Origin of the sequence: Roseobacter sp. TSBP12 (genome assembly GCF_009129705.1) — a bacterium.
GTDB classification, from domain to species: Bacteria; Pseudomonadota; Alphaproteobacteria; order Rhodobacterales; family Rhodobacteraceae; genus Celeribacter; species Celeribacter baekdonensis_A.
Genome location: NZ_PYIB01000054.1, coordinates 1 through 56834, shown reverse-complemented (window position 1 = coordinate 56834; position 56834 = coordinate 1). Strand labels below are relative to the sequence as shown.

Annotated in this window: 56 protein-coding genes, 1 tRNA gene and 1 pseudogene; 33 read left to right on the top strand and 25 right to left on the bottom strand. The window is 58.6% G+C overall.

Annotation, left to right across the window (positions count from 1 at the left end; all coding sequences use genetic code 11):
* The 4 genes from C8029_RS16625 to ccrA all read right to left on the bottom strand — a co-directional run.
* A partial coding sequence (locus C8029_RS16625) for an AAA family ATPase (RefSeq protein ID WP_152003328.1) occupies positions 1-459 on the bottom strand: 459 nt, incomplete at its 3' end.
* Between the two features lie 149 nt (positions 460-608).
* Positions 609-1247: an acyl-homoserine-lactone synthase gene (locus C8029_RS16620; RefSeq protein WP_009573366.1), complete on the bottom strand. Its 639-nt coding sequence runs from the start codon at positions 1245-1247 to the stop codon at positions 609-611.
* Between the two features lie 162 nt (positions 1248-1409).
* Positions 1410-2123, bottom strand: a complete 714-nt coding sequence (locus C8029_RS16615) for a helix-turn-helix transcriptional regulator (RefSeq protein ID WP_009573367.1) — start codon at positions 2121-2123, stop codon at positions 1410-1412.
* A gap of 478 nt (positions 2124-2601) precedes the next feature.
* The gene (gene ccrA / locus C8029_RS16605; RefSeq protein ID WP_152003327.1) at positions 2602-3882 is read right to left on the bottom strand and encodes a crotonyl-CoA carboxylase/reductase; all 1281 of its coding nucleotides are present in this window, start codon (positions 3880-3882) and stop codon (positions 2602-2604) included.
* Positions 3883-4304: 422 nt separating this feature from the next.
* Between ccrA and C8029_RS16600 the strand changes: the two genes are divergently transcribed.
* The 3 genes from C8029_RS16600 (at position 4305) to C8029_RS16590 (ending at position 8138) form a co-directional block, all read left to right on the top strand.
* Positions 4305-6272 (top strand): methylmalonyl-CoA mutase family protein, encoded by a 1968-nt coding sequence (locus C8029_RS16600; protein WP_152003326.1) that lies wholly within the window; start codon positions 4305-4307, stop codon positions 6270-6272.
* 60 nt (positions 6273-6332) lie between these two features.
* The gene (deoD, locus tag C8029_RS16595; protein WP_009573371.1) at positions 6333-7040 is read left to right on the top strand and encodes a purine-nucleoside phosphorylase; all 708 of its coding nucleotides are present in this window, start codon (positions 6333-6335) and stop codon (positions 7038-7040) included.
* Between the two features lie 114 nt (positions 7041-7154).
* The gene (locus C8029_RS16590) at positions 7155-8138 is read left to right on the top strand and encodes an aldo/keto reductase (protein ID WP_040402846.1); all 984 of its coding nucleotides are present in this window, start codon (positions 7155-7157) and stop codon (positions 8136-8138) included.
* Positions 8139-8211: 73 nt separating this feature from the next.
* Here the strand turns inward: C8029_RS16590 and C8029_RS22105 are convergent, their stop codons facing one another.
* The 11 genes from C8029_RS22105 to C8029_RS16540 form a co-directional block, all read right to left on the bottom strand.
* Positions 8212-8388, bottom strand: coding sequence for a hypothetical protein (locus C8029_RS22105; RefSeq protein WP_157789832.1), 177 nt, complete (start codon positions 8386-8388; stop codon positions 8212-8214).
* Between the two features lie 171 nt (positions 8389-8559).
* Positions 8560-8763 carry a hypothetical protein gene (locus C8029_RS16585; protein WP_009573373.1) on the bottom strand — a complete coding sequence of 68 codons (204 nt, stop codon included), beginning with the start codon at positions 8761-8763 and terminating at the stop codon, positions 8560-8562.
* A 108-nt stretch (positions 8764-8871) separates the two neighbouring features.
* Positions 8872-9693 (bottom strand): hypothetical protein, encoded by an 822-nt coding sequence (locus C8029_RS16580; protein WP_009573374.1) that lies wholly within the window; start codon positions 9691-9693, stop codon positions 8872-8874.
* Between the two features lie 182 nt (positions 9694-9875).
* On the bottom strand, positions 9876-10655 hold the full coding sequence (locus C8029_RS16575; protein WP_152003325.1) for a succinate dehydrogenase iron-sulfur subunit: 780 nt from the start codon (positions 10653-10655) through the stop codon (positions 9876-9878).
* Between the two features lie 11 nt (positions 10656-10666).
* A complete protein-coding gene (gene sdhA / locus C8029_RS16570) occupies positions 10667-12475 on the bottom strand; it encodes a succinate dehydrogenase flavoprotein subunit (protein WP_009573376.1) in 1809 nt (602 codons plus the stop codon).
* A gap of 11 nt (positions 12476-12486) precedes the next feature.
* Positions 12487-12858 (bottom strand): succinate dehydrogenase, hydrophobic membrane anchor protein, encoded by a 372-nt coding sequence (locus C8029_RS16565; protein ID WP_009573377.1) that lies wholly within the window; start codon positions 12856-12858, stop codon positions 12487-12489.
* Between the two features lie 10 nt (positions 12859-12868).
* Positions 12869-13258 (bottom strand): succinate dehydrogenase, cytochrome b556 subunit, encoded by a 390-nt coding sequence (sdhC, locus tag C8029_RS16560; protein ID WP_009573378.1) that lies wholly within the window; start codon positions 13256-13258, stop codon positions 12869-12871.
* 316 nt (positions 13259-13574) lie between these two features.
* Positions 13575-14606 carry a MaoC family dehydratase gene (locus C8029_RS16555; RefSeq protein ID WP_009573379.1) on the bottom strand — a complete coding sequence of 344 codons (1032 nt, stop codon included), beginning with the start codon at positions 14604-14606 and terminating at the stop codon, positions 13575-13577.
* 1 nt (position 14607) lies between these two features.
* Complete coding sequence (locus tag C8029_RS16550; protein ID WP_009573380.1) at positions 14608-14811, bottom strand: DUF1737 domain-containing protein; 204 nt, start codon at positions 14809-14811, stop codon at positions 14608-14610.
* Positions 14808-15365, bottom strand: a complete 558-nt coding sequence (locus tag C8029_RS16545; RefSeq protein WP_009573381.1) for an NnrU family protein — start codon at positions 15363-15365, stop codon at positions 14808-14810. Before C8029_RS16545 ends, C8029_RS16550 begins: the two co-directional genes overlap by 4 nt.
* Positions 15366-15367: 2 nt before the next feature.
* The gene (locus C8029_RS16540) at positions 15368-16222 is read right to left on the bottom strand and encodes an HpcH/HpaI aldolase/citrate lyase family protein (protein ID WP_009573382.1); all 855 of its coding nucleotides are present in this window, start codon (positions 16220-16222) and stop codon (positions 15368-15370) included.
* 232 nt (positions 16223-16454) lie between these two features.
* Between C8029_RS16540 and C8029_RS16535 the strand changes: the two genes are divergently transcribed.
* Complete coding sequence (locus C8029_RS16535) at positions 16455-16766, top strand: hypothetical protein (protein WP_152003324.1); 312 nt, start codon at positions 16455-16457, stop codon at positions 16764-16766.
* Positions 16767-16771: 5 nt separating this feature from the next.
* Here C8029_RS16535 and C8029_RS16530 read toward each other — a convergent pair whose 3' ends face one another.
* Positions 16772-17524, bottom strand: a complete 753-nt coding sequence (locus tag C8029_RS16530; protein WP_009573384.1) for a sulfite exporter TauE/SafE family protein — start codon at positions 17522-17524, stop codon at positions 16772-16774.
* A 161-nt stretch (positions 17525-17685) separates the two neighbouring features.
* On the opposite strand from C8029_RS16530, the gene mdh reads away from it, so the two are divergent.
* A complete protein-coding gene (gene mdh / locus C8029_RS16525) occupies positions 17686-18648 on the top strand; it encodes a malate dehydrogenase (RefSeq protein WP_152003323.1) in 963 nt (320 codons plus the stop codon).
* 72 nt (positions 18649-18720) lie between these two features.
* Positions 18721-19710, top strand: a complete 990-nt coding sequence (locus C8029_RS16520) for a glycosyltransferase family 2 protein (RefSeq protein ID WP_152003322.1) — start codon at positions 18721-18723, stop codon at positions 19708-19710.
* 58 nt (positions 19711-19768) lie between these two features.
* On the opposite strand, the gene C8029_RS16515 is transcribed toward C8029_RS16520, so the two are convergent.
* Complete coding sequence (locus C8029_RS16515) at positions 19769-20434, bottom strand: outer membrane protein (RefSeq protein WP_152003321.1); 666 nt, start codon at positions 20432-20434, stop codon at positions 19769-19771.
* A 344-nt stretch (positions 20435-20778) separates the two neighbouring features.
* Between C8029_RS16515 and sucC the strand changes: the two genes are divergently transcribed.
* From sucC to lpdA, 7 genes are all read left to right on the top strand, one after another.
* A complete protein-coding gene (sucC, locus tag C8029_RS16510; protein WP_009573388.1) occupies positions 20779-21972 on the top strand; it encodes an ADP-forming succinate--CoA ligase subunit beta in 1194 nt (397 codons plus the stop codon).
* Positions 21973-21977: 5 nt separating this feature from the next.
* Positions 21978-22865 carry a succinate--CoA ligase subunit alpha gene (gene sucD, locus C8029_RS16505; RefSeq protein ID WP_009573389.1) on the top strand — a complete coding sequence of 296 codons (888 nt, stop codon included), beginning with the start codon at positions 21978-21980 and terminating at the stop codon, positions 22863-22865.
* A gap of 125 nt (positions 22866-22990) precedes the next feature.
* Positions 22991-25951 carry a 2-oxoglutarate dehydrogenase E1 component gene (locus tag C8029_RS16500; protein ID WP_009573390.1) on the top strand — a complete coding sequence of 987 codons (2961 nt, stop codon included), beginning with the start codon at positions 22991-22993 and terminating at the stop codon, positions 25949-25951.
* Positions 25952-25955: 4 nt separating this feature from the next.
* The gene (odhB, locus tag C8029_RS16495) at positions 25956-27446 is read left to right on the top strand and encodes a 2-oxoglutarate dehydrogenase complex dihydrolipoyllysine-residue succinyltransferase (protein WP_152003320.1); all 1491 of its coding nucleotides are present in this window, start codon (positions 25956-25958) and stop codon (positions 27444-27446) included.
* A gap of 76 nt (positions 27447-27522) precedes the next feature.
* Entirely contained in the window at positions 27523-27915 is a 393-nt protein-coding gene (locus C8029_RS16490; RefSeq protein ID WP_152003319.1) for an MAPEG family protein, read from the top strand.
* Complete coding sequence (locus tag C8029_RS16485) at positions 27915-28310, top strand: MAPEG family protein (protein WP_226946372.1); 396 nt, start codon at positions 27915-27917, stop codon at positions 28308-28310. The genes C8029_RS16490 and C8029_RS16485 overlap by 1 nt, the downstream gene beginning before the upstream one ends.
* A 37-nt stretch (positions 28311-28347) precedes the next feature.
* Positions 28348-29742 carry a dihydrolipoyl dehydrogenase gene (lpdA, locus tag C8029_RS16480; protein ID WP_152003317.1) on the top strand — a complete coding sequence of 465 codons (1395 nt, stop codon included), beginning with the start codon at positions 28348-28350 and terminating at the stop codon, positions 29740-29742.
* 46 nt (positions 29743-29788) lie between these two features.
* Here the strand turns inward: lpdA and C8029_RS16475 are convergent, their stop codons facing one another.
* The 3 genes from C8029_RS16475 to C8029_RS16465 form a co-directional block, all read right to left on the bottom strand.
* A complete protein-coding gene (locus C8029_RS16475; RefSeq protein ID WP_009573395.1) occupies positions 29789-30274 on the bottom strand; it encodes an acyl-CoA thioesterase in 486 nt (161 codons plus the stop codon).
* Between the two features lie 83 nt (positions 30275-30357).
* Positions 30358-31011, bottom strand: a complete 654-nt coding sequence (locus tag C8029_RS16470) for a GntR family transcriptional regulator (RefSeq protein ID WP_040402851.1) — start codon at positions 31009-31011, stop codon at positions 30358-30360.
* A 31-nt stretch (positions 31012-31042) separates the two neighbouring features.
* Entirely contained in the window at positions 31043-31738 is a 696-nt protein-coding gene (locus C8029_RS16465; protein ID WP_152003316.1) for a M48 family metallopeptidase, read from the bottom strand.
* A 163-nt stretch (positions 31739-31901) separates the two neighbouring features.
* On the opposite strand from C8029_RS16465, the gene C8029_RS16460 reads away from it, so the two are divergent.
* The 5 genes from C8029_RS16460 (at position 31902) to C8029_RS16440 (ending at position 35647) form a co-directional block, all read left to right on the top strand.
* Positions 31902-32207: a TIGR02300 family protein gene (locus tag C8029_RS16460; protein WP_009573398.1), complete on the top strand. Its 306-nt coding sequence runs from the start codon at positions 31902-31904 to the stop codon at positions 32205-32207.
* 140 nt (positions 32208-32347) lie between these two features.
* Positions 32348-32423, top strand: a tRNA-Ala gene (locus C8029_RS16455).
* Positions 32424-32841: 418 nt separating this feature from the next.
* Positions 32842-33849, top strand: a complete 1008-nt coding sequence (locus tag C8029_RS16450) for an ABC transporter substrate-binding protein (protein WP_152003315.1) — start codon at positions 32842-32844, stop codon at positions 33847-33849.
* On the top strand, positions 33846-34886 hold the full coding sequence (locus C8029_RS16445; protein ID WP_152003314.1) for a FecCD family ABC transporter permease: 1041 nt from the start codon (positions 33846-33848) through the stop codon (positions 34884-34886). The genes C8029_RS16450 and C8029_RS16445 overlap by 4 nt, the downstream gene beginning before the upstream one ends.
* Positions 34883-35647, top strand: coding sequence for an ABC transporter ATP-binding protein (locus C8029_RS16440; protein WP_152003313.1), 765 nt, complete (start codon positions 34883-34885; stop codon positions 35645-35647). The genes C8029_RS16445 and C8029_RS16440 overlap by 4 nt, the downstream gene beginning before the upstream one ends.
* Before the next feature lie 222 nt (positions 35648-35869).
* Here the strand turns inward: C8029_RS16440 and C8029_RS16435 are convergent, their stop codons facing one another.
* Both C8029_RS16435 and C8029_RS16430 read right to left on the bottom strand, forming a co-directional pair.
* The gene (locus C8029_RS16435; protein WP_152003312.1) at positions 35870-37219 is read right to left on the bottom strand and encodes an ATP-binding protein; all 1350 of its coding nucleotides are present in this window, start codon (positions 37217-37219) and stop codon (positions 35870-35872) included.
* The gene (locus C8029_RS16430) at positions 37216-37875 is read right to left on the bottom strand and encodes a response regulator transcription factor (RefSeq protein ID WP_009573403.1); all 660 of its coding nucleotides are present in this window, start codon (positions 37873-37875) and stop codon (positions 37216-37218) included. The genes C8029_RS16435 and C8029_RS16430 overlap by 4 nt, the downstream gene beginning before the upstream one ends.
* A gap of 143 nt (positions 37876-38018) precedes the next feature.
* Here C8029_RS16430 and C8029_RS16425 point away from each other — a divergent pair, with 143 nt between their 5' ends.
* From C8029_RS16425 to C8029_RS16350, 15 genes and pseudogenes are all read left to right on the top strand, one after another.
* A complete protein-coding gene (locus C8029_RS16425; RefSeq protein WP_152003311.1) occupies positions 38019-38342 on the top strand; it encodes a PepSY domain-containing protein in 324 nt (107 codons plus the stop codon).
* A gap of 216 nt (positions 38343-38558) precedes the next feature.
* A complete protein-coding gene (locus tag C8029_RS22100; protein WP_193217672.1) occupies positions 38559-38963 on the top strand; it encodes a hypothetical protein in 405 nt (134 codons plus the stop codon).
* A 68-nt stretch (positions 38964-39031) separates the two neighbouring features.
* Positions 39032-39502 carry a DUF2271 domain-containing protein gene (locus C8029_RS16410; RefSeq protein WP_152003308.1) on the top strand — a complete coding sequence of 157 codons (471 nt, stop codon included), beginning with the start codon at positions 39032-39034 and terminating at the stop codon, positions 39500-39502.
* A gap of 13 nt (positions 39503-39515) precedes the next feature.
* Complete coding sequence (locus C8029_RS16405) at positions 39516-41723, top strand: PepSY domain-containing protein (protein ID WP_152003307.1); 2208 nt, start codon at positions 39516-39518, stop codon at positions 41721-41723.
* Positions 41704-42693 (top strand): FAD:protein FMN transferase, encoded by a 990-nt coding sequence (locus C8029_RS16400; RefSeq protein WP_009573408.1) that lies wholly within the window; start codon positions 41704-41706, stop codon positions 42691-42693. The genes C8029_RS16405 and C8029_RS16400 overlap by 20 nt, the downstream gene beginning before the upstream one ends.
* Positions 42693-44546, top strand: coding sequence for a heavy metal translocating P-type ATPase (locus C8029_RS16395; protein ID WP_009573409.1), 1854 nt, complete (start codon positions 42693-42695; stop codon positions 44544-44546). The genes C8029_RS16400 and C8029_RS16395 overlap by 1 nt, the downstream gene beginning before the upstream one ends.
* A gap of 21 nt (positions 44547-44567) precedes the next feature.
* Complete coding sequence (locus C8029_RS16390; protein ID WP_009573410.1) at positions 44568-45269, top strand: VIT1/CCC1 transporter family protein; 702 nt, start codon at positions 44568-44570, stop codon at positions 45267-45269.
* 42 nt (positions 45270-45311) lie between these two features.
* The gene (locus C8029_RS16385; RefSeq protein WP_040402830.1) at positions 45312-45692 is read left to right on the top strand and encodes a winged helix-turn-helix domain-containing protein; all 381 of its coding nucleotides are present in this window, start codon (positions 45312-45314) and stop codon (positions 45690-45692) included.
* 50 nt (positions 45693-45742) lie between these two features.
* On the top strand, positions 45743-46513 hold the full coding sequence (modA, locus tag C8029_RS16380; RefSeq protein ID WP_152003306.1) for a molybdate ABC transporter substrate-binding protein: 771 nt from the start codon (positions 45743-45745) through the stop codon (positions 46511-46513).
* A gap of 142 nt (positions 46514-46655) precedes the next feature.
* On the top strand, positions 46656-47558 hold the full coding sequence (locus tag C8029_RS16375; protein ID WP_074647328.1) for a LysR family transcriptional regulator: 903 nt from the start codon (positions 46656-46658) through the stop codon (positions 47556-47558).
* A 121-nt stretch (positions 47559-47679) separates the two neighbouring features.
* Positions 47680-48843, top strand: coding sequence for an ABC transporter substrate-binding protein (locus tag C8029_RS16370; RefSeq protein WP_152003305.1), 1164 nt, complete (start codon positions 47680-47682; stop codon positions 48841-48843).
* Between the two features lie 77 nt (positions 48844-48920).
* On the top strand, positions 48921-49904 hold the full coding sequence (locus C8029_RS16365; RefSeq protein WP_009573415.1) for an ABC transporter ATP-binding protein: 984 nt from the start codon (positions 48921-48923) through the stop codon (positions 49902-49904).
* A complete protein-coding gene (locus tag C8029_RS16360) occupies positions 49901-50857 on the top strand; it encodes an ABC transporter permease (protein WP_009573416.1) in 957 nt (318 codons plus the stop codon). The genes C8029_RS16365 and C8029_RS16360 overlap by 4 nt, the downstream gene beginning before the upstream one ends.
* Complete coding sequence (locus C8029_RS16355; protein WP_009573417.1) at positions 50847-51656, top strand: ABC transporter permease; 810 nt, start codon at positions 50847-50849, stop codon at positions 51654-51656. Before C8029_RS16360 ends, C8029_RS16355 begins: the two co-directional genes overlap by 11 nt.
* 19 nt (positions 51657-51675) lie before the next feature.
* Positions 51676-53099, top strand: a pseudogene (locus C8029_RS16350) (gamma-aminobutyraldehyde dehydrogenase).
* 147 nt (positions 53100-53246) lie between these two features.
* Here the strand turns inward: C8029_RS16350 and C8029_RS16345 are convergent.
* From C8029_RS16345 to C8029_RS16335, 3 genes are all read right to left on the bottom strand, one after another.
* Positions 53247-53666, bottom strand: coding sequence for an acyl-CoA thioesterase (locus C8029_RS16345; RefSeq protein ID WP_009573419.1), 420 nt, complete (start codon positions 53664-53666; stop codon positions 53247-53249).
* A 66-nt stretch (positions 53667-53732) separates the two neighbouring features.
* Positions 53733-54908 (bottom strand): acetyl-CoA C-acyltransferase family protein, encoded by a 1176-nt coding sequence (locus C8029_RS16340; protein WP_009573420.1) that lies wholly within the window; start codon positions 54906-54908, stop codon positions 53733-53735.
* Between the two features lie 57 nt (positions 54909-54965).
* Positions 54966-56768 carry an acyl-CoA dehydrogenase gene (locus tag C8029_RS16335; protein WP_009573421.1) on the bottom strand — a complete coding sequence of 601 codons (1803 nt, stop codon included), beginning with the start codon at positions 56766-56768 and terminating at the stop codon, positions 54966-54968.
* Between the last annotated feature and the right edge of the window lie 66 nt (positions 56769-56834).

The following is a 56834-nucleotide window of genomic DNA, read 5'->3' as shown; positions in this document are numbered from 1 at the left end:
CTCATCTGTCAGACCCTCGACCGAAAGGGCTTCGACATCCGGGCGCTCGCCATCGCCCGCCAGCCATTCGGCGATTTTCTCATATTCCGGGTCATAGACCGGGGTGTAGAGAATGCGATGGATGGTGGTTGCGGGCACGCCGCGGGTGCGCAAGACGGAGGCAGCTTTGTTGGTTGGCGCAAGAATCGCCAAGGTGCGGCGCTCCTTTTTCTTGCGGCCTTCCCAATCGCCTGAGACGATATCGACGCCCGCCTCCTCCAGAGCCTTGTACAGCTCTGCCAACAAAAGCGTTTTACCCGATCCCGCCTTGCCGATCACCGCGCGAATTTGCGTGTCCATTGAGGCCATGGGCAACATCAAACCATTCTCAAGATCAACCCCCACCTGTTTCAGCACGGCGCTGATGGCATCATAGGCGTCGGCCTGATCATCGGAGAATGTAAGCGCGGTTCCAGTCATGGCGGCGACCCTAAAGCGTTTCGAAGCAAACCTGTATCAGAGATTTGGTCGAAACGCCCAAAATGATCCTGGGCGCGCCCCCTTCCCTTATGTCAGGCTTAAGGCACTACGCTTTAAAGACCCGCCGTCAGCGACACCAGAGGGAAAGATTAGGCGATGGCGCGCATATCATCCCATTGCGGATGATCAAAGGCGGTACGAAACCAGCGTTTTGAGGTCGCCCGATCAATCCCCGCACGCGCCAAAGTGGGGGCAAAAATCTCTTCGCGCATTTCCCATAGGCCAACGCCGATAACGTCACGCCCTTCACCGACACGGCCCAACACATCCGGGACCAGCCCCATGAGGGAATAAATCCGCTCCATGCGCGGATCAAAAACGCCAACGAAATGCTTGAGCTGGAATTCCTCCATAATCTCACCTGCCGCCAAGGTCAGCGCGGCGGTCACCCGGCGCTCCGCACCGGGGGCAAGGCAAAACCGGGTGCACTCCCAAATGAACGGGCTTTCAATGCGCACGCCGTCCGTGAGATGGGAGAAATGGTCATTGACCATCGTGTCGCCCGTTGTCGGCAAAAACCGCATCGACCCGCCATGGGTGCCGTCGGTTTTTTGCCAAATCACATAGAGCGGATTGATGTCATCATATTCGTCGCGTTCTTCACCGGCCTCGTTCACATGCACGTCCCATCCAAGACGATTTTTGAACTGATCGGCGCGGTCGCGAAACATGGTGTCGCGCAGACGCGGAAAACGGTAAAGGTCATCGCCGTAGATATAGCGCAGCATGGGGTGAGTGCTCCTGTCTCCATCAACTGGAGAGGACGCTACGGTCCAAGTGTTAACCATAGCCTATCCAAAGCGTACGCAAGAGTGTGACATATGTTCACCTTGCGTTCTATGCGTATTATTTAAGCGCAACACGGGACAAACCACCCTTGATAGAGCCTCTTAAACGATGATCACCCCCATCGACAGGGCCCGCGCAACCGCGTGAGTCGTGTTCAACGCCCCAAGTTTGTGGCGTGCCGATTCGATATAGACCCGCAGCGTATGTTCGGAAATCCCGAGCTCCGCCGCCGCCTGCGCCCGGCTCAACCCTTTGGCAATATGGGTGATCGCGGACAATTCACGCGGAGATAGCGCCGGAGTCGTTTGGTTTTCGTCGACAGCCTCAAAAGCCAAAGCCTTTTTGTTAAACTCGTGAGCAACAACGACGATATCTCTTTGGATGCGGGAGATCAGACGATCCCATTCCTCATCCGTAGCCGTATGGTTTAACGTAAACAGGGCGAACTGACCGTTTGGTCCCCGGATGGGGATGGTGTAGCCTTGGTTCCCAACCCCATAATCCAACGCGTCGCGAAAGAATGTTTTTGCGGCCTTAGAGGACCAGTCCAGTTGCTTCCAGTTGACGGGCGTGAAGCGTTGGAAACATCCATAAATTACCGGGTCCATGCGTAGGTAGTCTTTTTCCAGGTAGCGGTCGACCCATTCGGAGGAATATGTGCCTGCACCAAACCTTTCCCCCACGCTATTGACCCAATGGTAGACCACATGGGAAATCGCTAAGAGGTCACGCAGAACCTCTGTTGCGCTTTGAAAGCCTTCGAACGTTTCAACTCGCTGGATATCCTCCAGAAAGTCTTGCAAATCCGCCGTCATGCACCCCCACCTGTTCCGACTCCGGGCCCGTGTTAGAGAGCTCCGCCGCGACGACAAGGCAAACATCACCCAACTGCTCAGCACTCGCTGTCAGGCCATTCTGCTCTGCAAACGTTCGCAGGTCTGTGAGTACATCAAGTATCCAATCGTTGTGCATGTAAACCCTCTTTCGGTTATCAAAGTGGTTGCAAGTACAACCCTAGACGGTGCTTTTGCATTTTGAAATTCGCGGATATGGCCTCCCCATAAATAGCGAGCCTGACCTTAATAACCCTATGAATTATAATATTTCGTTTATTTTCTGCGAGTTGCGCAATGAAATTTTCCGGTCAAAACCGGCTCACAAAAGATTCGTCAGCGCAAACGCGTTTATCAACCTCAGATTGATCTCCATTCCACGAGAAAGCACACCGCCAAAAAATCCCGCCCCTCTGACAAAGGGCGGGACATTGAACCATTTCAGCTTGGTTCAGAGGGCTTATTTGCCCGCGTCGATTACGTCTTGCAACGTGAGTAGCCCGGTTGTCGGCGCTTGTACCAGCACGGACATGTTGCCCGGCTTATGTTCGTTGCGCAGCATTTTCGTGTGGGCTGCGGGGATTTCCTCCCAAGTGAAAGTTTCCGACAGGAACGGATGAATGCGCTTTTCGATCATCATCAGGTTGGCGGCAGCCGCCTGTTTCAGATGGGCGAAATGCGACCCCTGCAAACGCTTTTGATGCATCCAGATATAGCGCACGTCAAAGGTCAGGTTGTAGCCGGTGGTCCCGGCACAGATCACAACCATCCCACCTTTTTTACAGACGAAGCTGGAGACCGGGAAGGTGCTCTCGCCGGGGTGTTCAAACACGATATCGACGTTCTTGCCTTTGCCGGTGATGTCCCAGATCGCTTTGCCGAATTTACGTGCCTCGTTGAACCACGCGGTATATTCCGGCGTGTTCACGGTAGGGAGTTGACCCCAGCAGTTGAAATCTTTGCGGTTGATCACGCCTTTTGCGCCCAGCCCCATGACGAAATCACGTTTGCTTTCGTCCGAGATCACACCAATGGCATTCGCGCCAGCCGCAGTGATCAACTGGATCGCATAGGTGCCCAGACCGCCAGACGCGCCCCAGACCAAAACGTTCATGCCCGGTTTCAACTCATGCGGCGGGTGGCCAAAGAGCATCCGGTACGCGGTGGCCAGCGTCAGCGTGTAGCACGCACTCTCTTCCCACGTCAGGTGGGTTGGGCGAGGCAAAAGCTGTTGTGCTTGAACTCGGGTAAATTGCGCGAAAGAGCCATCCGGGGTTTCATAGCCCCAAATCCGCTGCGACGGGGAATACATCGGGTCGCCGCCGTTACACTCTTCGTCGTCGCCGTCGTCCTGGTTGCAATGGATCACAACCTCGTCGCCGACTTTCCAATTTTTCACCGCCGAGCCAACCGCCCAAACGATACCGGAGGCGTCAGAACCCGCGATATGATATTCTGCGCCGTGACCGTCGAACGGCGAGATCGGCACGCCGAGTCCGGCCCAAACGCCATTGTAGTTCACGCCAGCCGCCATCACGAGCACAAGCACTTCATGCGGCTCAAGCGTCGGCGTTTCAACGACTTCTTGTTTAAAGGAAGTTTCCGGCTCGCCATGACGTTCGCGGCGGATCGCCCAAGCGTACATTTTCGCAGGAACATAGCCCATGGGAGGCATTTCACCGACCTCATAGAGATCTTTTTCTTCGGCTGTGTAAGTTGTCAGCTTCGTAGCAAGCGCCATCTTTTGTCCTCCATATCTTCGGGGCTGAACAGACCCAAAGGCTCATCTTTAATCTGTTGTGTTTGGGACCCTTTTGACGACACCACCTGTGTTTCATCGAAAGGGCCCCGCCCTGCGCCGCAATGCAGAATCGCGGGCTCTCTGCCTCCTAGATACGATTTGAAAAGTAATTATGCAATGCTGATGCAGCAATTTTTGAAATTTTATAACCGAGCAATCGCAGCATTTCGAAAAATTCCCCACAAAAACAAGGCCACCTACGACCAAAAGGCGAGGCAATATCCTTACGTCACTAGGAAAACCGCCTCTTTTCGCGCCCTGCCGCATCGCGGCGAATTGACATTGGCACATTATTCCACGCATAAACGCTTCTGAGAAATATTATTGCCCATCGAAAGATGTCAAAGCTGACGAGGCCCGCCATGACTGATACGAAAAAGGATAAACCCTGGCTCTTCCGCACCTATGCGGGCCATTCGACCGCGAAAGCGTCCAACGCGCTCTATCGCACCAACCTGTCCAAGGGTCAGACCGGTCTGTCCGTGGCCTTCGATCTCCCCACTCAGACCGGCTATGACAGCGATCATGAGCTTGCCAAAGGCGAGGTCGGCAAGGTCGGTGTGCCGGTGGCGCATTTGGGCGATATGCGGATGTTGTTCAAAGACATTCCGCTCGAACAAATGAACACCTCGATGACGATCAACGCCACCGCCCCTTGGTTGTTGGCACTGTATATTGCTGCGGCTGAGGAACAAGGCGCGGATGTGTCGAAGCTTCAGGGCACGGTTCAAAACGACATCATCAAAGAATACCTGTCGCGCGGAACTTATGTGTGCCCGCCACGCCCGTCGCTGCGAATGATCACCGATGTCGCCGCCTATACGCGTGAGCACTTGCCGAAATGGAACCCGATGAACATCTGTTCCTATCACCTGCAAGAGGCCGGGGCGACGCCAGAACAGGAACTGGCTTTTGCTTTGGCCACCGCGATTGCCGTGCTGGATGACCTGAAAGAAAAAGTGCCCGCCGAGGCCTTCCCGGAAATGGTCGGGCGGATTTCGTTTTTCGTCAACGCGGGCATCCGGTTCGTCACCGAGCTGTGTAAAATGCGCGCCTTTGTCGAGCTTTGGGACGAGATCACCCGTGAACGTTACGGCGTCGAGGACCCGAAATTCCGCCGCTTCCGTTACGGCGTTCAGGTCAACTCATTGGGCCTCACCGAACAGCAGCCGGAAAACAACGTTTACCGCATTCTGATCGAAATGCTCGCCGTGACCCTGTCCAAAAACGCCCGTGCCCGCGCTGTGCAATTGCCAGCATGGAACGAGGCGCTTGGCCTGCCACGCCCGTTTGATCAACAATGGTCGCTGCGGATGCAACAAATCCTCGCCTATGAGACCGACCTGTTGGAATATGACGACCTGTTCGACAACAACCCTGCCGTGGACCGCAAGGTGAGCGAGTTGAAAGCGGGCGCGCGCGCCGAACTTGACACGCTGGACGGCATGGGCGGCGCGATTGAGGCGATTGAATATATGAAATCGCGTCTGGTCGAAAGCAACGCCGAGCGCATTTCCAAGATCGAAGGCGGCGAGACCGTTGTCGTCGGGGTGAACCGGTGGACCGTGGGCGAACCGTCACCACTGACCACTGGCGATGGTTCGATCATGAAATCCGACCCAGAGGCCGAAGCCGATCAAATCGGGCGTTTGCAAGAGTGGCGGCAGTCGCGCAACGAGGCCGCCGTGCAAGCCGCGCTGACCACGCTGCGCGAGGCGGCGAAATCCGGCGTCAACATCATGCCTGCCTCGATTGAGGCCGCCAAAGCCGGGGCGACGACGGGCGAATGGGGCGACATGGTGCGCGCGGCCTTTGGTCAGTACCGTGGCCCGACCGGGGTGTCCGTGAACCCGTCGAACCGCACCGAAGGCCTGGACGAAATCCGTGATGAGGTGGCGCGTGTGTCGACCTCTTTGGGCCGTAAACTCAAATTCCTCGTCGGCAAACCCGGCCTTGATGGCCACTCGAACGGTGCCGAACAAATCGCCGCCCGCGCCCGCGACGCAGGGATGGACATCACCTATGAGGGCATCCGCCTGACCCCCTCTGAGATTGTCGAAGCCGCAGGGCGCGACGCGGCCCATGTGGTGGGCCTGTCGATCCTGTCGGGGTCGCATATGCCGCTCATGGCGGACTTGATGGAGCGGATGAAAGAGGCCGGTCTCGGCCATATTCCGGTGGTCGTGGGCGGCATCATTCCCGAAGCGGATGAAAAGGCGCTTTTGGCGATGGGTGTGGCCCGTGTCTACACGCCGAAAGATTTTGAACTCAACCGCATCATGTTTGACATCGTCGGTTTGGTCGATCCTGCGTCAGAGGCTGCCGAGTAAGGCTGGCCCCCGCGAAAATCAAAGCTATAGTCGGGGCAACTCAAACAAAGAGGTGCCCTGATGCCGACCCCCCATATTGCCGCTAAAGCCGGAGAGATTGCCGAAACCGTTTTGATGCCGGGCGATCCCTATCGCGCCAAATGGGCGGCTGAGAATTTTCTTGATGACGCCGTTTTGGTCAACGAAGTGCGCGGCATGTTAGGCTTTACCGGCACTTACAAAGGCAATCGCGTCACCATTCACGGCTCCGGCATGGGGATGCCCTCCCTGTCGATCTACGCCAATGAATTGATCACCGAATATGGTGCCAAAACCCTGATCCGCATCGGGTCTTGTGGCGCGATGCAGCATCACATCAAGGTGCGTGACGTGGTGATCGCGATGACCGCCACCACGCTCTCGACCCCCTCGCGCGGCATTTTCAAAGAGCTGAACTTTGCGCCTTGTGCCGATTATGGCCTGCTTGAGGCCGCTGTCGCTGCCGCACGGACCAAAGACACCGGCGTGCATGTCGGCGGAATTTATTCCTCTGATGTGTTTTATGATGAGCGGCCCGACCTGACCGAGATCATGGTACGCCACGGCATCTTGGGCGTCGAAATGGAGGCCGCCGAACTTTATAATCTCGCCGCCCGTCATGGCGTGCGCGCGCTTGGCATCATGACCGTCTCGGACCATTTACTGACCCATGAGGCCCTGCCCTCGACGGATCGCGAACGCAGCTTCGGCGACATGGTCGAAATCGCACTTGAGGCGGCTTTTGCCTAAAATATCGCGCTCTGCGGCTTGTTTTTCTGCACCTGCAACCTAACTATCCAAGGGCTGCCCAGACGGGTGGCCCTTTCCCATAAAATCAGACGATAAGGAGGGCCTTTCATGTCCATGCCCAAACGCCAACTGGGGACAGACGGTCCAATGGTCAGCGCCATCGGATTTGGCTGTATGAGCTTTGCCGGCTTTTTTGGCCCCGCCGATGATGACACCAGTCTCGAAACACTGGCCGCGGTTGAGGCCGCTGGCATCGACTTTTGGGACACCGCCAATATCTACGGCATGGGGCGCTCTGAGCGCATCGTTGGGCAGTATTTGAAAGAAACCCAAGCAAAAGTGACGCTCGCCACCAAGGTCGGCATCGTGCCCGGACCGCCACGCGGCTTTTCCAATGAGGCGGATTACATCCGTGCCGAACTTGAAAACTCGCTTGAGAAACTAAACCGCGACAAGGTTGAGCTTTATTACATCCACCGCCGCGAACAGGAACGTCCCATCGAAGAGGTGGCCGAGACCATGGGGCGGCTGATCGAAGAGGGCTTGATTGATGCTTGGGGCCTCTCTGAGGTCGCGCCGTCAACCATTCAGCGCGCACATCGCGTGGTGCCCGTTCGAGCGGTGCAAAACGAGTATTCGCTTTGGTCGCGTCAGCCAGAGTTGGGCGTCATTCAGACCTGTGAGGATTTGGGCATTGCTTTTATCCCCTTCTCTCCTTTGGGGCGCGGAGTATTGGGCGATGTCGATCTTGATCCGCCCAATTTCGAAGCCCATGATTTCCGCAAGGTGAACCCACGGTTTATGAAACCCAATTGGTCCGCCAATATGGATCATGTCCGCGCCTTCCGTGCCTTTGCTGCCAAGAAAGGCGTGACCACATCGGCCTTGGCACTGGCTTGGGTGCTGCATCAGGGCGATCACATGATGCCCATTCCCGGCACCCGCACGGCGGCGCATTTGGCCGAATGGGTCGGTGCTACGTCGATTTCTCTCTCCGAGGACGATCTTTGGGACATCGAAGAAGTTCTGCCCGTGGGCTGGGCCCATGGAGATCGTTACTCGGACGTTCAAATGGTCGGTGTTGAACGCTATTGCTAAGCGCCACCCAAATCCAAATATGAAAAAGCCCCGCATCCTGTGCGGGGCTTTTTGAATTCTGTGAGAGCCGACATCAGTCCGCGCAGTAATAGGCGTACATCTGATCCAAAACGGCAAGTTTGCTCGGAACGATTTGCTCGCTCGATTGCGCAGCCGGTGTGGCCGGGGCGTAATATTCAAGCCACTCCGTGACTTTCATCGCCGAGTCTGCAGTGTCTTTTGCGGTCAGTGCAACATCGTGCAAGGTCATAGTCGATACTCCAATAAGGGTCCGCGCGCAAATGCGCCGGGTGGCCCTCCCTTGCCGTTGAGATATGCCGCGCTGCGGCACAATGCAGCCCCTAAAACACGCATACTCGCCATGCGACCGCTGCAATGCAGAAACTTTTAACGATGTGTAAACCATAATTGGACGACAAAATCAGAGCTGCGGCATCTGTCCGCCACAGTGCTTTGGTTCCCCCGCAACCGTGCGCGCGCTCGCGCCACAGACCGGACACGCCCACTCCACACCCTCCGCATCCTTGTTCACCTGACGCCATTTGCACGCGCCGGTTTTCTCCGTGCGCAGGCTGTACATGGCGACATAGAAACCAATGATGAGAATGGGGGCGAGGAGAAGCATGATGGTGATCCGGCCGCGGCCTTACCAGGCAAAGGAGCGACACCTAAAGAGCGGTTCGAAGAGACTGACACACAGGTTTGGACGAGACGCGTACAGGGCTGAAACGCTTTAGCGTTTTTGCCGCTCGGCCCGCCGAAGTATTTTCTGTCTGCGCAAATAGCGGCGCAATGACCGATAGAAGAACCGATACCGGTGCCCACGCAGCTCGATCGGCTCTGCCAACGTTTGGACAACACGGTTGGGCATCAGTTTTTCCATCTTGGCTTCGAATTGATCCTGACAGGCCAAATAGCGTTCATCCACGGTTGCAGCCCCCATATGAGTCACGAGGAAGTCAATGGCATAAGCTGTCAGACCAAGGGCCTGCGCCTTGAGTACAATATCGAGGCCGTACAGGTGAAACCCTTTGAGATCATAGGACAGAAAGACCAGGCGATCGCGTCGCAGAATAAAGAAATTCTCGTCCACAACATTGACCTGTGATGGTAAATCGCCACGCTTGCGCTGCATCCCGTGTTTATCACTGATCCGAAGATGGTACTGCTTGCCAACCCGCCCGGCATTCGCAGCAACGCCCCAGTTGGGATCACAGCGGTGCAAATCGGCAAGGCGCTCTTCCAGAACGTCGATACCATCGTCACTGGCCACAACATCCTGATGGAGGCAAATAACATATGTGCCGCGCGCCGCGCGGATCAGTCGGTTGAGCCCGGAAAACCCGTCAAACGCGTTCCCGCCCCTGTTATCGCCATAAAGATATTCGCAAATGTCGGTGGTAAACCCTTTGGCGATAAAACTTTCCACCATCGCAGTATATTGCTCTGGGTTTGTGACAAGGCTGACAAAAGAAAACCGGAGTGGTGCGGTCGTGTCCTCTACCGGCACGGACGTTGCAGGCAGCAAGGTCAGGTCTGGGGGGCTGGCACTCATCTCACCACCTCATTGATACATCTGTGACATTGCCCATCGCAAGTTTTGCCAACATTGGCAACCTGTCTCGGCCCAAACGCTCTCCCTGCCTCAACGAAAAAGGCGCATCCTAAGATGCGCCTTTTGTAGACTGTATTGCCGCATTTGATAAGCGCGTCATATTTCATCTCTGACACACGCGTTTAGTGCGCGCGTTCCAACATCAGCTTTTTGATATGCGCAATGGCTTTGGCCGGGTTCAGACCTTTGGGGCAGGTCTTGGCGCAGTTCATGATGGTATGGCAACGGTAGAGTTTGAACGGATCTTCCAATTCGTCCAGACGTTCCCCCGTCGCCTCATCGCGCGAGTCGATGATCCAGCGGTAAGCATGCAACAACGCGGCCGGGCCGAGGTATTTGTCGCCGTTCCACCAGTAAGACGGGCAGGAGGTGGAGCAGGACGCACACATCACGCATTCATACAGACCATCAAGTTTCTTACGATCCTCAATCGACTGACGCCATTCTTTCGCCGGGCGGTTGGTCTTGGTCTCCAGCCAGGGCATGATCGACGCGTGTTGCGCGTAGAAATGGGTCAGATCGGGGATAAGGTCTTTGACCACTGACATATGCGGCAACGGGAAGATGCGCACATCGCCCTTGATATCGTCCAGACCATAGATACAGGCCAGCGTGTTGATCCCGTCGATGTTCATCGCACAGGAGCCACAAATCCCTTCACGGCAAGAGCGGCGGAAGGTCAGGGTTGGGTCGATCTCATTCTTGATCTTGATGAGCGCGTCCAAAACCATCGGGCCACACCGATCCATATCGAGGAAATAGGTATCAACGCTTGGGTTTTTCTCATCATCAGGGTTCCAGCGATAAATCTGAAACTTGCGGACATTGGTCGCGCCCTCGGGCTTCGGCCAAGTCTTGCCCGTGACGATTTTGGAGTTCTTCGGCAGGTTAAACTGTACCATTTCTGATCCCCTTAGAACGTCCGCGCTTTGGGCGCGATTTTTGCAAGGCTGATGCCGCCTTCGGCCTCAGTGGTCAAAGGTGCCTCGATGATCGGGCGATAGCTCAGATCAACCTTGTTGCCTTCGACCCGGCTGATCGTGTGAATCCGCCAGTTTTTATCATCCCGCTCCGGATAATCTTCGTGGGCATGCGCACCACGGGATTCTTTGCGGGCCTCAGCGCCGTGAATGGTCGCCAAAGCGTTGGGCATCAGGTTGGCCAGTTCCAGCGTTTCCATCAGATCGGAGTTCCACACCAAGGAGCGATCCGTGACTTTCAGATCATCCATTTTGGCGGCAACTTCGGTCATCTTCTCGACGCCCTCTTTGAGGGTCTTGTCGGTACGGAACACGGCGGCGTCAGATTGCATCGTGCGCTGCATCTCAAGGCGCAGCTCGGCGGTTGCGATGCTGCCATTGGCGTAACGCAGACCGTCGAAACGGGCGAAGGCCTTGTCAATGGAGGCCTGGTTCAACTCCGGGTTCGGCGTTTTCGGATCAACGATCCCCCCGGCACGGATGGCAGCCGCACGGCCAAAGACCACGAGGTCGATGAGCGAGTTGGAGCCCAGACGGTTCGCCCCATGCACAGAGGCACAGCCCGCCTCGCCCACGGCCATCAGGCCCGGAACGATCGCTGTCGGATCGTCTTTGGTCGGGTTGAGAACCTCACCGTGATAGTTGGTGGGGATACCGCCCATGTTGTAGTGCACCGTCGGCAGAACCGGGATCGGTTCTTTGGTCACATCCACACCGGCAAAAATTTTCGCGGATTCGGAAATGCCCGGCAGACGTTCGGCCAAGGCTTCCGGCGGAAGGTGGCTGAGGTTGAGGAAGATGTGGTCTTTATGTTCGCCCACACCGCGGCCTTCGCGGATTTCCATGGTCATGGAGCGGGACACATAGTCGCGCGGCGCGAGGTCTTTGTAGGTCGGCGCGTAGCGTTCCATAAAACGTTCGCCTTCAGAGTTGGTCAGATACCCCCCCTCGCCACGCGCGCCTTCGGTGATCAAACAGCCGGAGCCGTAGATGCCGGTCGGGTGAAACTGAACGAATTCCATATCCTGAAGCGCCAGACCCGCCCGCGCCACCATGCCGCCACCGTCACCGGTACAGGTGTGTGCAGAGGTGGCGGAAAAGAACGCACGGCCATAGCCGCCAGTCGCCAGCACCACCATTTTGGCGTTGAAGACGTGGAAGGTGCCGTCGTCAAGTTTCCAGCACAGCACACCCTGACATTGGCCGTCTTCGGACATGATCAGGTCGATGGCGAAATATTCGACGTAGAACTCGGCTTTCTCTTTCAGAGATTGGCCGTAAAGCGTGTGCAGGATCGCGTGTCCGGTGCGGTCAGCCGCCGCGCAGGTGCGCTGCACGGGCGGGCCTTCGCCAAACTCGGTGGTGTGGCCGCCGAAGGGGCGCTGGTAAATCTTGCCTTCTTCGGTGCGCGAAAACGGCACGCCGTAATGCTCAAGCTCATAGACCGCTTTGGGGGCTTCGCGGGCGAGGTATTCCATCGCATCCGTGTCGCCCAACCAGTCAGAGCCTTTGACGGTGTCATACATGTGCCATTGCCAGTTGTCCGGGCCCATGTTGGACAGGGACGCGGCAATGCCGCCCTGTGCCGCAACCGTATGGGAGCGGGTCGGGAACACTTTGGTCACACAAGCGGTGCGCAACCCTTGTTCGGCCATGCCCAATGTGGCGCGCAGGCCGGAGCCCCCCGCACCAACAACAACGACGTCATAGTCGTGGGTTTCATATTCATATGCAGCGGTCATATCGGTCTTCCTTACAGCGCGAGTTTCACGAGGGAGAACAGACCTGCTGCGATCAAGGCGTAGCAGAAAAAGTTCATCCCGATCACGAGGAACTTGCGGAAAAATCCGGAGGTGTAGTCCTCGACCATCATTTGCCAGCCGCGCATCATGTGTAGCATCGACACGATGATGGTCAGCCCTGCGACGATGGAGGGGAATGGGCGGCTGTAATAGGCCAGCACCTCTTCATAGGTGCCACCCAGCGCGCAGCCGAAGGTGAAGATGAACAGCGGGATCAGAACCAACAGGCCGATCGAAGAGGTGATCATGAACCAGTGGTGATCTGCGCCGTGTTTTGCGGCACCAAGGCCGACTGCGAGTTTGCGATCTGTGAGAAATGACATGGGTGCCTCCTTAGACCACAAGAGCGGTGAGAACGGTCAGGATGGTTGCGCCAATGATCATGGCCCACCCCATTTTTTCGGACACGTCGACATCGAGGCAATAGCCCGCATCCCAGATCAGGTGCCGGATGCCACCACCGAGGTGATACCAAAGCGCCCAAACGGACAGGAACATCACGATGTCACCGACCCAAGAGCGGATCAGCCAATCGACGAATTCGAAATACTCAGGGCCAGTTGCGGCGGCGAGAAGCCACCAGACGCACAGGAAAGACGCCGCGATCAGCGCATTGCCTGTGATCCGAACCATGACCGAGGAAAACGCGGTCATTTGAAGCCGATAATATTTGACGAACATGAAGGGGGACAGCGGGCGATTGCCGCGGTTCACATCAGCCATGGTGACGTCCTTTCACGATGGGTGCAGTTATAGGTTGGCTTCGGTATGATACCTTTCGGGAGCGAAGTCATCAGTTGAGTGCGCTAACATCGCCTAAATTTTGTCATTTCACCCTTAGATTTTTACATTTGTGATCACTAATTTTATGCTGTGATCACAAAACAAGGCAAATCATTTTTCTTAGGGTTTTACTCAACATGAGAATTCCTCGAATCCACGCCACGGCAGCCGCAGGGATGGAAAAAGGGCCGCACATCCCCTGCGCGGCCCTTTTTGCGATCACAAAACTAAGACACAAATCGAGAATTGCAACGCATTACAGCGGCACAACCGCCCAGTAATCCAGATCCAACAAAACATCCGGGTGATATTTGCCCGCCGCGTCCTTATAGGCAAACTCCGGCGCGCCGTGTTTGTAGGCCACAAGGCGTAACCGCAACGCACCAACGCCCGGCGCAGAGGTTTCGGCCTTATCAAGCACTTCGGTATAGGCGCGCACGGTATCGCCGGTGAAACACGGATTGGCATGAGCGCCACCGTTCAGGCCCACGATCATCTGCGCATTGGCCAGCCCGTTAAACGACAAAGCCCGCGCCATGGAAATCACGTGACCGCCATAGATCAAGCGCTTGCCATCTTCGCGGTTGGTCGCATCGAAATGCACTTTGGCGGTGTTTTGCCACAGGCGCGTCGCCAACATGTGCTCGGCTTCTTCAATCGTCACGCCATCGACGTGATCAATCTTTTCGCCAATCTCATAATCGGCAAAGCGATGCTGTTCCCCCGCCAGAGTGAAATTGTAACGCAGGAAATCAAGTCCCTCGGGGATTTTCAAATCCTCGGGCGCCACGACGGCTTTCAGTTCCGGAATCACCGTTTCAGGCGCAGGCGCGTCCAGATCACGTTTGCGCACCATCACCCAGCGGACATACTCCAACACCGGCTCGTCAAATTGATTGAGGCCGGTGGTGCGAACATAGACGACACCGGATTTGCCATTGGAGTTCTGTTTGAGGCCGATCACCTCCGACACAGAGCGCAGCGTGTCGCCGGGGTAAACGGGCTTTAACCACCGCCCCTCGGCATAACCAAGGTTGGCGACAGCATTCAGGGAAATATCCGGGACGGATTTGCCGAACACCACATGAAAGGCGATCAGATCATCCAGCGGGCTTTTGTCCAACCCGCAATTTTCCGCAAATTCATCCGAGGAATAAAGCGCATGACGCGCCGGATAGAGTGCGTGATACATCGCCCGCTCGCCGCCCGAGATTGTGCGCGGCACAGCGTGCTCGATCACTTGCCCGATCTTATAATCCTCGAAAAAATGTCCCGAATTGGTTTTCACCCTAAAGTCCTCCCAGTTTCACGTCCGGGCTATAGTCCCCGTCCGCCTCTTTCGTCACCGCCTGTGCACAGCGCATTTTTCCTGTGCTCTCGTCATAGGCGTAGGAGGGCGATCCGTAGAGCGCCCAGCCTTTGTTCAACGCCTCTGTCACCTTGTGACAAAAGGCCGATGTGTCGTCCTCGGTCAAAAGGCGGTAGGCTTTCATGCGACCGTCCCCACGAATGGGTTATAGCCCAGCGCAATATGGATGCCCGCAATCACGGCAAAGACCACGAGGCTGATGATCACCAGGCGAATGTCTCCGGCCATGGACCCGCCAGCATAGGGCACAGGTTTCGGCTCTGCGCGGTTGATCAGTGCCATTTCGACCAAGGCCCAAAGGGTCAAGCCAGCAAACAGCACGATTGATGCCGCATCGGCATTGACCAAAAGATGTGCCACGCCCCAGACCATAACCGAGGTCAGCATCGGGTGGCGCATTTTGGCACGCAGGCGGCTTTTGGAATGGCCCAGCGCCAGCAAAAACACCGCAACAATCATCAGCGTGTTGTTCACATGGCGCAGATAGGGTGGCAGCGCATAGAGATCGACGGTCTCGGAGCCACGAAAGCCCAGCACCATCAGGATCAGCGCCACAAACAGCGCAATCGCGATGCCCCCCCTGCCCTTGTCACCGAGTTTGGCGCGTGCATCAGGCGCGAGACGTTTAAAAAGATGGGCGCCGCTCCACAGCAGCAGCCCGAGAATAAGAAGGGTCATGGTCACTCCATTGATTTGATCGCATCAGCTTTGGCGAGGGTCGCCCGTGCCGTTACGATATGGAGATTCTCCACGATTTTACCATCCACAACTGCGACACCTTCGCCCGCGGCCTCTGCCGCCTCAAAGGCTTCGATCTGACGTTTCGCCAAATCAATCTCTGCGTCCGTTGGCGCAAACGCGGTATTGGCCACGTCCAACTGAGCCGGATGGATCAAGGTTTTACCATCAAAGCCCATGTCGCGGCCCTGATCGCATTCAAATTTCAGGCCCTCTTCGTCCTTGAACGCATTGTACACGCCATCAAGCGCAACGATCCCATAGGCCTTGGCCGCAATCAGACACAGGTGCAACCCGCCCATCATCGGCAAACGGTCGGCGCGAAAGCGGGTGTTCAATTCTTTGGCAAGATCATTGGTGCCCATCACAAACCCAGCCATGCGCGGGTGGGCGGCGATCTCTGCGGCGTTGATCATGCCTAAAGGCGTTTCCATCATCGCCCAAAGCGGCACGTCTGGAATAGCCTGCGCCAGAGCGTCGACCATCGCCGCACTTTCGACTTTCGGCAACAGAATGCCGTCGATGTCCATGCCGACGAATGCCGCCACATCATCGCGGCCCCATTGGGTGTCAAAGCCGTTGACCCGAACGATTTTCGCCCGATTGCCATAGCCGCCTGCCGCCAACGTGGCTTTAAGCAGAGCGCGGGCGTTTTCTTTTTCGTCAGGGGCGACCGCATCTTCGAGATCAAACAAGATCGCGTCACAGGCCAGACCTTTGGCCTTTTCCAGCGCCCGTTCCTTCGAGCCAGGGATGTAAAGAGCAGACCGATAGGGGCGATTGGTGACTTGGGACATTGATTCTTTTCCTCCGCAATATTGTTGCGCAAGAGGCCACACAAGCGCACCTTTATGCAAGGTCAAAATTTCCGCAGCGCAGAAACTTTACATTCAGAGGCGATCACAAATCACCTCTCAGCCCGTCGCCTTAACCATATTTTTAGCGCTCTTGCAGCAGGATTTCCGCATGATTTTCTCAGGATGTCCGATGTTCACCCTCGAACGCCCCACGCTAGAAAAGGATAAGACGATGAAACTGATCTCTCTTGCCGCTCTGATCGGGGCGTTTGGGTGTTTCACCCTCCCCGCCCCGGCCACCGCGCAACAATCCTGCGGTCAACGCGATCAAGTGCTTGAGCGATTGGGCAGCCAATATGGCGAAAGCCGCCAATCCATCGGCCTTGCGCCCAACAACGGTGTGGTCGAACTCTTTGCCTCCACCGAGACCGGCACATGGACGCTTTTGATGACTCACCCCACTGGCGTGAGCTGCCTCATCGCCTCGGGTCAGGCGTTTGAAAGGACCGCCGAGGTGGCGCAGGCCAAGGGCGACGACGCATAAGCGCGCTATCCCAAAGCCTCCCAAATCAACTTGCCCCCCGTGATCACCAAGAACACATAGGCCAGCGCGAAAAAGAACCGATCCGATATTTTATGGTGTAACCAAGCTCCCATCAACACGCCGAGAATGGCAAAGGGGAAGAGCATCAGGTCGGCCTTTAACGTCTCGGGCGTGAATATCCCAACGATGGAATAAGGCACCACTTTGATCAGGTTGATCGCCCAAAACACCAACACAGAGGTTGCCTGATAGGTGGTTTTGTCCATCCGTTGTGACAGCATATAAACAGCCGCAGGCGGGCCTCCGGCGTGGGATATAAAGCTGGTGAACCCGGTCACCAGCCCCCACATCGTACCGCCAAACCTACCGATGGTGCGTTTCGGCGGCTTGATCCACCCTTTCGCCTTGGCGCCCTGATAAGCGACAAAGCCAATGGCAACGAGACCAATCAAAAATTTGAACACCTCGGGTTTGGCGATGCCATACACCAAGGCCCCGATCACAATCCCCGGCACAGCCCCCGCGATCAACACACGCGCCGCCGACCCGTCCCATTTGCGCCAAAACACCCGGATCGCGGTCACATCCATCACCATCAACAGTGGCAACATCAGGCCAACCGCCTGTCCCGGTGTGAGAATCAGTGCCAAAAACGGTGTCGCCGCAAAAGCGGCCGCAGACCCAAATCCGCCCTTTGACAGGCCTGCGAAAATCACAGCGGGAACGGCGAAGAGAAAGAAATGCAGATCAAACGTCATGCGGGGGACCCAGACGGCAAAAGGAGATTTTTCTCGAAATTACAGAGCGGTTATCGCTAACGCCAGAGAAAACCTTAATGCATTGCCGCAGCGCAGCCTTGCGTGAACGCCCGTGAAGGGCTACCCATGCCCCAATCTTACCAACTGATTGGAGACTTTCCATGGCCAGACCCAAGATTGCCCTCATCGGCGCAGGTCAAATCGGCGGCACGCTCGCCCACCTCGCAGCCATCAAGGAACTCGGCGACGTCGTTTTGTTCGACATCTCTGAAGGGACCCCGCAGGGCAAAGCGCTCGACATCGCTGAATCCGGCCCGTCCGAAAAATTCGACGCCACCATGATTGGCACGAATGAATACGCCGACATCGCTGGCGCAGACGTCTGCATCGTCACCGCCGGTGTCCCGCGCAAACCGGGCATGTCCCGCGATGACCTTTTGGGCATCAACCTGAAAGTTATGAAATCCGTTGGCGAAGGCATCAAAGAACATGCCCCGAACGCTTTCGTGATCTGTATCACCAACCCGCTTGACGCGATGGTTTGGGCGCTTCAGCAATACTCCGGCCTTCCGGCCAACAAAGTCTGCGGCATGGCCGGTGTTCTCGACTCCGCCCGCTTCCGTCACTTCCTCTCGGTCGAATTCGGTGTGTCGATGAAAGACGTCACCGCATTCGTTCTGGGCGGTCACGGCGACACCATGGTCCCCTCCACCCGCTACTCCACCGTTGGCGGTATCCCGCTGCCGGATCTGGTCGAAATGGGCTGGACCACTCAGGAAAAACTCGACGCGATTATTCAGCGCACCCGTGATGGCGGCGCAGAGATCGTTGGCTTGTTGAAAACCGGGTCTGCCTTCTACGCACCGGCGACCTCCGCCATTGAGATGGCCGAAGCCTACCTGAAAGACCAAAAGCGTCTGCTGCCTTGCGCCGCCTATTGCGATGGCGAGCTGGGTCTTGACGGCATGTATGTTGGCGTTCCGACCATCATCGGTGCCGGCGGCATCGAAAAAGTCGTGGACATCAAACTGTCCAAAGACGAACAAGTCATGTTCGACAAATCGGTTGAGGCCGTCAAAGGTCTCGTCGACGCGTGCAAAGGCATCGACAGCAACCTTGCCTGATGCTCTGAGAGCTTACTAAATGGACCCCGTGCCTCCCCGAGGCGCGGGGTTTTTTGTTGGAGTTTCAAACCTGTGACACTGGATGGACCGTCTTGGGCTATCGCCGCGCTGGCCGACGAACCCGCGCCGCTGATCGCCGCTTTTGTCCGGCATCACCTGGCCATTGGCGCGCGCGAAGTGCATATTTTCCTCGATCGCCCCAACCCAAAAGCCGAAGCTTTGCTCCACGGTCTTGAGGGGTGCATCCTGACTCGCTGTGATCAGGCCTACTGGGAAAAGGTCAATCAAGGTCGCCGCCCCGGTCGTCACCTCGGGCGGCAGAAATTCAATGCCACCCGCGCCTATCGCACCACTGGCTGTGACTGGCTTTTGCATTGCGACGTCGATGAATTCATCTCAGACGGCCCAACTTTGTCGGCACTATTGGCACGTGAACACGTCGCAGACGGCATCGTCTTGGGCAATCTTGAGCGCGTCCACCGTGCCTCAGAACCCGGAATACATATTTTCGAGGGCGCATTTCGTGGCCCAGTCGGGTTCACTGAAACAGACGCCAAGGCGCTTTTTGGACGGTTTGCCACGTTTCTCAACTTTGGCCTGACCGGCCATCGCGTCGGCAAAACCATTGTGCGCACAGGGCGCGATTGGACCATGGGGATTCACACCCCCAATGGGCCTGATCCGAGCAAACTGGTCAAATCCGACTCCCGGCTCTTGCTGCATTTCGATGGGCTGACCGAACTGCATTACGCTTTGAAATTGCTTCGAAAAGCCTTTGAGAACTACGCGGGGCCAAAACGAAAAATCGGCCAAGAACGCAGCGCGCAATTTCGCTTTATCCGCGATCACGCCAATGATCCAAACGCGCTACTCCAACTGGTGCGCGGGGTACAAAGCCTGACCGAGCATCAGGCGACGATCCTTGGCATTTTGGGTGTGTTGTACGAGGTACCTTTTGTACCCGAAGCCTGCGCCGATCTGGACCTGTCACCCGCCACGTTCGACGCCCTGCTGCGGGTGCGTGAAGCGGCGCTGATCGCAAAAGCCGGGTTAGAGCTTTAGCGCAAAGCAAAAGCCGAGCCCTTTCGGACCCGGCTTAAGACGTTCAACCTAGGATCGTTTAGAAATTATAGACCACGCCGAAGTTAAGCGCATTGGTGATGATGTCGGTTTCCAACGTGCCACCACCGTTCAGGTCCGCTTTGACTTGGCTATAGGTGCCTTTGTATTCGCCAAAAACATCCCATGTGTCATTGATCGCATAGCTTGCACCCAGCACAACGGCGACGGTCGGCCCGGCGATTTGGTATTCGATGGTGTTCGTATTGGCGGTGACCACCTCGACATGCGGAATGACGATCCCGGCGGAGACGCTCGCATAGGGGGTGAGCTTGTTCCACGCCCCCGGCCAACGCCAGATCGGCCCCACCGTCAGGTTGTTCAGCCCATCGGTGAATTCCAGCGTTGAAAACTTGTTTGCCGCCATGTCGTCTTCGTCAGCATAAACCTTGGTGTGGTTGAAATCCGCGATCCAGCCGAAATTATCCCGCACCCACCAAGTGCCACGGATGCCGTAATAAGGCGGCATTTCAAAGCTCTTGCCATCCCAACCGGTGGTGAAATCAAAATCCTCCACGCCATCGTTGCCGGACACCCCACTATGTGGCGCTGTTTGGTAGCCGGAGTAGACAGAGATGGTAAAATTCTCCGCCTGCGCCGCGGACAGTGGGGCAAGGGTCGCCACCGTTGCGGCCAATGTGGCTTTCAGTGCAATGCTGCGCATCATGTTTCCAATTCATTTCGCAAGTGAGTCTCTTTGCCTCTACATACACCATATTTGGCATATATCGCGACCCCAAGCTGTGCGAATGCGCGCAAGCGTCGCGCCCGAACCACACTGACATGCGACATCAGCCAATTGCGCATGAAAGGCAAACACATCCGTGCGTCGATTCTTTTTTCAGGCCTCCATTGCCACATAGAATGCATTTTGTGATCACACGAATTATTGCTGTGATCACAAAATTCAAAAACATCGGCTATTTATCGCTAACGGTCGAAAAATCCTTTCGTTTGCGCCAAGCGGTGTGTCATGTCAGGGCCAATCGAACCAGGGAGAGGACATCTCTAATGAACATCCACGAGTATCAGGCCAAACGCCTCCTCAAGGAATACGGCGCGCCGGTTTCCGACGGTCGTGTCGTTTTGAACGCGGCCGACGCAAAAACCGCAGCGGGCGAACTTGACGGGCCGCTTTGGGTTGTCAAAGCGCAGATTCACGCAGGTGGTCGCGGCAAAGGCACCTTTAAAGAGGCTGGCGCTGGCGAAAAAGGCGGCGTGCGTCTTGCGAAATCCGTCGAGGAAGCCGCGAAAGAAGCCAATGCAATGCTCGGCCATACTCTGGTCACGCATCAGACCGGCCCGGCTGGCAAACAGGTCAACCGCATCTACATCGAAGATGGCTCCGACATCGCCCGCGAACTCTACCTCGCGTTGCTCGTCGATCGTCAGTCGTCCCGCGTGTCCATCGTGTGCTCCACCGAGGGCGGCATGGACATCGAAGAGGTGGCTGAAAACACCCCTGACAAAATCCTCTCCTTCTCCGTCGATCCCGCGACCGGCCTTCAGGGCTTTCACGGTCGCCGCGTCGCGTTTGCTCTGGGCCTTGAGGGCAAACAGATCAAACAGTGTTCGCAACTGATCCAGAACCTGTACCGCCTCTTCGTCGAAAAAGACATGGAGATGCTGGAAATCAACCCGCTGATCGTGACCCCGGCTGGCGACATCAAATGTCTCGACTGTAAAGCGGGTTTCGACGGCAACGCTCTGTACCGCCACCCCGACATCGTGGGTCTGCGCGACGAGACCGAAGAAGACCCGAAAGAACTGGCCGCATCCCAGCATGACCTGAACTACATCGCGCTTGACGGTGAAATCGGCTGCATGGTGAACGGTGCGGGTCTGGCGATGGCCACCATGGACATCATCAAACTCTACGGCGCAGAGCCTGCCAACTTCCTCGACGTGGGCGGCGGCGCGACCAAAGAGAAAGTGACCGAAGCGTTCAAAATCATCACCTCTGATCCGAACGTCAAAGGCATCCTGGTCAACATCTTCGGCGGCATCATGCGCTGTGATGTGATTGCTGAGGGCGTCATCGCCGCCGTGAAAGACGTTGGTCTGACCGTTCCGCTCGTTGTGCGTCTCGAAGGCACCAACGTCGAACTCGGCAAAGAGATCATCAAAAACTCTGGCTTGAACGTGATTGCCGCTGACAACCTCAAAGACGGCGCGCAGAAAATCGTTAAAGCGGTGAAAGGCTAAAACCCATGGCAATTCTTGTAAACGAAAACACCAAGGTCATCTGTCAGGGCTTCACTGGCTCGCAGGGCACCTTCCACTCGGAACAAGCCATCGCATATGGCACAAAAATGGTTGGCGGCGTGACGCCCGGCAAAGGCGGCTCCAGCCACCTCAACCTGCCGGTGTTCAACTCGGTTCACGAAGCGAAAGCTGTGACCGAAGCCAATGCTTCCGTGATCTATGTGCCGCCGCCCTTTGCCGCGGATTCCATCCTTGAGGCGATCGACGCCGAAATGGAATTGATCATCTGCATCACCGAGGGCATTCCGGTGCTCGACATGATGAAGGTGAAACGCGCCCTGATCGACAGCAAATCACGCCTCATCGGCCCGAACTGCCCCGGCGTGATCACGCCTGATGCGTGCAAAATCGGCATTATGCCCGGTCACATCCACCGTCGCGGTTCTGTTGGTGTGGTGTCCCGTTCCGGCACGCTGACCTACGAAGCTGTGAAACAGACCACCGACCTCGGTTTGGGTCAGTCCACGGCCGTGGGCATCGGCGGCGACCCGATCAAGGGCACCGAGCATATCGACGTCTTGGACATGTTCCTCGATGATCCGGAAACCACCTCCATCATCATGATCGGTGAAATCGGCGGCTCCGCAGAAGAAGAAGCGGCTGAATTCCTGGCCGAGCAAAAGAAAAAAGGCCGTTGGAAACCGACCGCTGGTTTCATCGCGGGCCGCACAGCCCCTCCGGGCCGTCGCATGGGTCACGCTGGAGCCATCGTGGCAGGCGGCAAAGGCGATGCAGAGTCCAAGATCGAAGCGATGAAATCCGCTGGTATCGTGGTCGCTGACAGCCCCGCCACCCTTGGCGAAGCTGTGATGGAAGCGATCAACAAAGGCTAAGCCAACGGCGCTCAGCTCTTAAAAACAGCCTGCGCCCGGTGGTCTCATCGGACGCAGGCTTTGCCGCAAAAACGGCCCAAACGTCAAAGCGACCCAATTTCAGACGCCCTCAGAAGGTCAGTAACATGAACGACCAGAGCCCCAACGACATCCTTCACGCCTCTTCCTTTATGCAGGGGCATAACGCGGAGTACCTTGAACAGGTCTATGCGAAATACACCCAAGATCCCTCCTCTGTGGACGCCTCCTGGGCTGAGTTTTTCAACTCTCTGGGCGATGCCGCATCGGATGTTACCGCCGAGGCCGCAGGGCCGTCTTGGGCGCGCGCCGATTGGCCGCCTGTGCCGCATGACGACCTGACCCAGGCGTTGGACGGGCAATGGGCCGAACCGGTTGCTGCCGCGAAAAAGATCAAAGAGAAAGCCGTCGAAAAAGGCGTTGAGATCTCTGAGGATCAAATCAAACGCGCTGTGCTCGACTCGATCCGCGCGATCATGATCATTCGTGCCTTCCGCATCCGGGGCCATTTGGCCGCCGATCTCGATCCGCTGAAAATGCGTGAAGAGACCCAGCACCCGGAGCTTGACCCGCGCTCTTACGGCTTCACCGAAGCCGACATGGATCGCCCGATTTTCATCGACAATGTTTTGGGGCTGCAACATGCCTCGATGCGTCAGATCATGGACATCGTCAAACGCACCTATTGCGGCACTTTCGCGCTGCAATACATGCATATTTCCGATCCTGAACAGGCCGGTTGGCTGAAAGAGCGGATCGAAGGCTACGGCAAGGAAATCCAGTTCACCCGCGAAGGCCGCAAAGCCATTCTCAACAAGCTGGTTGAGGCTGAGGGCTTTGAAAAATTCCTTCATGTCAAATACATGGGCACCAAACGCTTTGGTCTTGATGGCGGAGAAAGCCTGATCCCGGCGATGGAGCAAATCATCAAACGCGGCGGCAGTCTTGGCGTCAAAGAGGTTGTCATCGGCATGCCGCACCGCGGCCGTTTGTCGGTTTTGGCCAATGTGATGTCCAAACCCTACCGTGCGATTTTCAACGAATTCCAAGGTGGTTCGTTCAAGCCTGAGGACGTGGACGGCTCGGGCGATGTGAAATATCACCTCGGCGCCTCCTCGGATCGCGAATTTGACGGCAACAAGGTCCACCTGTCGCTGACCGCGAACCCCTCGCACCTTGAGGCGGTGAACCCGGTGGTTCTGGGCAAGGCCCGCGCCAAGACCGATCAGAACAAAGACCCGGAGCGCACCTCGGTGATCCCGATCCTGCTGCACGGCGATGCGGCCTTTGCGGGCCAAGGTGTTGTGGCGGAATGTTTTGGCCTCTCCGGTCTGCGCGGTCACCGCACCGGCGGCACGATCCATATCGTGGTGAACAACCAGATCGGCTTCACCACCGCGCCGCATTTCTCGCGCTCTTCGCCTTACCCGACCGACAACGCGCTGGTCGTTGAGGCCCCGATTTTCCACGTCAACGGCGATGACCCGGAGGCCGTGGTGCACGCCGCGAAAGTCGCCACGGAGTTCCGTCAGAAGTTCCACAAAGACGTGGTTCTCGACATCTTTTGTTATCGCCGCTTTGGTCACAACGAAGGCGACGAGCCGATGTTCACCAACCCGCAGATGTACACCAGCATCAAGCGGCACAAAACCACGCTGCAACTCTACACCGAGCGTCTCGTGGCCGATGGTCTCATCCCCGAGGGCGAGATCGAGGACATGAAAGCGGCGTTCCAGGCGCAGCTCAATGACGAGTTCGAAGCGGGCAAGACCTTTAAACCGAACAAGGCCGATTGGCTTGACGGGCGGTGGTCGCATATCAACCGTGAGGGCGAAGAATATCAGCGCGGTCAAACCGCGATTTCGCAAGACACGATGGCCCAAATCGGCCGGTCGCTGACCTCGCATCCCGACGATTTCAACATCCATAAAACCGTGGCCCGTCAACTTGAAGCCAAGGCACAGATGTTTGAAACCGGCAAAGGGTTTGATTGGGCCACCGGCGAAGCGATTGCCTTTGGCTCGCTCTTGACCGAGGGGTATCCGGTGCGTTTGGCGGGACAGGACAGTACGCGCGGCACCTTCTCTCAGCGCCATTCGGCTCTGATTGATCAAAAATCCGAGGATCGCTACTACCCTCTGAACCACATCCGCGAAGGTCAGGCCCATTACGAGGTCATCGACTCGATGCTCTCCGAATATGCGGTTTTGGGTTTTGAATACGGCTACTCTCTGGCCGAACCGAATGCTCTGACGCTTTGGGAAGCGCAGTTTGGTGACTTCGCCAATGGCGCGCAGATCATGTTCGACCAATTCATCTCCTCGGGTGAAAGTAAATGGTTGCGCATGTCCGGTCTCGTGATGCTTTTGCCGCATGGCTATGAGGGCCAAGGCCCGGAACACTCTTCCGCCCGCCTTGAACGCTTCTTGCAAATGTGTGGTCAGGACAACTGGATCGTGGCCAACTGCACGACCCCTGCGAACTACTTCCACATTCTGCGCCGCCAGTTGCATCGCTCGTATCGCAAGCCGCTGGTGCTGATGACGCCGAAATCCTTGCTGCGTCACAAATTGGCGACCTCTGTGGCCGCTGATTTCATCGAAGGCTCCTCCTTCCACCGCGTCCTTTGGGATGATGCCGATGCCACCTACGGCACCGAGAAATCGGAACTGAAACTGAAAGCCGACAAAGACATCAAACGCGTCGTGATCTGTTCGGGCAAGGTCTACTATGACCTGCTTGAAGCCCGCGATGCGGCCGGCAAAGACGACACCTACATCCTGCGCCTTGAACAATTCTACCCGTTCCCGGCGCTTTCGATGGTCAAGGAACTTGAGCGCTTTAAAGAGGCTGAAGTCGTCTGGTGTCAGGAAGAACCGAAAAACCAAGGCGGCTGGTCCTTTGTTGAGCCCAATATCGAATGGGTCCTCACCCGGATCAATGCCACACACACGCGTCCGGTCTATGCTGGTCGTGCCGCCTCCGCGTCGCCAGCCACTGGTCTCGCATCCCAACACAAAGCACAACAAACGGCGCTCGTGAATGATGCGCTCAACATCGAAGGATAATCACATGTCCGTTGAAATCCGCGTCCCCACCCTTGGCGAAAGCGTCACTGAGGCCACTGTCGCAACTTGGTTCAAACAGCCGGGCGACACTGTTGCCGTTGACGAAATGCTCTGCGAATTGGAAACCGACAAGGTGACCGTCGAAGTCCCCTCCCCTGCGGCGGGCACGTTGGGCGACATCATTGCCAAAGAGGGCGACACCGTGGGTGTGGATGCGCTCTTGGCCACGCTGAATGCAGGCGACAGCGCCGCTGCTGCCCCCGCACCGAAAGCCGAAGCCGCTCCCGCAGCTGCTCCGGCCTCGTCTGGGTCTTCTGTCGATGTCATGGTCCCGACCCTTGGCGAATCCGTCACCGAGGCGACCGTGGCCACATGGTTCAAAGCCGTAGGCGACACGGTGGCTCAGGATGAAATGCTCTGCGAGTTGGAGACCGACAAGGTCTCCGTCGAAGTGCCGTCCCCTGCCGCCGGTGTGTTGACCGAAATCGTCGCCGCCGAAGGCACCACCGTGGATGCCTCCGCCAAACTCGCCGTGATTTCCTCGGGTGCGGGCGCCTCTGCGGCTGCTCCGGCTGCCGCTGCCGCTCCGGCTGCTGCGTCCACAGGTAAAGACGTTGAAAACGCGCCTTCCGCCACCAAAATGATGGCCGAAAACGGTGTGGATGCGTCTTCTGTGACTGGCACTGGCAAAGATGGCCGCATCATGAAAGACGATGTGCTCAAAGCCATGGCCGCTCCGAAAGCCGCACCGGCTCCCGCTGCCGCGCCGCGCGCACCGTCTGCGCCCTCGGATGCCGCCCGCGAAGAGCGCGTGAAAATGACGAAACTGCGTCAAACCATCGCCCGCCGCCTCAAAGAGTCGCAAAACACGGCCGCGATGCTCACCACCTATAACGAGGTCGACATGACCGAGGTGATGGCGCTGCGCAATCAGTACAAAGACGAGTTTGAGAAAAAGCACGGCGTGCGTTTGGGCTTTATGTCCTTCTTCACCAAAGCCTGTGTCCATGCGCTCAAAGAAGTGCCGGAAGTGAACGCCGAGATTGACGGCACTGATGTGGTTTACAAAAACTACGTCAACATGGGCGTCGCGGCGGGCACCCCGCAGGGCCTCGTGGTTCCGGTCATTCGCGATGCGGATGCGATGTCTTTTGCCGAAATCGAAAAAGCGATCTCCGAGAAAGGCCGTCGTGCCCGTGATGGCAAACTCTCCATGGCCGAAATGCAGGGCGGCACCTTCACCATCTCCAACGGTGGTGTCTACGGGTCCTTGATGTCCTCGCCGATCCTCAACCCGCCACAGTCCGGCATCCTCGGCATGCACAAAATCCAAGACCGCCCGATGGCGATCAATGGCCAAGTTGTGATCCGCCCGATGATGTATCTGGCCCTGTCCTATGACCACCGCATCGTCGACGGCAAAGGCGCCGTGACCTTCCTCGTGCGCGTCAAAGAAGCGCTCGAAGACCCGCGTCGGTTGTTGATGGATCTGTGATTTGATCACTGCGGGGGCGGGACAATTTCCGGCCCCGCCCTATCTCTCCGGTCAATAAAGCCGGAAAGGACAAAAAATGACCCCAGAACTCGCCGCCCTCGCCGCAACTGCCTTTCTCCATTTCGCAATTGTGCAATGGTCCCAGCGCGCGCTTGAGAAAGACATCGGGCGGGAAGGCAATGTGGGCACGCGTGAGGGCATGGACGATAGCCTCTCGGACGCCACCAAACGTCTGCGCCGTGCTTTGGCCAATCACACCGAAAACATCGGCCTGTTCATCATTGCCGTGGTACTCGTGGAATTCACTGACAGCACCTCACTCTTCACCGGCATCTGCGCTTGGCTCTTTGTCGCAGCCCGCACGCTTTATGTGCCTGCCTATCGGTTTGCTTGGGTGCCATGGCGTTCGGTCCTCTACCTCTTGGGGCTGCTGTCCACCTTCGCCATGATCATCGCAAGCTTCTTTTGATGACCCCAACCCTCATCCCCCTCGCCCTCGCAGGCCTCTTGCACATCGCGCAATTCGTGGTGGCCTCTTACATGGCGAACAAAGATGTCGGGCCGGGCTACACCACCTCCCCGCGCGACCGTGCACCGTCGCGCGAGATGCGCACCGTCACGGCGCGGATGCTGCGCGCCTATGACAATCACATTCAGATGTTCCCGTTTTTCGCCGCCGCTGTGCTCCTGATCCATGTCACGGGTCAGTCGAGCGGCGTGACCGTGGCGGCGGCGTGGGTCTATCTCTTTGCCCGCGCGTTCTACATTCCCGCCTATGCCCTCGGATGGGCGCCGTGGCGGTCCTATATCTGGATGGTGGCGATGCTCTCCATCGCCGTCCTTTTCATTGCCGCTCTGATCTGAGCGGCCCCGCATAGAGTTCAAGACCAAGGAGAAGACCATGGCTTCCTACGACGTAATCATCATCGGTGCTGGCCCCGGCGGCTATGTGTCCGCGATCCGCTGCGCCCAACTGGGCCTCAAGACCGCCGTGGTCGAAGGCCGCGACACCTTGGGCGGGACCTGCCTCAATGTCGGCTGTATCCCCTCGAAAGCGCTGTTGAACGCCACCCACCATCTGCATGAGGCGGAGCATAATTTCGCCAAGATGGGCCTGAAAGGCAAATCCCCGTCCGTCGATTGGGATCAGATGAAATCTTACAAAGATGATGTGGTCGGTCAGAACACCGGCGGCATCGAATTCCTGTTCAAAAAGAACAAGATTGATTGGATCAAAGGCTGGGCCACCGTCCCGGCGGTCGGCAAAGTCAAAGTCGGCGACGAGGTGCATGAGGCGAAAAACATCGTGATCGCCACGGGCTCGGTGCCGACCTCGCTTCCGGGCGTTGAGGTCAACAATGATGGCGGCGTCGTGGTCGACAGCACCGGCGCGCTTGAGTTGCCGAAAGTGCCGAAAAAACTCGCCGTCATCGGCGCGGGTGTCATCGGCTTGGAACTCGGCTCGGTCTATGCCCGCCTTGGCTCCGAAGTGACCGTGGTCGAATACATGGATTTCATCACCCCCGGCATGGACGCAGACGTCCAGCGCACCTTCAAAAAGCTGCTTGAGAAACAAGGCCTGAACTTCATCCTTGGCGCGGCTGTGCAGGGTGTGGATGCCTCGAAAACCAAAGCCAAGCTCACCTATAAACTCAAAAAAGACGACTCTGAGCACACGCTTGACGCCGATGTCGTTTTGGTGGCCACAGGCCGCAAACCTTTCACTGACGGTCTTGGGTTGGCGGAACTCGGTGTCGAATTCACCCCGCGCGGTCAGGTCAAAACCGACGCCCATTGGGCCACCAATGTCAAAGGCATCTACGCCATCGGTGACGCCATCGTCGGCCCGATGTTGGCGCATAAAGCCGAGGACGAAGGCATGGCCGTGGCAGAGGTGCTTGCGGGCAAACATGGCCACGTCAACTACGGCGTGATCCCCGGCGTGATCTACACCTCACCCGAGGTCGCCACCGTCGGCCAGACCGAAGCGCAGCTGAAAGAAGAAGGCCGCAAGGTCAAAATCGGCAAGTTCTCTTTCATGGGCAACGCCCGCGCCAAGGCCGTGTTCCAGGGCGATGGCTTCGTCAAACTCATCGCGGATGCAGAGACCGACCGTTTGCTTGGTGCCGCGATCATCGGCCCGGCAGCGGGCGACATGATCCACGAGATCTGTGTGGCGATGGAATACGGCGGTTCGGCCCAAGACATCGCGCTGACCTGCCACGCCCACCCGACCTATTCGGAAGCTGTGCGTGAGGCGGCATTGGCCTGTGGCGACGGTCCGATCCACGCCTAAGCGGTTCTAAGATCAAAGAAAAGGCGCCTTAAACCGGCGCCTTTTTTCATGCCTTATCTTCGCCCGTGGCGGCGATATTGGCCATCCGTGCGGCATGTTCGCGGCGCAACACTTTGCGCAGTTCGGCGGAGTTCCAACGCTTCTGGTCCATCTCCGTCTCCGGCACGAACTGCGGCACGGGGGCGGATTTACCATCGTCATCCACCGCCACCATGGTGAAATAGCAGGAGTTGGTGTGGCGCACGGTTTGGGTGCGGATGTCTTCGGCCTCGACCCGGATGCCGACCTCCATAGAGGTGCGACCGACGTAATTCACCGTCGCCCGAAAATGCACCAATTCGCCCACGGCAATCGGTTCCTTGAACGTGACCTGATCGACGGACAAGGTCACCGCATATTTGCCCGAATAGCGCGAGGCGCAAGAGAAGGCGACGCGATCAAGATGGTTGAGCAAAGCACCGCCATGCACCTTGCCGGAAAAATTCGCCATATCCGGCGTCATCAGTTCGGTCATCTCTAAATAACGTGCCATGGCGATCCCTTCAAAACCCTACCCTCCAAAAGACGCTGCAGAGCAGAAAAGGTCAAGCATTGAACTCTAGGCAAAACCCCGCCTCAGACCGCCAACATCCGTAACCCTTGAGTCACATCGGAGCGCACCGCAAGCCGCAATCCCGGCTCATCCCCCGCCCGCAAAGCGGCCACAATCAGCCGGTGGTTTTGCGGCACCTCCGTGCGATTGAGACGGGCATAAAGCGCGCGCATCGTCGGGCCAAGTTGCAGCCAAACCGTCTCCGTCAGCGCCAACATCGCCGGAGCTTGCGCCCGCAAATACAGCGTGCGATGAAATTCAAGATTGGTGCGGATATAGCCGACATCATCGTGTTTCGCGACCATTTCCGCGATCGAGCCATTGATGGTTTGCAGCCGTTCGATCAGGGCCATATGCGCCCGCGGCAAGGCCCGAGAAGCCAGTTCCGGTTCGATCAGAGCCCGGATCGAGGCCAATTCTTCGATCCGCTCATTGCTCAGCTCCGGCGTACTCAAACGACCGGAGGAGCTGAGGTTCAGCCCGCCATCGGCCACCAACCGCCGCACCGCTTCGCGCGCGGGCGTCATCGACACGTCAAACATTTTGCCAATCCCACGCAGGGTCAGCGCCTCGCCGGGGCGAAATTCGCCATGCATGATGCGCGTGCGCAAAGTGCGGTACACCCGATCATGGGCGGCACCGAGCGTATCAGAGGGGCGTGGGATGGGTGTGATCATGGGGGCAATGTGATCACAAAACATCGCAAGGTCAATCCGTCTCGAACCGCCAGGCATGTAATCCTTCGCCTTCTGAACGCAGCCAGGCCCGATGTTGCGCATGATTGGGGCAAACCCTGGCGACATGCGCCCAAAACCGGTCCGAATGATTCATCTCCAACCGATGTGCCACCTCATGCGCCGCAACATAGTCCAGTACCTCAGCCGGAGCCATCACCAGCCGCCATGAATACATCAGATTGCCCGCGCTGGTACATGACCCCCAACGCGAGCGGGTGTCGCGCAGGGAGATCCGCCCGTAGGTGGTCCCAAGCGCCTCAGCATAGTGATCGGAGGCGGCCCTGAGGCGCAGTTGCGCTTGGAGTTTGAGAAAGGCCTGCACCCGGGCCGCCGCGCGATCCTCCGCACCCGGCACATGCAATTGTCCCTCGATCAGACGCGCCGCCCGCCCCTGTCCGGGAACGATCTCGACCCGTTGCCCCAAGAAAGGAATCGCCTGACCAAAACCCACGGTCTGGTCGGGCGTGCGGGCCTCAAGATGCTTTCTGATCCAAAGTTCTTTTTCCCTCAAAAACGCCATGGCTTCGCGTTCAGGCACCCGCTTTGGCATCGACAAGGTCACACGTCCATCGAGCCGCGACACGCGCAGCGAGAGCCTGCGTGCCTGCCCAGAGCGGCGCAGGGTGATCTGCACAGGCGGCTGGCCCAACAAAATGGTCTCGCTCACGACGTCTCTTTTCTCCGTTAGGGCTAAAGAGTCCGTGCTCTTTACCACCCGTCTGTCCCAGTGTTTACTTTAGATGAGGGCGAAAGGCTTTGACACCCCCGCCGTGATATGGCATGGCGCGTCAATCTCCGCACCTGGACCAGTTATGACGAAAGGGATTATCATGCCCAATGAGGAATGGGGCGTAAAGCGCGTATGCCCAACCACCGGCAAACGGTTCTACGACCTGAACAAAACTCCGATCGTGTCGCCCTACACCGGCGAAACCGTCACGTTTGACATGAACAACAAGTCGCGCGTGGCCATTGCCGAAAAAACAGCCCCGATCGACGACGATGCCGATGATGAAGATCTGCTGATTGATGATGATGCAGATGTCGATATCGAAGACGATCTGCTCGTGGACGACGATGACGACAATGTCTCGCTCGACGAGATCGCTGACGTGGCCGCAGACGACGACGATTGAAGGCTGAAAGCGGCCTCGTAAAAAAGTTCACGGGGCCGGATTTTTTCGCTTGCAACCCCAAGCGAGACACCCTAGGAAGCGCGAGCGGGCGGAAATTGCCCCTCGCACCCCGCCAGACACAGCGGTAAAATCGGTCAAATGGGGCCTTAGCTCAGCTGGGAGAGCGCCTGCATGGCATGCAGGAGGTCAGCGGTTCGATCCCGCTAGGCTCCACCAAATTCCTATTGAAAAGTGACGGATAGTTCTGCCTTTCGTGTCAGGGGATTTGCCTCTGTCGCGAAGACGGGTGCTGTTTTCCCTACGAAAATCTAAGCGGCTTCGATCCGCGCCTTTCGGCGTGTTGATCGCTTTGCAGCCCTTCCCCAGTCAAACGCGCGATCCGCCATGAGTGATCCTTTTTCATTGAAAGCTGGCTCCGGGGTACGGGCCCTCTGGTCAGGCAGCTACAGATTCTGGCGGCCGCACTCTTTTCTGAAAAATGAGACGGCCATCAGGCGTTCGGGGGTGCTGAGGGAAGGAGAAACGCTAGGTGAGACATCCATCAGTGAATTCCTGACAAAAACACTCTTGAACTTGGTTTCGCATGCCATTAATCGATTTCCGACTGAACTACTCAAGAATTAGGAGGCTGTTGATGCGACTCAAGTTGATCCTGGCGTTGGGAAATGCTGCGCTGGCGTTTTCCAGCCTGGCCTCACAGGCTGAAACGGACTACCCTCTGACGATCGAAAACTGCGGTCAGACCGTCACCTTCGAACAGGCCCCGCAAAATGCCGTGGCCCTGGGGCAGAACAGCGCAGAAATCATGCTGCTTCTGGGCTTGTCAGACCAGATGGCCGCAACCGCCTTCTGGCCCAATGCCGTGCTGCCAGAAGTGGCGCAAGCCAATAGCGGGATCGACCTACTTACCGTCGAATTTCCATCGCTGGAATCCGTGCTTTCGAAGCAACCCGACTTCGTGGCGGCAATGCTCACGACGCTGCTCGGCCCTGACAGCAAGGTCGCCAAGCGATCGGATTTCGAGGACCTTGGAATCCCGACATATCTTTCGCCAAGTGCCTGTTCAACCACGCTCGATGCAAACGATGCCTATGGCTCGCGCGACGCGCTCTGGAGCATGGACCTGCTCTATAAAGAGATCAAGGATTTGTCCCAAATCTTCGGTGTACCCGAACGCGGACAAGCGTTGATCGAGGATTTCAAAGCGCGCGAGGCCGCCCTGCGCACACAATTCTCCGAGAACGAGGACCTGACCTTCCTATTCTGGTTCTCCAGCCCATCACCCGCCGATGATGCCTATCTTGGCGGAGGCAACGGCCCATCGGGTTACATCGCAGATGTTCTTGGCGGCTCCAACGCCATCACAACCGAAGCAGACTGGCCAGCCGTTGGTTGGGAGGGCATTATGGCCGCCGATCCCACGGTTTTTGTCGTGGCACAGGTCGACCGCAACCGCTGGGATCTGGACACCGCAGACAACAAGATCGACTTCCTGAAATCCGATCCAACCGTGAGCCAGATGGAGGCGGTGCGCAACGGACGGATCGTAGTCATGAGCGGCGCCGCCATGAACCCGAGTATTCGCACGCTCTACGGCGCCGAGCAAGTGGCCGAGCAACTCAAGGCGCTCGATCTTCCATGATGGCGTCTGAAGCGCCAGAGGGCGGAGCTGGCCGCCTTGCCCTCTTTCTGTGCCTGTCATTGATTGTTCTGGCCTTCACCGTCGCCACTGCGACAGCGATTGGTGACTACAACATCAGTCTGAAGACGGTGTTCCTGTCGGTCACCAACGAGCTGGGCTTGACCGGCGCCGACATCGCACCGATTGAGCAGAGCGTCGTCTGGAACCTGCGCCTGAGCCGCGCGCTGGTGGCCGCACTGGCCGGAGCCGGGCTGGCGATATGCGGCGCGATCCTACAGGCATTGTTGCGCAACGCTTTGGCCGAGCCTTTCGTGCTGGGCGTTTCGGCAGGGGCGTCGACCGGGGCGGTCTGCGTGATCGTGTTGGGCATCGGCGCGGGCGGACTGTCGCTGTCGCTGGGAGCCTTTGCCGGCGCCTTCGCCGCCTTCGCGCTGGTGGCGCTTTTGTCCAACGGGGCGACGAGCGGCCCGAACCACACGATCCTCGCCGGTGTGGCAGCGTCGCAACTGTTCAACGCGCTGACCTCCTACATCGTTACGACGTCCGGTAATGCCCAACAGGCACGGGACGTGATGTTCTGGCTTCTCGGCAGCTTCGGCGGCGTGCGCTGGCCGGATGTCCAGCTTCTTCTGGTGGTGGTGATCGTCAGCCTGGGCGTCTGCATCTGGATGGGCCGGGCGCTTGACGCATTTACCTTCGGTGACGAAGACGCCGCGGCGCTTGGCGTGCCGGTGGCCCGCATCCGGCTGGTGTTGTTCGGGGTGACCGCCCTTCTGACCGCGACCATTGTCAGCATGGTGGGTGCTATCGGCTTTGTCGGGTTGGTCGTGCCCCATGCGGCACGATATGTGATTGGGCCGTTGCATCTACGGTTGCTACCGGCCTGCGCGGTCGTGGGGGCGGTCTTTATGGTGATCGCCGACATCGCCTCGCGGGTCATCGCCACACAGCAAACAGTGCCAATTGGGGTCGTCACGGCACTGGTCGGCGTGCCGTTCTTTGCGATCATTCTCTACCGCGCGAGGCCTCAGACATGAGTGTCGTTGCGAAAAACCTGAAATGGGGCGTAAAGCGCAAGACCATCGTGTCTGACGTATCACTGACAGTTGCCCCGGGTGAAACGCTTGGCCTGATTGGCCCCAACGGATCGGGAAAATCGTCTTTGTTGCGGTTGCTGGCAGGTTTGAGACACCCATTGTCCGGGCGGGTCGAAATCAACGGTCAGGACATTGCGCAGGTGCCCCGCAAAGCGCTGTCGCGGCAGATTGCCTTTGTCCAGCAAAGCGCGGCGACCGACACCAATGTCACGGTGCGCGATGTTGTGAGGCTGGGTCGAACACCACACCGTTCGGCCCTTGCGGGCTGGTCCGAGACAGACGAGACCGCGGTGGCCCACGCACTTGAGCGTGTGGACATGACGTCCCGCAGGACGCAATCTTGGCAAACCCTGTCGGGAGGGGAACGTCAGCGTGTGCATATCGCGCGGGCGCTGGCGCAGACTCCACAGGTGATGTTCCTTGACGAACCGACCAATCATCTCGACATTCACCACCAGATCGAGATTCTGCGCATGGTGCGCGATCTCGATCTGACCAGCGTTATCGCGCTACACGACCTCAACCTTGCCGCCATGTTTTGCGACCGGATCGTGGTACTGGAGGCCGGGGCTCTTCGCGCCTGCGGCACGCCCGACGCTGTGCTGACACAGGCAATCCTGCGCGATGTCTTCCGGGTCACGGCGCATGTAAGCGGATCGCCCGATGCCGACCGGCCACATATCCGGTTCAGTTCGCAATGAGGTAGGCCACACCCAACGGTTTTGCCGGTACGGCAACTGGCTCCGGGGGCTGGCACCCTCTGGTCGACAACCACCGAGGCTTTCACAAGGCCAATCCACAGGCGAGAAAACATCTATCGAGAAAACATCTATGCGGCCTTTCCCATCCACCCGGACTATCACAACACTCCCAAAGCTGGCGTGCTTCGGGTTTTGATTTGAGGAGCCTCTTCGCCCGCACACCTAGCGCGCAGGTGTGACCAAATCCGCTGCGATCAATCGCACACTGGCCTCAAAGCCGGACGCCGAGCCCACCCGCGGCGAGATCAAGACAAGCGGACTGCCGATCCGTTCGGCAATTGCCGCCACAATGGCAAGGCCAAGCCCGCTGCCATCGGTTTGGGCGCTGGCGCGTTCAAAACGGGCGGTCAGGCGGGCCAGCGTTTCGGGCGGTACCACGGGGCCTTCGTTGGACACGCTCAGTTGACCATCGGCTGTCAATGTCACCAAGATAGGCGCGCTTTGTGACCCGTGCCGCAGCGCGTTTTCAACCAGATTGCGGCACAGGGTACCCAAAGCGTCCGGGTCCAGATCAGACATCACCGGGCTTTCTGGCAGGGTCAAAACAATGCGATCCGGGGCGGTGGTGCGCGCAATATCCTCAACGACCAACTGCGCCACCACGCGCAAATCCGAGGCCTGATCCAACCGCAACCGCCCCCCTTCGGCGCGCGCCAATTGCATCAGTCGCTCGGACAGGCGGGTGAGGCGTTTCAGCGTCGCTTCGATTTCGCCAGCGCGGGCGCGAGCCGCAGGGTCAGCCGTCTCCGTTTGCAATCGCTGCGCCTGCGCGATGGCTCCGGCCAGAGGCGTGCGCAACTCATGCGCGGCATTGGCGGCAAAACTGCGCTCGGCCTCAAACGCACCGTTCAAACGATGCAACAGATCATTGAGCGTGGCGGCGATCGGCGCGACTTCGGCAGGCATATGATCCACCGGAATCGGCGACAAATCCCGCGCATTGCGCGTCTCAAGCCGCGCGCGGAAATGGCGTAGAGACGCAAAACTCGCCCGCACCGCCAAAGCAATCGCCAAAAGTGCCACCGGGATCACCACCAAAAGCGGCAAGCCGAGCCCCATCTGAATTTCGCGCGCAACCTGTGTGCGGTGGTCCAAAGGCTCGGCGATGGTGATGCGAATGCTGCCTTGCAACACATCATCATTATAGAGCCGATGCGTGGCGGTTTGACGAAACCCCGGCCCATCATAGGTGGGAAATATCGCCGGATCGGCGGCGTGCGATTGCAACAGGATGCGGCCTTCGCTGTCGCGCACGACATAGGTGAAAAACTCGCTGTGCTCGCGGACCTCACCGATCCTTTGCGTCGCACCGATGTCATCGCGCCCGACAATATCGACGGCGGCCAGTGGCAAAATTCGTTGGGCGGTTTCTTGCAATGCGCTGTCAAACACCTCATCCATTTCCTGGCGCAAAATCACCGCCGTCACAGAGGCCGTCGCAATCCACAACAGTGTCAACAACACGCCGAGCGACAGCCCCAATCGGGCCTGAAGACTGCGCGGCATTCTCATGGTTTGCCCAAACGGTAGCCCATGCCACGCTCCGTCTCGATCACCCCCGCGCCCAGCTTCTTGCGAAGGCGACTGACATGAACTTCGATGGTGTTGCTTTCGACCTCCGAGGAGAAGGCATAGAGTTTTTCTTCGAGTTGAGGTTTCGACAAAAGCTGGCCGGGACGCGCCAAAAACGCCTCCAGCAAGGCCCATTCGCGGGCGGTTAAAGCCACCTGTTTGCCATCGCGATGCACGCTGTGCGCCGCGAGATCAATGTCGAGCGCGCCGTGGCTGATGATCGGATTTGGGTTGCCGGAATAGCGCCGCGCGACCGATCCGATCCGGGCAGAGAGTTCCGCCAAATCGAACGGTTTGACCAGATAATCATCGGCCCCTGCATTCAGCCCCTCGATCCGGTCTGAAATCTGATCCAAGGCGGTCAAGATGATCACCGGGGTCACATCCCCTCGCGCGCGCAGGGTTTTGAGAAATCCGATCCCGCGCCCATCGGGCAGCATCAAATCCAACAGGATCAGATCAAACGCCGCGCCATGGATCGCATCCATAGCTGCATCAAGACGGTTGGCCCAATCCACCGAATGGCCATCCGCCGCGATCTGGTCGCGCACGGCGGCGCCCAAAACAGTGTCATCCTCAATCAACAGGAGTCGCATGGCTTTCCCTTTTATCTCTTGATGATCTTCTATCACCTTTCTGGCTGACGCAAAGCTGACGCAGAGATGTGTCGCGCGTCAGGTTCCCGTCAGCTTGGAGATGCAATGTCATCCCAAGACGGCCGCAAAACGGAGTTTGGCCCATGAAGACACCATTGACAATTCTGAGCTTTCTCATGGCTTTGCCCGCCGGGATGGCCTTGGCCGAGGACGATTGTTTTGTACCGATGGCCAATTGGCAGCCGCGCGAAGCGGTGGCCCAACTGGCGCAAGAAAACGGCTGGACGGTGCGCCGGATCAAAATCGACGATGGCTGTTATGAGATCATCGGCAGCGATGTTGAGGGCCGTCCGATTGAAGTGACGGTACACCCCGAGACGCTTCAAGTGCTTGATTTCGAATATGAAGACGAAGGGGATGACGACGATCATCACCGCGTTAACCCCAGCGAGCGCCATGACGATTGAATGCCTGCGCTTTGTTTTCCCACATCTTGTTTCCCGCATCTTGTTTCCCATGCCGTGTGTCCCCTCGGCCCCCCTGGCCCCGTCCTAACCGGCGGGGCCTTTTTTCGACCCGACTTTGGCACCTGACAGCAAGCTGAAGCAAAAATCTTTTCCGCGTCAGGAGACGCTCAGGTTGGCGCTTCAATGTGTCACAAAATGAACAAAGGACCTGTATCGATGAAAAAGACTGTACCCCTTCTTGTCGCTTCCACCGCCCTCTGCGCCACGCTCGGCTTGCCGGCATGGAGCGGCCCCTCTGCGCCCCTTTTTGGCATACCGCTCAACGCCGTGTCCGCAGGCACCGACACCTCAAACACACCCTCTCTCATGTTTGTCAGTGATGATGACAATGAGCGGCACGGTTGGTTGCGTTGGCTTGGGGATGATGACGACGACGATGATGACGAGTGCGAAGACGATGACGATGACGATGACGATGATCGTCGCAAAAGCAAATACGGCGAGGATGACGATGACGACTGCGGCGGGACCACCAACTCGCCTGCACCCGCAGGCACCGTTGCCCCTCCGCAAAACGGACTCTTCAACACCGACACGCCCCCTCAGGTTCAAGTGAATTAAATGTTGCCGCGCTGCGGCGGGATTGCCCGCCCAGCGCGTATAAATTGTGATAAAAAGGAATGTCCAAGATGAAATCTCTTCTCGCTACATTGGCGCTCACCACGGCGCTGACCCTGCCCGGCCTCGCTATGGCGCGTCCCGTGACCCTCACAACACAGCTCAAAAACTATGGCGGCGATGGGGCCTATCTGGCGGTTTACGTCACCGATCCGCAAGGGGCCTATGCCGGCAGCCTTTGGATGGCAGGTCGAAAGTCGAAATATTACAAACACCTGACCGATTGGTATCGTTTTACCGGCGGCGACACGGCGCAGATCAACGGGATTACCGGCGCAAGTGTCGGCGCAGGGCGGTCCTTGAAAATCTCGCTGGATCTGGCGGATGCTCTGTTTGACGCAGGCTACACGCTTCATATCGACGCCGCCGTCGAAGATCGCCGCGACAGCCCGAATGAGATTTCTGTGCCTTTGACCTCCGAGGGGGCCGGAACCGCCGTGACGGGCCGCAGCTACATCGCCAATTTCACCTACGACATGTAAAAGGGACAAAGCCATGATCCGCAAACTCCACCGTTGGCCGGGTCTTTTGGCTCTGGCTCTTGTCACCCTCTTGGCGCTCAGTGGCGCGGCTTTGTCGATCTTTCCAAGCCTCGAATATCTGGCCGCGCCGCAAACGGTCAGCGAGCAAAGCGTGGCGGATCTCGCCACGCGCATTCAAAGCGCCCTCCCCGGCGTCGAGCAAATCAAACGCGCACCTTCGGGCCGGATCACCGCTTATTGGTTCGAAGACGGCACCCCCGGCGCGGGCATCATTGATCCGCGCACCGGCCAAGCGATCGCCTCCGCCGATCCAAACCCTGTGCTGCGCTGGTTGACCAATCTGCACCGCTCGTTGTTTTTGGGCGATGGCGGACGGATTGCCATGGCGGTTGGGGCTTTGGCGATGCTGGTCCTTTCAATCTCTGGCACGCTTTTGGTGGTGCGGCGCGTTGGCGGCTGGCGGCGCTGGTTTGCGCCTCTGCGCGGGCCATGGGCGGGGCGCATTCACGTTGAACTGGCCCGCGTGGCGGTTCTGGGCCTTGCGCTCTCGTCGGTGACCGCCCTGTGGATGACCTCCTCAACCTTTGATCTTTTGCCGGATGGCGAAGCGATCCCGGCCTTCCCCACTGAAACCAGCGGCGAAACGGGCGCGGCCTTTGCCGCGATGGAGCGCCTTGCGAGCACCCCAGTGTCTGAGTTGCGCGAATTGAGCTTTCCCTACCCCGATGATGCCAGTGACGTGTTCTCCCTGACGACCGATCAGGGCACGGGGTTTATCGACCAAGGCACCGGCAAGATGCTGGCTTGGGCCGATCTGAGTCCCATGCAAAGCCTGTCTGAGACCATCTATATGCTGCACACGGGTCAAGGGGCCGCACTGTTGGGCCTGGTGCTTGGCATGATGGCGCTGGCCATTCCGGCGATGGGGTTTACCGGCGTTTTGATCTGGCTCTCGGGTCGCCGTGGGCGGCCGCGTTTGCATCACAATGCCCCAGCCAGTCGCGCCGAAACGATCCTCTTGGTCGGTAGCGAAGGCGGTAGCACTTGGGGCTTTGCCGCGACGCTGCACAAAGCCTTGACCGAGGTCGGGCAAACCGTCCATGCCACCGCGCTCTCCGCCTTTGATCCAAGCCGCTATGGCAACGCCAAACGCATCCTCATTTTGGCCGCCACCTATGGCGATGGCGACGCGCCGAGCACCGCCAAGGGCTTTCTCGATCAACTCGCCAAATCTGAGGTCCTGCTAAATGTTCCGCTGGCGGTGCTTGGCCTGGGCGATCGCAGCTTTCCGGCCTATTGCGCCTATGCGCAAGCGGTCTCACAGGCGGCACGGGCCAAGGGCTGGTCCGAACTTTTGGCCTTTCACACCGTCGATCGGCAATCGGCACAAGAATTCGCCCGCTGGGGCCGTGCGCTTGGCACGGCGATGGGAATCCCGCTTGAACTGGCCCACCATCCGGTCCAACCCGCAACACAGGTTCTGACCCTGATAGATCGCCGCGATTATGGTGCCGAGGTTCAGGCCCCGACGGCAATCCTGCGCTTCGCCTTGCCCAAAACCTCGCTCATGCAACGGTTGATGCGGCGCGGCTTTGGGCGGTTCCAAGCGGGTGATTTGATCGGTATCCTGCCCGAAGGCTCCGCTGTGCCCCGGCTGTACTCGCTGGCCTCTGGCACCCATGACGGCTTTGTCGAAATCGTGGTTAAAAAACATCCCGGCGGGCTGTGTTCCGGCCAACTGATTGAGTTGAAAGTGGGCGAGACGGTCACTGGCTTCTTGCGCCGCAACACGGTGTTTCACCCGGACAAAGGCCGCGCGCCGTTGATCTTGATTGGGGCGGGCACGGGCATCGGGCCGCTGGCCGGGATCATCCGTGGCAACACCCGCAAACGCCCGGTGCATCTGTTCTTTGGCATGCGCCACCCGGACAGTGACTTCCTGTATGGGTCGGATATGCGGGATTGGAAAAACGCCGGGCAGATGACACATCTCACCACCGCCGTATCACGCACCGCACGACCGCAATATGTCCAAGATGCTCTCCGCTCCGAACAAAGCGACGTGATCCGATTGATCCGCGACGGTGCCCGTGTGATGGTCTGTGGCGGACGTGACATGGCGCAAGGCGTGTCCGAGGCCTTGACGGATATATTGGCTCCTGTGGGACTCACCCCGTTCATGCTCAAGTCAGAGGGACGCTATGTCGAAGATGTCTACTGATCTCACCCGCCACGCGCTCAACGGCCCGACCATGGGCACACGCTGGTCGGCGCAGTTTCACACCGCCCCGGACGTGGACCCATCTGTGATCCAAATCGCACTTCAGGCGGCTGTTGCCGAGGTCGACGCGCAGATGTCGACATGGTCCGCCGACAGCGATTTGATGCGCCTCAACGCAGCGCCCGTGGGCGAGTGGTGCGATGTGCCTGCCATGCTGATGGCCGTGATCAGCCTTGGGCTTGAGATCGGGCGTGCCTCAAAGGGCGCGTTCGATATTGGCATGGGGGATGCGGTGACGGCATGGGGTTTCGGCCCCGCCGAGGCCGCACCCGACCGGATCAAGGCCGCGATGAACACCAATCGCGTGCCCGCCTCTGAGGCGCTTGATCTGGATGTCGCGGCAGGACGCCTGCGCAAAACCGCACCCGTCGCTTTGGACCTCAACGGCATTGCCAAAGGCTATGGCGTGGACCGATTGGCCGAGACCCTGCGCGGCGTTGGCATCATGAATGCGCTCGTCGGCATCGACGGCGAAATGCGCGCGATGGGCCTGCGCCCCGACGCTGCGCCTTGGTCCATCGCGGTCGAGGCCCCGGACGCAGAAAGCCGCAGCGCGCATTCGGTGTTGGCCTTGCAAGACGCGGCTGTGGCCACCTCTGGCGATTACCGCCATTGGGTCGAAGTCCAAGGCCGCCATCTGTCGCACACCATGGACCCGCACCGGGGCGCGCCCCTGATGAACTCTCCCGCCTCCGTCACCGTTGTGGCCCAAACCTGTGCCGAAGCCGATGCTTGGGCCACCGCACTGATGGTGCTCGGCACCGAACAGGGCGCTGCCCTTGCCCGCGCGCGGGGCTTGGAGGCGCTGTTCTTGCTCCGCACGGGCCAAACCGAGTATCGCAGCCTTGGCGTCGGTCGTTTATTTACCGATGAGGACGCGGCGGCACACGCCCCAAGGAGAGCCGTATAATGGACTTTGCGCGGATCGACCGGATGAAAACCGGACTGTTGGGGCTGGCGATCGCCGGGCTTGTGATCGGGCTTGGCCTGTTTCTCGCGGGGATCGAAGACCTCGCACACCTTGTCTGGACGCTCGGTGTTCTCCCAGTGTTGATCGCGCTTTTGGTCGAAATTCTGCGCAGTCTGCGCGCTGGAGAGGTCGGGCTTGATATTGTCGCCGCCCTGTCGATGTCGGCGGCGCTTGGCTTTGGAGAAACCATGGCGGCAGCCGTAGTTGCCGTGATGTATTCCGGTGGCACCTTCCTTGAAAGCATGGCCGAGGGCCGCGCCCGCCGTGAAATGCATGATCTGTTGTCTCGCGTGCCGCGCACAGCCACCCGACATCGAAATGGCGGGCTGGAAGACGTGCCCCTGGACGACATCCAGCCCGGTGACCTTTTGCTGATCCGCCAAGGCGATGTGGTGCCCGTTGATGGCGTGATTGCCTCCGAGACCGCCTTTGTCGATACCTCTGCGCTCACCGGCGAGTCGCTTCCGGTGCGTTTGACGCAGGGCGCTGAGACGATGAGCGGGTCGACCAATGCGGGCGCGCCGTTTGATCTGACCGCAACCCACCCGGCCAAAAACAGCACCTATGCCGGGATCGTGCGTCTGGTCGAAGAGGCCCAGCGCTCAAAGGCGCCGATGGCGCGGTTGGCGGATCGTTGGTCTTTGGGGTTTTTGATCGTCACCGTGGTGATCGCCGGGGCCGCTTGGGGACTGACCGGCGATCCGATCCGGGCGGTGGCGGTTTTGGTCGTGGCGACCCCCTGCCCGCTGATCCTTGCCGTGCCCGTTGCCCTGACCGCAGGCCTGTCGCGTGCGGCGCATTTTGGCGTGTTGATCAAAGGCGCTGCTCCGCTTGAAACCATGGCGCGCAGTCGCACGTTGATCTTGGACAAAACCGGCACGCTCACCGATGGGCGGCCACAAATTATCCGCATCGACACTCAAAACACGCACAGCGACACCGACATCTTGCGCTTCGCCGCAGCCCTTGATCAGGCGTCAAAACACCCGGTCGCTCAGGCGATTGTCGCCGCCGCGAAAGCCAGGGGGCTGTCCCTGCCCCTGCCCACCAATGTGGTTGAAATCCCCGGCGAAGGCGTCAGCGGCAGGGTCGATGGCCATGCGGTCGTCGTGGGCGGCACGGATTTGATCGCCCAGCACGTGACAGGACCTGCCCCGCGCCCCATGCGGTCTGCGGGGTCGGTGCTTGTGGCTTTGGCGGTAGACGGACAGATGGCCGGGCATCTCGTCATGGCCGATCCGCTGCGCGCGGGCACACAGGCCATGTTGGCCGGGCTGCGCGCACAAGGGATCCTGCGGATCGTACTGGCCACCGGCGACCGTGCAGACGTGGCCGAACGGGTGACCGAGGGGCTGGGCCTTGATGCGCTTCGGGCCGGGTTGTCGCCCGATCAAAAGGTGCTTTTGGTTCTGACCGAGCGCAAAAATGGCCCGGTGATGATGGTCGGCGATGGGGTGAATGATGCGCCCGCCCTGGCCGCCGCCGATGTCGGCGTCGCCATGGGCGCGCGTGGGGCCGCCGCCTCGGCTGAGGCCGCCGATGTGGTCTTGCTGGTGGACCGGATCGACCGGCTTGGACCGGGGATCGAGATTGCCCGCTCCGCCCGTCGCATTGCTGTTGAAAGCGTGGTGGCCGGCATCGGACTGTCGGTTTTGGGCATGATCGCGGCGGCGTTTGGATACCTCACGCCGGTGCAAGGCGCGCTGTTGCAAGAGGTGATCGACGTGGCCGTCATCCTCAACGCGCTACGGGCCTTACGCATCACGCCCACGGGCCTCCTTGCCGCCGAATAACCCTTGAAAAGGATAGATAACATGAGCCGCCTTTCCCATTCAGAAACCCATATGGTGCATCGCATCGGCTGGCTACGCGCCGCTGTGCTGGGCGCGAATGACGGGCTTGTCTCCACCGCCAGCCTTGTGGTTGGCGTCGCCGCAGCGGGCTCGGGGAGGCCTGAGATTTTGATCGCCGGTCTGGCCGGACTGGTCGCAGGCGCAATGTCGATGGCGGCGGGGGAATATGTGTCCGTGAGTTCGCAAACCGATGCGGAACAGGCCGATTTGGCCCGCGAGACCAAGGAATTGTTGGAGACGCCCGAGACCGAATTGGAGGAGCTGACCGGCATCTATGTGGCGCGCGGCCTTGATGAACCTTTGGCGCGTCAAGTGGCGGTGCAGCTAACGCAAAAGGATGCGCTTGGCGCTCATGCCCGTGACGAACTTGGCATCTCCGAAACAGTGACCGCCCATCCGATCCAAGCCGCGCTTGTCTCGGCGGTGACCTTTGCCGTGGGGGCGGTTGTGCCGCTGATCGTGGCGCTGATGGCCCCCACAAGCCAAATCTCTCTGACCGTCGCACTCACCACCTTGGTCGCGCTTTCTGTGCTGGGCGGGCTTGGGGCCTCTGCCGGCGGGGCGGGCATTTTGAAAGGCGCGCTACGCGTGACGTTTTGGGGCGCTTTGGCCATGGCGGCCACAGCGGGGGTTGGGATGATCTTTGGCGTAAGCGCCGGGTAGGTTGGCGTTGCGATTGTCCCGCAGACACGGCACAGTCACGCTATGAGTTCAGATCAAAACCATACCACAGCGATCAGGATGCGCCTGCGGTTGCATTTCGGGGACAGGTTGATGCTTGGCCCCGGCAAGGCCGATTTGCTTGCCGGCATTCGTGACACCGGGTCGATTTCCGCCGCTGGGCGCGCCATGTCGATGAGCTACAAACGGGCTTGGTCGCTGGTCGAAGAGATGAATGCGGCCTTTGGGACGCCGCTGGTGATCTCGTCGCGGGGCGGAGCGCAGGGTGGCGGCGCACATCTGACGGAGGCGGGAGAAGCCGTTTTATCTCATTATCGGACGCTTGAGCAGCGTGCGCTTGCGGCCGGGTCTGAGCAGATCGAAGCGATTGCGGCACTGCTAGACGATATGTCCGAAGGAAAATAACGCTTGCCAGACCAAGGATCGACTGCGATATGTTTTCACAAACATATTGAATGGAGTTGCTTGTGTCCCTGCCCTTTGCCCGCCTCACCGCCACCCTCCTCCTCACCTGCGCGCCCCTCACCGTCCATTCCGAAGAGGTGATCGTCTTTGCCGCTGCCAGCATGACCAATGCGATGGCCGAAATCGAACAGGCGTTTGAAACTGACACCGGGCATGACCTCATCGTCTCGCTTGCGGGCTCTTCCGCCCTCGCGCGACAAATCCAACAGGGCGCGCCTGCGGATGTGTTCATCTCCGCCAATCCCGACTGGATGGATGTTTTGGAAAACGACGGGCTGCTTGCGCAGGACTCCCGCTTTGATCTCCTGAACAATACCCTCGTGCTGATCGCCCATGGCCAAGACGCCACCCCGATGGAGATTTCTGATCTGCCAGAGGCGCTTGGCAAGGATCGGCTGGCGATGGCGCTGGTCGATGCGGTTCCGGCGGGAATTTATGGCAAGTCTGCCCTTGAGGCGCTGGGATTATGGGATCAACTCTCCCCTTTGGTGGCCCAAGCCGACAATGTCCGCGCCGCGCTCTCGCTTGTGGCGCTGGGAGAAACCCCGTTTGGGATCGTCTATGCCACAGATGCGGTTGCCGAAGATGACGTGCGCGTGGTGGCAACCTTTCCGGCAGACACCCACCCGCCGATTGTCTACCCCGCCGCCGCAATTGCCGAGCATAATGATGAGGCGACACAGGCGTTTCTGGATTACCTGCTTAGCGGCGCCGCCCGCGCAGCGTTCGAACGTCAGGGCTTTGTCGTAGTGCCGCAGTAACCCGCGCCACCCCCTATCGCTCCCTACGCCACGTCCCAGCGTCACCTCATCGCTTGACAAGCCGAGCCGCCTGCAACCTACCTGTGACACGGGAGGCGGCGGGCGCGGTCTGTCCCAAAACGGACCGGCGGAAGGGAAACACATGGCGTTCACACTCAAACAACTGCGGTATTTCATCGCTGTGGCGGAGGTCGGCACCGTGTCCGGTGCGGCACAGGCCTTGGCGATCTCGCAATCGGCGGTGACCGAGGCCATTCGCGAGTTGGAAACCGACCTTGGCGTGTCCCTGTTTGACCGCCATCCGCGCGGTCTCGACATCACCCACAAAGGCCATCAATTCCTGCGCCATGCGACCGGCATTTTGGCTGGCGTCTCGGATGCCCGCCTTGCCCTGACGCAAGAGGCCGAAACCCTGTCCGGCACCTTGCATGTCGGCGTGACCTCTCTGGTCGCGGGCTATGTGTTGTCCGATATTCTAGCCCGGTTTCGCCGCGCCAATCCCAAGGTCGAAGTGACCGCGGTCGAGGACAGCGGCGATTATCTTGAGCATCTTTTGATCGGCGGCGAGTTGGATGTTGCGGTGATGGTGACCACCAATCTGCGTGACCGGATGGCACTTCAGACCGAGATCATCGACACCTCGCCCTATCAGCTTTGGCTACCCAACGGCCATGAGTTGAGCACCCGGCCCTCGGTGTCGATCGAGGATCTGACCGATGAGCCGATGATCATGCTGCGGATTGATGAGATCGAAGAGGCCACGCGCAAGTTGCTCTCGGCCTTTGGTGCCCGCCCGCGTGTCGCGTTTCGCACCCGCTCTGTCGAGGCGGTGCGCTCTTTGGTGGCCACGGGTGCGGGAATCGCGCTTTTGCCTGAGATGGTGTATCGCCGCTGGTCGCTTGAAGGCGACCGGATTGTGTCCCGCGATGTGTCGGGAAGTCTGCCCGTTGTGCAGGTTGGAACCGTCTGGCGCAAAGGCTCGCCACTATCCCGTCCGACGCGTGAATTTGTTTTGGCAGCACAAACCCATAAAAATACGAAGTAATTCACCGGTATCAATTTTTCCGATACCCAAAACCTGAGAATTGAATTTGTGAAATCGGACCCGCTCTCCCACCCTGTCGCCCAAGGGGGCTTTGACTCCCGCAGCAACAGGGAAACCGAAGATGAAAAAGATTTTCAAAGGGTGTGCCTCCGGTCTTGCACTTACCGCCGCCACCGCAGTGCCGCTTTCCGCCGCCGATATGATGACCGAACTTGGTGCGGGCGAAGGCACCGTCTCCATCGTCGCATGGCCGGGCTATATCGAGCGCGGTGAAACCGATGCGGCCTTTGATTGGGTGACCAAATTCGAAGCAGCCACAAGCTGTAAGGTCGAAATCAAAACCGCCAACACCTCGGACGAAATGGTCGCGCTGATGAACGAAGGCGGCTTTGATTTGGTGACCGCATCGGGCGATGCCTCGCTGCGTCTGATCGCGGGCGGCCGGGTCCAGCCGATCAATATTGACCTGATCCCAAGCTGGTCACGCGTCGACGACCGTCTGAAAGATGCGCCGTGGCACACGGTCAAAGGCACCCATTACGGCACGCCGTTCATGTGGGGCCCGAACGTGTTGATGTACAACACCGAGGTTTTCCCGGAGGCTCCAACCAGCTGGAATGTGGTGTTCGAAGAAATGACCCTGCCCGATGGCGAAAGCAACACTGGCCGGGTGCAGGCCTATGATGGCCCGATCTATATCGCCGATGCGGCGATGTATTTGATGGCGCATCAGCCGGAGCTTGGCATCGAAAGCCCCTATGAGTTGAACGAGGATCAATACGCCGCGGCGCTGAACGTATTGCGCACCCAGCGTACATTGGTCTCGCGCTATTGGCATGATGCATTCATCCAGATCGACGATTTCAAAAACGAAGGCATGGTGGCGTCCTCCTCTTGGCCGTTCATGGTCAACCTGCTGAAAGCCGACGGTGTGCCCGTTGCCTCCACCATCCCGTCTGAGGGCGCGAGCGGTTGGGCCGACACCTTGATGTTGCATGCCGACTCCGAGCACCCGAATTGCGCCTATCAGTTCATGGAGCATTCGCTGAACTCCAACCTGCAATCGGATTTGTCCGTCTGGTTTGGTGCCGTGCCGTCTGTGCCGGAGGCCTGTACCGATGGCTCTGGCATGCAGACCGCCGAAGGCTGTTCCGAGAACGGGTTGGACGATTTTGACCGGATCAAATTCTGGCAAACCCCGGTCTCAAGCTGCGAAAGCCAAGGCACCTGTGTGCCGTATTACCGCTGGGTCTCCGACTACATCGGTGTGATTGGCGGCCGCTGATCTTCCCCCCACGGACCGGCCTTTTCGGGCCGGCCCGACCTTCTCCCTGAAAGCCCGCTCCCCCTGAAAGACTGACAATGACTGATGCAGTGACCTTCCGAGGCGTATCGCGCCATTTCGGAACCGTGAAAGCCGTAGATGAGGTCGATCTGGCCATTCGCGATGGTGAATTTTTTGCCATGCTTGGCCCATCCGGCTCCGGCAAAACCACCTGTCTGCGCCTGATTGCCGGGTTCGAACAACCAACCGCCGGGCGGATCGAGATTTTTGGCGAGCGCGCCGAGGGTGTGCCGCCCTATTTGCGCAATGTGAACACGGTGTTTCAAAACTACGCCCTGTTCCCACATATGAATGTGCTCGACAACGTGGCCTTTGGCCTGCGCGTCAAAGGCGTGGGGCGCGCCGAACGGCATCGTGCCGCCGAAGAGTCGCTTGAGCTGGTTGAACTCGCGGGCTACGGCGCGCGCCGGGCGGGCGAATTGTCGGGCGGTCAACGTCAACGCGTGGCCTTGGCACGGGCGTTGATCAACAAACCTCGGGTTGTGCTGTTGGACGAACCGCTGGGTGCGCTTGATCTCAAGCTGCGCGAACAGATGCAAGAAGAGCTGCGCAAGCTGCAACGCGCACTGGGTCTGACCTTTGTGTTCGTGACCCATGATCAGGACGAAGCCCTGTCAATGGCAGACCGCGTGGCGGTGTTTGCGGGCGGCAAAATCCAACAGATCGGCAGTTCCGAAGATATTTATCGCCGTCCCGCATCAAGGTTTGTCGCGGATTTCGTTGGCTCGTCCAATGTGGTGCCCGCCGATCTGGCTGGGGTTGGCATTTCGGACCAATGGGCCTCTTTGCGCCCCGAAGACATCATCTTGGATGCCAATGGACGCGAAGCTACGGTGACAGGCACGTTTTTCCACGGGCGGGTGACCAAACTATCGCTCGACATCAAAGGTCAAAGCCTGACCGCCCTCATCCCGGCGCATCAAACCACCCCCGAAATTGGCGAGACCACCCGCGTGTCGTGGGACCCCGCCCGCGCGCATCTTATGGAGCGTGAGGCATGAGCGGGTTCGATACCACGCAATCGGCGATTTTCACGCCCAGAAGCGGGCCCCTCTCGCGCATGGTCGATTGGGTGATCCGTCACCCGCGCATGTTCGTGTTCCTGATGGTGCTGCCGATCACGCTTTGGCTTGGCATCGTCTATATCGGCGCATTGATCGCACTCCTGATCCAAAGTTTTTTCTCCATCGACGAGTTCTCTGGCATCGTCGTGCGGGAATTCACGTTCAAGACCTACGGCGAATTGCTGCGCCCCTATAACCTCGACATCATCCTGCGCACGATCTCCATGGCCACCGCAGTCACCATCGCCGCCGCCGTACTGGCCTTTCCCATCGCCTATTTCGCGGCCCGCTATGCCAAGGGCAAGTGGAAAGCGCTGTTTTACATCGGGGTGATGTTGCCGCTGTGGTCGAGCTATCTGGTCAAGGTCTACGCCTGGAAACTGGTGCTGGCGAAAGAGGGCATTCTGACGTGGCTCTTTGCCAAGCTGCATCTGACATGGCTGTTGGATGGCCTGCTCAGCCTGCCCGTCATCGGCGGCAATTCACTTTCTGTCAGCTACACCGGCACCTTTCTCGTGTTCCTCTATATTTGGCTGCCCTACATGATCATTCCGGTTCAGGCGTCGCTTGAACGCGTGCCGGGGGCCTTGTTGGAAGCAGCCTCTGATCTCGGCGCCACACCGCGCCAAAGTTTCCGCATGGTGCTGTTTCCGCTGGCTCTGCCGGGGATCATTGCCGGGTCGATCTTTACCTTTTCGCTGACCTTGGGCGATTACATCGTGCCGCAAATTGTCGGCAACTCGCGGCTCTTTATTGGTCAAGCCGTCTACACCCAACAAGGCACCGCCGGGAATATCCCGCTGGCCGCCGCGTTCACCGTCGTTCCGATCGTCATCATGGGGATTTACCTCTGGGGCGCACGCAAAATGGGGGCTTTCGATGCACTCTAATTCCCGCGCCCCGCTGGGTCTGAAATTTGCGGCCATCGGCGGGCTGATCTTTTTACTCGCCCCGATTGCGCTGATCTTTGTCTATGCCTTCACCACCGAGGAAAAGAGCTTTCAATGGCCGCCCCCCGGCCTGACCACGAAATGGATCGGCGTCACCTTAGGACGGGCGGATGTCTGGGAGGCTTTGGCTTTGTCGCTGAAAGTTGCGGCGATCTCGACCACTCTGGCCTTGATCATGGGCACGCTCACCGCCGCCGCCGTGGCCCGCTCGCGCTTTTTTGGCCGTGAAACCATCTCGCTTTTGGTGATCCTGCCCATCGCTTTGCCGGGCATCATCACCGGGATTTCGCTGCGCTCGGCCTTCTCGCTTTTGGACATTCCGTTTTCGACATGGACCATCGTTTTGGGTCACGCCACCTTTTGTATCGTGATCGTCTACAACAATGCGGTGGCGCGGTTTCGCCGGACCTCTGGCGCGCTGGTCGATGCGGCGATGGATTTGGGCGCGGATGGGGTTCAGACCTTCCTGCTCGTCATCCTGCCCAATATCGCCACCGCCCTGCTTGCGGGCGGAATGTTGGCCTTTGCACTCAGTTTCGATGAGGTGATCGTCACCACATTCACCGCAGGCAACCAAACCACCCTGCCGATCTGGATGCTCGAAGAACTTGTCCGCCCCCGTCAACGCCCGGTGACCAACGTGGTTGCCATGGCGGTGGTGATCGTCACCGTGCTGCCGATTTTGGCCGCCTATTACCTCACACGCGACGGCGAACACACCGCCGGGTCCGATAAATAACGAAAACAGGGAGACTCTCATGGACACCCAAATGCTGATCGGCGCCACGCTCGTCCGCGGCACCGAAACCGAAGAAAGCATCTTTAATCCACGCACAGGTGAGATCATCACCACCCTGCCCGAAGCCTCTTTGACCCAAGTTGAGGCGGCGGTGACGGCGGCGGAGAAAGCCTTTGCACTATGGTCGCGCACAACGCCCGCCGCGCGCTCGGGATATTTGTTGAAACTCGCGGATCGGATTGAGGCGCAGGCCGAAACCCTCGCCGGACTCGAAGCGCTCAACTGCGGCAAACCGGGGCCTTTGGCGCTCAACGACGAATTGCCCGCCATTGTCGATTGCTTCCGCTTTTTCGCCGGTGCCGTGCGCTGCATGACCGGGCCGATTGCAGGCGAATATCTTGAAGGTCACACCTCAATGATCCGCCGCGATCCCATCGGCATTGTCGCCTCCATCGCGCCGTGGAACTATCCGTTGATGATGATGGCGTGGAAAATCGCTCCGGCGATCGCGGCGGGCAACACGGTGGTGTTCAAACCCTCCGAACAAACGCCGCTGACCGCGCTGGCCATGGCCAAAATCTTTGCCGATGTCCTGCCCGAAGGCGTGGTGAACATCATCCTGGGGCGTGGTGAAACCGTCGCTCCGCCCTGATCAACCACCCGAAAGTGGCGATGATTTCGCTCACTGGCGATATCGCCACCGGGCGCAAAATCTTGGATGCAGCCAATAAAACGATCAAACGCACCCATCTCGAACTCGGCGGCAAAGCCCCGGTCATCGTGATGGAGGACGCCGATATTGACGCCACGGTCGAGGGTCTGCGCGCCTTTGGGTTCTACAACTCGGGTCAGGATTGCACCGCCGCCTGCCGCATCTATGCGCAGGCCTCGGTCTATGATGATTTCGTCGGCAAACTCACCGATGCCGTCTCGCAGATCGAATATGCCAACCCGGATGACAGCCTCAATGAAATGGGCCCGCTCATCTCATTGCGCCAACGGGATCGGGTCGCCAGTTTCGTGGCCCGTGCGCGCGAGGCCAATCACATCGAGGTCACCACAGGCGGCGACATCCCCGATGGCGATGGCTTCTTTTACAAACCGACCGTCGTCGCGGGCGCGTTGCAAACGGACGAGATTGTCCGGCGCGAAGTGTTCGGACCTGTCGTCTCCGTCACCCGCTTTGCGGATGCGGAGGAGGCGATCACTTGGGCCAATGACAGCGACTACGGTCTGGCGTCCTCAGTTTGGACCAAAAACGTGTCCACAGGCATGCAGATCGCGTCGCGTCTGCAATATGGCTGCACTTGGGTGAACACCCATTTCATGCTGACCAACGAAATGCCCCATGGCGGGATGAAACAATCCGGCTATGGCAAGGATATGTCGTCCTATGCGCTCGAAGATTACTCCGTCGTGCGCCATGTGATGGTCGCGCACTGATCCCCGCGCGATTGCGTCTCAAGACCTATAAAGCCGACCGCACAGGCTGCGGTCGGCATTTGTTGACGTGCGGATGCTCAAAGCCAAGACATCGGGCAGACCCACCACATCGTCGGCTTATCGTCTTAAAACAGCCCTGCCTGACATTTAATCGACCCACGGAGCAATCGCCTTGGCGAGCCAGTCGGGCGGGGCCTGTTTTTCCAGCGTGTCCATAGAGGTGAACACACAGGTATAGCTGCCCTCAAAACAGATCGCATCGTTTTGCCTGCCAACCACGGAAAAGACAATCGAGGTGCGGCCAAGCCGGGTCGGTGCAACGTGACAGATCAGCTTGTCACGCGGCGTTGCCGGTTTGCGGAAATCCACAGTCACATTCACAAAGGGCGTCGCCAGCTTGTGGTCCGTACAAAATTCGAACCACCCGCGCCCGACCACCTGTTTGTAGAATTCGTCAATCGCCTCGACGCCATAGTTGAGCAGACGCCCGGTGTAGACGATGCCGACAATATCGCAGTCGCCAAAAGCGATGCGTTGTGCGACGGCGATGGGCTCTGCTTTGGTCATCTCAAAAGGCCTTTCGAAGGGATCGTTCAAACGCGGGGCCGGAGTTTGACCCCCGACCCCGCGCGTTTACAGCCGCTCAATGGCAAGCGCGATGCCCTGCCCGCCACCAATGCACATCGTCGCCAGACCATAGCGGCCGCCAATGCGCTCAAGCTCGTACATCAGTTTCAGTGTGATGATCGCGCCCGTGGCCCCAATCGGGTGACCAAGAGCGATGGCACCGCCATTCGGGTTCACCCGCGCGGGATCAAATCCCAACGCCGTGCTGACCGCGATCGCCTGAGAGGCAAAGGCCTCGTTTGATTCAATCACATCAAAGTCCCCCGCCGCGAGGCCGGTTTTCTGCATCACATTGCGCACAGCCGGGATCGGACCGACGCCCATCACCTCGGGGCGCACGCCAGCGTGGCCATAGCCAACGATGCGGAATGTCGGGGTCAGACCCGCCGCTTCGGCGGCATCACGACGCGCCAGAACAATCGCCCCGGCCCCATCATTAAGCCCCGAGGCATTGCCCGCCGTCACTGTGCCGTCTTTTTGGAACGCGGTGCGCAGACCGGCCAACGCCTCGATGGAGCTTGGTTTGGGGTGCTCATCGGTGTCAAACACGGTGACGCCCTTGCGGGTCTTGATCTCGACCGGGATGATTTGGCTTGCAAACCGGCCCTCGGCAATCGCCTGAGCGGCGCGGTTTTGACTTTCCAAGGCAAAGGCATCCTGCGCCTCGCGGGTGATGCCGTGTTCCGCCGCAACATTTTCGGCGGTCACGCCCATATGTCCGGTGCCAAACGGGCAAGTCAGCGCGCCGAGCATCATGTCGGTCGCCCCCGTGTCGCCCATTTTTTGCCCCCAACGGATCGCGGGAACGATATAGGGCGCGCGGCTCATACATTCCGCGCCACCGGCAAGACCAAACTCGGCATCGCCAAGCATCAGGGATTGCGTCACGGACACGATGGCCTGAATGCCAGACCCGCAAAGCCGGTTCACGTTCATCGCCGGGGTCTCAACCGCCATCCCCGCCTCGATCGCGGCGGCGCGGCTGAGGTACATGTCCCGCGGTTCGGTGTTCAACACATGGCCAAAGGCCACGGTGCCGATCTGATCCGGCGTGGTGCCAGAGCGTTCCAAAGCGGCCTTGGTCACATGCGCCGCAAGCGAAATCGGCGGCATCCCGGCCAATGCGCCACCAAAGGTGCCAATCGCGGTCCGGGCCCCGCCCAGAATTACAATATCAGTCATCTCTCAATCCTTATGTGAAAGGCCCCGCATCATCGCTGCGGCGGGGCCAAAATCCAATCAGCTTGCCTGTGCCAACATGTCAGGCTCAAGCCCGATCACGCTGTACGATCCATTGCGCATGGTGGTCAGGCGCGCCTGTGCCATCGGGAAAATATGATGGATGAAACATTCGGCCAGGGATATGCGATACCGCCAGAACGCAGCGTCACCATCCCCGACTGCAAGATGACGCGACGCCGCCGCCGCACTGTCGATCAAACACCACGCCGAGAGGCTCATGCCGAACACATCCATCACGCTTTGCGCGGCGGCGAGCGGCAAGGCCGCATCCGTGACCTGAGCGGCCAGCAGCCATTCACAGGATTTTTCGATCAAATCAGCGGCCTCATGGGCACTGCGACGCATGAGATTGACGTCAAGCGCACCTTCCCCCTCATCGGCGAGCGCATTCGCACTGGCGCGGATGTCGGATACGATTTCGCTTACCGCAAGCCCTTGGTCTCGCAAAATTTTACGCCCAACGAGGTCCATCGCCTGGATACCGGTCGTGCCCTCGTAGATCGTGGTGATTTTAGCATCGCGGTAAAACTGCGCCACGCCGGTTTCCTCGACATAGCCCATACCACCATGCACCTGCACCGCCTGAGAGGCCACGCTTACGGCCATTTCAGTCGACCATGCTTTGACCACCGGGATGAGCAAATCCACCCGGCGTTGATGACGGGCACGAATGTCCGCATCAGGGGCGCGTTCAGCCATGTCGATGGACAAGGCGGCGCGCAGGGCCAGGATACGTGCACCTTCGGTTTGCGCTTTCATCACGCCCAGCATCCGTTTGACATCGGGGTGCTGGATGATCGGCGCAGGCGAGGTGCCATTTGTGACAGCGCCCTGTTTGCGCTCAGAGGCGTAATACGCGGCGGTTTGAAACGCGTGTTCAGCGACGCCAATGCCCTGAAGCCCGACGTTCAGCCGCGCGTTGTTCATCATTGCGAACATGTATTGCAAACCACGGTTCGGCTCACCGACCAAATAGCCGATTGCGCCCTCATTGTCGCCATAGGCCATGGTGCAGGTCGGGCTGGCGTGAATCCCCAGTTTGTGCTCGATCGACACACAACGCAGATCATTGGCGACACCCGGCTGACCCTCGGCATCCGGCAAGAATTTCGGCACCACGAACAGGGAAATCCCTTTGGTGCCTTCGGGCGCATCGGGCAAACGCGCCAAGACGAGATGGACAATGTTGTCGACCATATCGTGTTCGCCATAGGTGATGAAAATCTTCTGGCCACTGATCAGATAATGATCGTCCTTGGGCACCGCTTTGGACCGCACCTGCGACAAGTCCGACCCGGCCTGTGGTTCGGTCAGGTTCATAGTACCAGCCCATTCGCCCGAAACCATCTTTTCAAGATAGACCGCCTGAAGCGCTGGATCGGCATAGGCGGCCAGTGCTTCGATAGCACCTTGGGTCAGCAAGGGGCAGAGCTGAAACGAGATATTCGCCCCATTGAACAGTTCCTGGATGCAGGTGTTGACCAACACCGGAAGCCCCATACCGCCGAACTCGGGCTCTGCGGCGGGGCTGTTCCAACCCGCCTCGACCAGACTGGTGTAGGCCTCTTTCCAGCCGCGTGGCATGGTGACTTTGCCATCCTTGAACCCAAGACCGTCGACATCGCCCTGATGGTTCAAAGGCGCCAGAACATCATTTGCGAATTTTCCGGCCTCAAGCAAAATGGCCTCGATGGTTTCAGGCGTGAAATCCTCAAATCCGTCCAGAGCAGAAAGCCCGGACAGGTTGCATAAATCTTCAAGGATAAAGTTAATTTCGCGCAAGGGGGCGTGATAGGTCATGGCTCAATCCTTTTAGAGCTTTGATGTCAATTCGGGCACAGCATCGAACAAATCGGCGACGAGGCC

Excerpts from the sequence above, each read along its gene's own strand:
- C8029_RS16620 (WP_009573366.1), bottom strand. The coding sequence starts at position 1,247 with ATGCTGCGCTATATCTACGGCGATGACCTTTACCGTTTTCCGCGTCTG.
- C8029_RS16615 (WP_009573367.1), bottom strand. The coding sequence starts at position 2,123 with ATGACGGCGGATTTGCAAGACTTTCTGGAGGATATCCAGCGAGTTGAA.
- ccrA (WP_152003327.1), bottom strand. The coding sequence starts at position 3,882 with ATGGCGCTTGCTACGAAGCTGACAACTTACACAGCCGAAGAAAAAGAT.
- C8029_RS16600 (WP_152003326.1), top strand. The coding sequence starts at position 4,305 with ATGACTGATACGAAAAAGGATAAACCCTGGCTCTTCCGCACCTATGCG.
- deoD (WP_009573371.1), top strand. The coding sequence starts at position 6,333 with ATGCCGACCCCCCATATTGCCGCTAAAGCCGGAGAGATTGCCGAAACC.
- C8029_RS16590 (WP_040402846.1), top strand. The coding sequence starts at position 7,155 with ATGCCCAAACGCCAACTGGGGACAGACGGTCCAATGGTCAGCGCCATC.
- C8029_RS22105 (WP_157789832.1), bottom strand. The coding sequence starts at position 8,388 with ATGACCTTGCACGATGTTGCACTGACCGCAAAAGACACTGCAGACTCG.
- C8029_RS16585 (WP_009573373.1), bottom strand. The coding sequence starts at position 8,763 with ATGCTTCTCCTCGCCCCCATTCTCATCATTGGTTTCTATGTCGCCATG.
- C8029_RS16580 (WP_009573374.1), bottom strand. The coding sequence starts at position 9,693 with ATGAGTGCCAGCCCCCCAGACCTGACCTTGCTGCCTGCAACGTCCGTG.
- C8029_RS16575 (WP_152003325.1), bottom strand. The coding sequence starts at position 10,655 with ATGGTACAGTTTAACCTGCCGAAGAACTCCAAAATCGTCACGGGCAAG.
- sdhA (WP_009573376.1), bottom strand. The coding sequence starts at position 12,475 with ATGACCGCTGCATATGAATATGAAACCCACGACTATGACGTCGTTGTT.
- C8029_RS16565 (WP_009573377.1), bottom strand. The coding sequence starts at position 12,858 with ATGTCATTTCTCACAGATCGCAAACTCGCAGTCGGCCTTGGTGCCGCA.
- sdhC (WP_009573378.1), bottom strand. The coding sequence starts at position 13,258 with ATGGCTGATGTGAACCGCGGCAATCGCCCGCTGTCCCCCTTCATGTTC.
- C8029_RS16550 (WP_009573380.1), bottom strand. The coding sequence starts at position 14,811 with ATGAAAGCCTACCGCCTTTTGACCGAGGACGACACATCGGCCTTTTGT.
- C8029_RS16545 (WP_009573381.1), bottom strand. The coding sequence starts at position 15,365 with ATGACCCTTCTTATTCTCGGGCTGCTGCTGTGGAGCGGCGCCCATCTT.
- C8029_RS16540 (WP_009573382.1), bottom strand. The coding sequence starts at position 16,222 with ATGTCCCAAGTCACCAATCGCCCCTATCGGTCTGCTCTTTACATCCCT.
- C8029_RS16535 (WP_152003324.1), top strand. The coding sequence starts at position 16,455 with ATGAAACTGATCTCTCTTGCCGCTCTGATCGGGGCGTTTGGGTGTTTC.
- C8029_RS16530 (WP_009573384.1), bottom strand. The coding sequence starts at position 17,524 with ATGACGTTTGATCTGCATTTCTTTCTCTTCGCCGTTCCCGCTGTGATT.
- mdh (WP_152003323.1), top strand. The coding sequence starts at position 17,686 with ATGGCCAGACCCAAGATTGCCCTCATCGGCGCAGGTCAAATCGGCGGC.
- C8029_RS16515 (WP_152003321.1), bottom strand. The coding sequence starts at position 20,434 with ATGATGCGCAGCATTGCACTGAAAGCCACATTGGCCGCAACGGTGGCG.
- sucC (WP_009573388.1), top strand. The coding sequence starts at position 20,779 with ATGAACATCCACGAGTATCAGGCCAAACGCCTCCTCAAGGAATACGGC.
- sucD (WP_009573389.1), top strand. The coding sequence starts at position 21,978 with ATGGCAATTCTTGTAAACGAAAACACCAAGGTCATCTGTCAGGGCTTC.
- C8029_RS16500 (WP_009573390.1), top strand. The coding sequence starts at position 22,991 with ATGAACGACCAGAGCCCCAACGACATCCTTCACGCCTCTTCCTTTATG.
- odhB (WP_152003320.1), top strand. The coding sequence starts at position 25,956 with ATGTCCGTTGAAATCCGCGTCCCCACCCTTGGCGAAAGCGTCACTGAG.
- C8029_RS16490 (WP_152003319.1), top strand. The coding sequence starts at position 27,523 with ATGACCCCAGAACTCGCCGCCCTCGCCGCAACTGCCTTTCTCCATTTC.
- C8029_RS16485 (WP_226946372.1), top strand. The coding sequence starts at position 27,915 with ATGACCCCAACCCTCATCCCCCTCGCCCTCGCAGGCCTCTTGCACATC.
- lpdA (WP_152003317.1), top strand. The coding sequence starts at position 28,348 with ATGGCTTCCTACGACGTAATCATCATCGGTGCTGGCCCCGGCGGCTAT.
- C8029_RS16475 (WP_009573395.1), bottom strand. The coding sequence starts at position 30,274 with ATGGCACGTTATTTAGAGATGACCGAACTGATGACGCCGGATATGGCG.
- C8029_RS16470 (WP_040402851.1), bottom strand. The coding sequence starts at position 31,011 with ATGATCACACCCATCCCACGCCCCTCTGATACGCTCGGTGCCGCCCAT.
- C8029_RS16460 (WP_009573398.1), top strand. The coding sequence starts at position 31,902 with ATGCCCAATGAGGAATGGGGCGTAAAGCGCGTATGCCCAACCACCGGC.
- C8029_RS16450 (WP_152003315.1), top strand. The coding sequence starts at position 32,842 with ATGCGACTCAAGTTGATCCTGGCGTTGGGAAATGCTGCGCTGGCGTTT.
- C8029_RS16445 (WP_152003314.1), top strand. The coding sequence starts at position 33,846 with ATGATGGCGTCTGAAGCGCCAGAGGGCGGAGCTGGCCGCCTTGCCCTC.
- C8029_RS16440 (WP_152003313.1), top strand. The coding sequence starts at position 34,883 with ATGAGTGTCGTTGCGAAAAACCTGAAATGGGGCGTAAAGCGCAAGACC.
- C8029_RS16435 (WP_152003312.1), bottom strand. The coding sequence starts at position 37,219 with ATGAGAATGCCGCGCAGTCTTCAGGCCCGATTGGGGCTGTCGCTCGGC.
- C8029_RS16430 (WP_009573403.1), bottom strand. The coding sequence starts at position 37,875 with ATGCGACTCCTGTTGATTGAGGATGACACTGTTTTGGGCGCCGCCGTG.
- C8029_RS16425 (WP_152003311.1), top strand. The coding sequence starts at position 38,019 with ATGAAGACACCATTGACAATTCTGAGCTTTCTCATGGCTTTGCCCGCC.
- C8029_RS22100 (WP_193217672.1), top strand. The coding sequence starts at position 38,559 with ATGAAAAAGACTGTACCCCTTCTTGTCGCTTCCACCGCCCTCTGCGCC.
- C8029_RS16410 (WP_152003308.1), top strand. The coding sequence starts at position 39,032 with ATGAAATCTCTTCTCGCTACATTGGCGCTCACCACGGCGCTGACCCTG.
- C8029_RS16405 (WP_152003307.1), top strand. The coding sequence starts at position 39,516 with ATGATCCGCAAACTCCACCGTTGGCCGGGTCTTTTGGCTCTGGCTCTT.
- C8029_RS16400 (WP_009573408.1), top strand. The coding sequence starts at position 41,704 with ATGTCGAAGATGTCTACTGATCTCACCCGCCACGCGCTCAACGGCCCG.
- C8029_RS16395 (WP_009573409.1), top strand. The coding sequence starts at position 42,693 with ATGGACTTTGCGCGGATCGACCGGATGAAAACCGGACTGTTGGGGCTG.
- C8029_RS16390 (WP_009573410.1), top strand. The coding sequence starts at position 44,568 with ATGAGCCGCCTTTCCCATTCAGAAACCCATATGGTGCATCGCATCGGC.
- C8029_RS16385 (WP_040402830.1), top strand. The coding sequence starts at position 45,312 with ATGAGTTCAGATCAAAACCATACCACAGCGATCAGGATGCGCCTGCGG.
- modA (WP_152003306.1), top strand. The coding sequence starts at position 45,743 with ATGGAGTTGCTTGTGTCCCTGCCCTTTGCCCGCCTCACCGCCACCCTC.
- C8029_RS16375 (WP_074647328.1), top strand. The coding sequence starts at position 46,656 with ATGGCGTTCACACTCAAACAACTGCGGTATTTCATCGCTGTGGCGGAG.
- C8029_RS16370 (WP_152003305.1), top strand. The coding sequence starts at position 47,680 with ATGAAAAAGATTTTCAAAGGGTGTGCCTCCGGTCTTGCACTTACCGCC.
- C8029_RS16365 (WP_009573415.1), top strand. The coding sequence starts at position 48,921 with ATGACTGATGCAGTGACCTTCCGAGGCGTATCGCGCCATTTCGGAACC.
- C8029_RS16360 (WP_009573416.1), top strand. The coding sequence starts at position 49,901 with ATGAGCGGGTTCGATACCACGCAATCGGCGATTTTCACGCCCAGAAGC.
- C8029_RS16355 (WP_009573417.1), top strand. The coding sequence starts at position 50,847 with ATGCACTCTAATTCCCGCGCCCCGCTGGGTCTGAAATTTGCGGCCATC.
- C8029_RS16345 (WP_009573419.1), bottom strand. The coding sequence starts at position 53,666 with ATGACCAAAGCAGAGCCCATCGCCGTCGCACAACGCATCGCTTTTGGC.
- C8029_RS16340 (WP_009573420.1), bottom strand. The coding sequence starts at position 54,908 with ATGACTGATATTGTAATTCTGGGCGGGGCCCGGACCGCGATTGGCACC.
- C8029_RS16335 (WP_009573421.1), bottom strand. The coding sequence starts at position 56,768 with ATGACCTATCACGCCCCCTTGCGCGAAATTAACTTTATCCTTGAAGAT.